The sequence below is a fragment of the Halomonas sp. AOP22-C1-8 genome, from assembly GCF_052378905.1.
GTDB classification, from domain to species: domain Bacteria; phylum Pseudomonadota; class Gammaproteobacteria; order Pseudomonadales; family Halomonadaceae; genus Vreelandella; species Vreelandella citrativorans.
Map to the genome: position 1 here is coordinate 1 of NZ_JBQSYD010000014.1, position 57,671 is coordinate 57,671.

The 57,671-nt window shown below is 53.1% G+C and carries 49 protein-coding genes (1 of these 49 running past the window's edge); 26 read left to right on the forward strand and 23 right to left on the reverse strand.

The genetic code is table 11. The features are described 5' to 3' along the window. The coding region (locus ACT3TY_RS09310) for an ABC transporter ATP-binding protein (RefSeq protein WP_444628002.1) at positions 1 to 382 on the forward strand (382 nt) is incomplete at its 5' end. A gap of 146 nt (positions 383 to 528) precedes the next feature. On the opposite strand, the gene ACT3TY_RS09315 is transcribed toward ACT3TY_RS09310, so the two are convergent. The 4 genes from ACT3TY_RS09315 to ACT3TY_RS09330 form a co-directional block, all read right to left on the reverse strand. Then, complete coding sequence (locus ACT3TY_RS09315; RefSeq protein WP_444622089.1) at positions 529 to 843, reverse strand: hypothetical protein; 315 nt, start codon at positions 841 to 843, stop codon at positions 529 to 531. A 79-nt stretch (positions 844 to 922) separates the two neighbouring features. Beyond that, entirely contained in the window at positions 923 to 1,861 is a 939-nt protein-coding gene (locus ACT3TY_RS09320) for an alpha/beta hydrolase (protein WP_444628003.1), read from the reverse strand. A gap of 173 nt (positions 1,862 to 2,034) precedes the next feature. Next, the gene (locus ACT3TY_RS09325) at positions 2,035 to 4,269 is read right to left on the reverse strand and encodes a right-handed parallel beta-helix repeat-containing protein (RefSeq protein WP_444622087.1); all 2,235 of its coding nucleotides are present in this window, start codon (positions 4,267 to 4,269) and stop codon (positions 2,035 to 2,037) included. Positions 4,270 to 4,430: 161 nt separating this feature from the next. Next, positions 4,431 to 5,468, reverse strand: coding sequence for a lactonase family protein (locus ACT3TY_RS09330; protein WP_444622086.1), 1,038 nt, complete (start codon positions 5,466 to 5,468; stop codon positions 4,431 to 4,433). Positions 5,469 to 5,664: 196 nt separating this feature from the next. Between ACT3TY_RS09330 and ACT3TY_RS09335 the strand changes: the two genes are divergently transcribed. From ACT3TY_RS09335 to ACT3TY_RS09380, 10 genes are all read left to right on the forward strand, one after another. After that, the gene (locus ACT3TY_RS09335; RefSeq protein ID WP_444622085.1) at positions 5,665 to 6,819 is read left to right on the forward strand and encodes a mandelate racemase family protein; all 1,155 of its coding nucleotides are present in this window, start codon (positions 5,665 to 5,667) and stop codon (positions 6,817 to 6,819) included. A gap of 105 nt (positions 6,820 to 6,924) precedes the next feature. Continuing rightward, positions 6,925 to 8,709: a sodium:solute symporter family transporter gene (locus tag ACT3TY_RS09340; RefSeq protein WP_441678521.1), complete on the forward strand. Its 1,785-nt coding sequence runs from the start codon at positions 6,925 to 6,927 to the stop codon at positions 8,707 to 8,709. Between the two features lie 171 nt (positions 8,710 to 8,880). After that, positions 8,881 to 9,600, forward strand: coding sequence for an oligogalacturonate-specific porin KdgM family protein (locus tag ACT3TY_RS09345; RefSeq protein WP_441678519.1), 720 nt, complete (start codon positions 8,881 to 8,883; stop codon positions 9,598 to 9,600). 148 nt (positions 9,601 to 9,748) lie between these two features. Continuing rightward, positions 9,749 to 10,666, forward strand: a complete 918-nt coding sequence (gene kdgD, locus ACT3TY_RS09350) for a 5-dehydro-4-deoxyglucarate dehydratase (protein WP_444622084.1) — start codon at positions 9,749 to 9,751, stop codon at positions 10,664 to 10,666. A gap of 42 nt (positions 10,667 to 10,708) precedes the next feature. Then, entirely contained in the window at positions 10,709 to 11,569 is an 861-nt protein-coding gene (locus ACT3TY_RS09355) for an amidohydrolase family protein (protein WP_441678515.1), read from the forward strand. A 62-nt stretch (positions 11,570 to 11,631) separates the two neighbouring features. After that, a complete protein-coding gene (locus tag ACT3TY_RS09360) occupies positions 11,632 to 12,432 on the forward strand; it encodes an NAD-dependent epimerase/dehydratase family protein (RefSeq protein WP_441678513.1) in 801 nt (266 codons plus the stop codon). Between the two features lie 106 nt (positions 12,433 to 12,538). Beyond that, entirely contained in the window at positions 12,539 to 13,258 is a 720-nt protein-coding gene (locus tag ACT3TY_RS09365; RefSeq protein ID WP_444622082.1) for a FadR/GntR family transcriptional regulator, read from the forward strand. A 49-nt stretch (positions 13,259 to 13,307) separates the two neighbouring features. Then, positions 13,308 to 14,885, forward strand: a complete 1,578-nt coding sequence (locus ACT3TY_RS09370; RefSeq protein ID WP_444628004.1) for an aldehyde dehydrogenase (NADP(+)) — start codon at positions 13,308 to 13,310, stop codon at positions 14,883 to 14,885. A gap of 114 nt (positions 14,886 to 14,999) precedes the next feature. Then, positions 15,000 to 16,013: an Ldh family oxidoreductase gene (locus ACT3TY_RS09375; RefSeq protein ID WP_444628005.1), complete on the forward strand. Its 1,014-nt coding sequence runs from the start codon at positions 15,000 to 15,002 to the stop codon at positions 16,011 to 16,013. 104 nt (positions 16,014 to 16,117) lie between these two features. Beyond that, on the forward strand, positions 16,118 to 17,065 hold the full coding sequence (locus ACT3TY_RS09380; protein WP_444628006.1) for an AEC family transporter: 948 nt from the start codon (positions 16,118 to 16,120) through the stop codon (positions 17,063 to 17,065). Here the strand turns inward: ACT3TY_RS09380 and ACT3TY_RS09385 are convergent. Next, positions 17,044 to 18,444 carry an aminotransferase-like domain-containing protein gene (locus tag ACT3TY_RS09385; protein ID WP_444628007.1) on the reverse strand — a complete coding sequence of 467 codons (1,401 nt, stop codon included), beginning with the start codon at positions 18,442 to 18,444 and terminating at the stop codon, positions 17,044 to 17,046. The genes ACT3TY_RS09380 and ACT3TY_RS09385 overlap by 22 nt on opposite strands. Before the next feature lie 136 nt (positions 18,445 to 18,580). Between ACT3TY_RS09385 and ACT3TY_RS09390 the strand changes: the two genes are divergently transcribed. Then, positions 18,581 to 19,753, forward strand: a complete 1,173-nt coding sequence (locus ACT3TY_RS09390) for an MFS transporter (protein WP_444628008.1) — start codon at positions 18,581 to 18,583, stop codon at positions 19,751 to 19,753. A gap of 14 nt (positions 19,754 to 19,767) precedes the next feature. Here the strand turns inward: ACT3TY_RS09390 and ACT3TY_RS09395 are convergent, their stop codons facing one another. Continuing rightward, positions 19,768 to 20,703: a cation diffusion facilitator family transporter gene (locus ACT3TY_RS09395; RefSeq protein WP_441678500.1), complete on the reverse strand. Its 936-nt coding sequence runs from the start codon at positions 20,701 to 20,703 to the stop codon at positions 19,768 to 19,770. A 129-nt stretch (positions 20,704 to 20,832) separates the two neighbouring features. On the opposite strand from ACT3TY_RS09395, the gene ACT3TY_RS09400 reads away from it, so the two are divergent. The 4 genes from ACT3TY_RS09400 to ACT3TY_RS09415 all read left to right on the forward strand — a co-directional run bounded on the left by ACT3TY_RS09400 (position 20,833) and on the right by ACT3TY_RS09415 (position 26,216). Further along, a complete protein-coding gene (locus ACT3TY_RS09400; RefSeq protein WP_172118062.1) occupies positions 20,833 to 21,360 on the forward strand; it encodes a GNAT family N-acetyltransferase in 528 nt (175 codons plus the stop codon). A gap of 537 nt (positions 21,361 to 21,897) precedes the next feature. After that, a complete protein-coding gene (gene acnA, locus ACT3TY_RS09405; RefSeq protein ID WP_444628009.1) occupies positions 21,898 to 24,525 on the forward strand; it encodes an aconitate hydratase AcnA in 2,628 nt (875 codons plus the stop codon). A gap of 37 nt (positions 24,526 to 24,562) precedes the next feature. Further along, positions 24,563 to 25,294 (forward strand): ABC transporter substrate-binding protein, encoded by a 732-nt coding sequence (locus ACT3TY_RS09410; protein WP_441678495.1) that lies wholly within the window; start codon positions 24,563 to 24,565, stop codon positions 25,292 to 25,294. Positions 25,295 to 25,304: 10 nt separating this feature from the next. Further along, positions 25,305 to 26,216 (forward strand): GntR family transcriptional regulator, encoded by a 912-nt coding sequence (locus tag ACT3TY_RS09415; RefSeq protein WP_441678493.1) that lies wholly within the window; start codon positions 25,305 to 25,307, stop codon positions 26,214 to 26,216. A gap of 57 nt (positions 26,217 to 26,273) precedes the next feature. Here the strand turns inward: ACT3TY_RS09415 and nirD are convergent, their stop codons facing one another. From nirD to ACT3TY_RS09430, 3 genes are read right to left on the reverse strand one after another with little or no spacing between them, the layout of a single operon-like run. Then, positions 26,274 to 26,663: a nitrite reductase small subunit NirD gene (gene nirD, locus ACT3TY_RS09420; protein ID WP_444628010.1), complete on the reverse strand. Its 390-nt coding sequence runs from the start codon at positions 26,661 to 26,663 to the stop codon at positions 26,274 to 26,276. A gap of 26 nt (positions 26,664 to 26,689) precedes the next feature. Beyond that, complete coding sequence (gene nirB / locus ACT3TY_RS09425) at positions 26,690 to 29,200, reverse strand: nitrite reductase large subunit NirB (protein ID WP_444628011.1); 2,511 nt, start codon at positions 29,198 to 29,200, stop codon at positions 26,690 to 26,692. A gap of 2 nt (positions 29,201 to 29,202) precedes the next feature. Beyond that, positions 29,203 to 30,486: an NAD(P)/FAD-dependent oxidoreductase gene (locus tag ACT3TY_RS09430; RefSeq protein WP_444628012.1), complete on the reverse strand. Its 1,284-nt coding sequence runs from the start codon at positions 30,484 to 30,486 to the stop codon at positions 29,203 to 29,205. Positions 30,487 to 31,244: 758 nt separating this feature from the next. Between ACT3TY_RS09430 and ACT3TY_RS09435 the strand changes: the two genes are divergently transcribed. Together ACT3TY_RS09435 and cobA are read left to right on the forward strand one after the other, a co-directional pair. After that, positions 31,245 to 33,980, forward strand: a complete 2,736-nt coding sequence (locus ACT3TY_RS09435; RefSeq protein ID WP_444628013.1) for a nitrate reductase — start codon at positions 31,245 to 31,247, stop codon at positions 33,978 to 33,980. Continuing rightward, positions 33,940 to 34,854 carry a uroporphyrinogen-III C-methyltransferase gene (cobA, locus tag ACT3TY_RS09440; protein WP_444628014.1) on the forward strand — a complete coding sequence of 305 codons (915 nt, stop codon included), beginning with the start codon at positions 33,940 to 33,942 and terminating at the stop codon, positions 34,852 to 34,854. Before ACT3TY_RS09435 ends, cobA begins: the two co-directional genes overlap by 41 nt. On the opposite strand, the gene ACT3TY_RS09445 is transcribed toward cobA, so the two are convergent. Beyond that, positions 34,819 to 36,078, reverse strand: coding sequence for an MFS transporter (locus tag ACT3TY_RS09445; RefSeq protein WP_444628015.1), 1,260 nt, complete (start codon positions 36,076 to 36,078; stop codon positions 34,819 to 34,821). The genes cobA and ACT3TY_RS09445 overlap by 36 nt on opposite strands. A 154-nt stretch (positions 36,079 to 36,232) precedes the next feature. On the opposite strand from ACT3TY_RS09445, the gene dkgB reads away from it, so the two are divergent. Together dkgB and arfA are read left to right on the forward strand one after the other, a co-directional pair. Then, positions 36,233 to 37,051, forward strand: coding sequence for a 2,5-didehydrogluconate reductase DkgB (gene dkgB / locus ACT3TY_RS09450; protein WP_444628016.1), 819 nt, complete (start codon positions 36,233 to 36,235; stop codon positions 37,049 to 37,051). Between the two features lie 113 nt (positions 37,052 to 37,164). Continuing rightward, positions 37,165 to 37,311, forward strand: a complete 147-nt coding sequence (gene arfA, locus ACT3TY_RS09455) for an alternative ribosome rescue factor ArfA (protein WP_087108287.1) — start codon at positions 37,165 to 37,167, stop codon at positions 37,309 to 37,311. Between the two features lie 51 nt (positions 37,312 to 37,362). Here the strand turns inward: arfA and ACT3TY_RS09460 are convergent, their stop codons facing one another. From ACT3TY_RS09460 to ACT3TY_RS09470, 3 genes are all read right to left on the reverse strand, one after another. After that, positions 37,363 to 39,213: an ABC transporter ATP-binding protein gene (locus ACT3TY_RS09460; RefSeq protein ID WP_444628017.1), complete on the reverse strand. Its 1,851-nt coding sequence runs from the start codon at positions 39,211 to 39,213 to the stop codon at positions 37,363 to 37,365. A gap of 145 nt (positions 39,214 to 39,358) precedes the next feature. Next, positions 39,359 to 39,889 (reverse strand): chromate transporter, encoded by a 531-nt coding sequence (locus ACT3TY_RS09465; RefSeq protein ID WP_192526681.1) that lies wholly within the window; start codon positions 39,887 to 39,889, stop codon positions 39,359 to 39,361. Beyond that, positions 39,886 to 40,443, reverse strand: coding sequence for a chromate transporter (locus ACT3TY_RS09470; RefSeq protein WP_192526682.1), 558 nt, complete (start codon positions 40,441 to 40,443; stop codon positions 39,886 to 39,888). Before ACT3TY_RS09470 ends, ACT3TY_RS09465 begins: the two co-directional genes overlap by 4 nt. Positions 40,444 to 40,634: 191 nt before the next feature. Between ACT3TY_RS09470 and ACT3TY_RS09475 the strand changes: the two genes are divergently transcribed. Further along, positions 40,635 to 41,303, forward strand: a complete 669-nt coding sequence (locus ACT3TY_RS09475; protein ID WP_087108311.1) for a GntR family transcriptional regulator — start codon at positions 40,635 to 40,637, stop codon at positions 41,301 to 41,303. A gap of 75 nt (positions 41,304 to 41,378) precedes the next feature. Further along, the gene (locus ACT3TY_RS09480; protein ID WP_444628018.1) at positions 41,379 to 41,954 is read left to right on the forward strand and encodes a DUF1415 domain-containing protein; all 576 of its coding nucleotides are present in this window, start codon (positions 41,379 to 41,381) and stop codon (positions 41,952 to 41,954) included. Between the two features lie 202 nt (positions 41,955 to 42,156). On the opposite strand, the gene ACT3TY_RS09485 is transcribed toward ACT3TY_RS09480, so the two are convergent. The 7 genes from ACT3TY_RS09485 to ACT3TY_RS09515 all read right to left on the reverse strand — a co-directional run bounded on the left by ACT3TY_RS09485 (position 42,157) and on the right by ACT3TY_RS09515 (position 48,992). Next, positions 42,157 to 42,651 carry a GNAT family N-acetyltransferase gene (locus tag ACT3TY_RS09485; RefSeq protein WP_441678466.1) on the reverse strand — a complete coding sequence of 165 codons (495 nt, stop codon included), beginning with the start codon at positions 42,649 to 42,651 and terminating at the stop codon, positions 42,157 to 42,159. 134 nt (positions 42,652 to 42,785) lie between these two features. Further along, a complete protein-coding gene (locus ACT3TY_RS09490; RefSeq protein WP_441678464.1) occupies positions 42,786 to 43,778 on the reverse strand; it encodes an LLM class flavin-dependent oxidoreductase in 993 nt (330 codons plus the stop codon). Between the two features lie 197 nt (positions 43,779 to 43,975). Beyond that, positions 43,976 to 44,116: a hypothetical protein gene (locus ACT3TY_RS09495; RefSeq protein ID WP_441678462.1), complete on the reverse strand. Its 141-nt coding sequence runs from the start codon at positions 44,114 to 44,116 to the stop codon at positions 43,976 to 43,978. A gap of 15 nt (positions 44,117 to 44,131) precedes the next feature. Next, entirely contained in the window at positions 44,132 to 45,397 is a 1,266-nt protein-coding gene (locus tag ACT3TY_RS09500; RefSeq protein WP_441678460.1) for a nitrate- and nitrite sensing domain-containing protein, read from the reverse strand. A 107-nt stretch (positions 45,398 to 45,504) separates the two neighbouring features. Next, positions 45,505 to 46,857, reverse strand: coding sequence for an MFS transporter (locus tag ACT3TY_RS09505; RefSeq protein WP_441678458.1), 1,353 nt, complete (start codon positions 46,855 to 46,857; stop codon positions 45,505 to 45,507). 304 nt (positions 46,858 to 47,161) lie between these two features. Beyond that, entirely contained in the window at positions 47,162 to 48,181 is a 1,020-nt protein-coding gene (locus tag ACT3TY_RS09510; RefSeq protein WP_444628019.1) for a patatin-like phospholipase family protein, read from the reverse strand. A gap of 85 nt (positions 48,182 to 48,266) precedes the next feature. Next, a complete protein-coding gene (locus tag ACT3TY_RS09515; protein WP_172118037.1) occupies positions 48,267 to 48,992 on the reverse strand; it encodes a murein L,D-transpeptidase catalytic domain family protein in 726 nt (241 codons plus the stop codon). A gap of 105 nt (positions 48,993 to 49,097) precedes the next feature. On the opposite strand from ACT3TY_RS09515, the gene ACT3TY_RS09520 reads away from it, so the two are divergent. Then, the gene (locus ACT3TY_RS09520) at positions 49,098 to 50,738 is read left to right on the forward strand and encodes a L,D-transpeptidase family protein (RefSeq protein ID WP_444628020.1); all 1,641 of its coding nucleotides are present in this window, start codon (positions 49,098 to 49,100) and stop codon (positions 50,736 to 50,738) included. Positions 50,739 to 50,882: 144 nt separating this feature from the next. On the opposite strand, the gene ACT3TY_RS09525 is transcribed toward ACT3TY_RS09520, so the two are convergent. Further along, a complete protein-coding gene (locus ACT3TY_RS09525) occupies positions 50,883 to 52,553 on the reverse strand; it encodes a peptidoglycan DD-metalloendopeptidase family protein (RefSeq protein WP_172118035.1) in 1,671 nt (556 codons plus the stop codon). A 738-nt stretch (positions 52,554 to 53,291) separates the two neighbouring features. Between ACT3TY_RS09525 and ACT3TY_RS09530 the strand changes: the two genes are divergently transcribed. Together ACT3TY_RS09530 and ACT3TY_RS09535 are read left to right on the forward strand one after the other, a co-directional pair. After that, complete coding sequence (locus ACT3TY_RS09530; RefSeq protein ID WP_172118034.1) at positions 53,292 to 54,212, forward strand: LysR family transcriptional regulator; 921 nt, start codon at positions 53,292 to 53,294, stop codon at positions 54,210 to 54,212. Between the two features lie 83 nt (positions 54,213 to 54,295). Next, positions 54,296 to 55,297, forward strand: coding sequence for a glutathione S-transferase family protein (locus ACT3TY_RS09535; RefSeq protein WP_172118033.1), 1,002 nt, complete (start codon positions 54,296 to 54,298; stop codon positions 55,295 to 55,297). A gap of 90 nt (positions 55,298 to 55,387) precedes the next feature. Here ACT3TY_RS09535 and ACT3TY_RS09540 read toward each other — a convergent pair whose 3' ends face one another. Next, positions 55,388 to 55,870, reverse strand: coding sequence for a PRC-barrel domain-containing protein (locus tag ACT3TY_RS09540; RefSeq protein WP_172118032.1), 483 nt, complete (start codon positions 55,868 to 55,870; stop codon positions 55,388 to 55,390). Positions 55,871 to 55,992: 122 nt separating this feature from the next. Then, a complete protein-coding gene (locus ACT3TY_RS09545) occupies positions 55,993 to 56,190 on the reverse strand; it encodes a CsbD family protein (protein WP_087108335.1) in 198 nt (65 codons plus the stop codon). Between the two features lie 530 nt (positions 56,191 to 56,720). Between ACT3TY_RS09545 and ACT3TY_RS09550 the strand changes: the two genes are divergently transcribed. Next, on the forward strand, positions 56,721 to 57,671 hold the 5' portion of the coding sequence (locus ACT3TY_RS09550) for a DEAD/DEAH box helicase (RefSeq protein ID WP_172118031.1). The gene runs 774 nt beyond the window's last position; 951 of the gene's 1,725 nt are visible here — the first part of the coding sequence; its start codon is at positions 56,721 to 56,723; its stop codon lies off the right edge, out of view.

Genomic DNA, 57,671 nt, shown 5'->3' on the forward strand with positions numbered 1-57,671 from the left:
ATTGGAGCAGGTGGGGCTTAATGAAACATTTTTATCTCGCTACCCCCACCAGATATCAGGTGGCCAACGGCAGCGGGTGGCGATAGCCAGAGCCATCATACTGGATCCTGACATTATTCTGCTGGATGAGCCTACTTCAGCGTTGGATGTTTCTGTCCAGGCCGAGATACTTAATCTTTTAGCAACCTTGCGCACCCGTCATCAGTTAACGTATCTCATGGTGTCACACGATCTTGGCGTTATTGCTCATCTTTGCGATCGTGTTGCCGTGATGAAGGGGGGAGAGGTGGTCGAGGTCGTTTCCAGAGAAGAGCTGATGGACGGAAATATAGCGCATCCCTATACGCAAAGCCTTTTACAGCATGCTTTTAACCGCGAATAAGGCTCTGGTTCAATAGAAAGTAAAGGTGGGAGGGCCCACCTTTATGTTTAACGTGATTTACCGTTGAGATTGAAACAACTCTGCATTGAACGTTCTGACAAAAAAGAACACAGCGCCAAGGCTTACCGCACTACTGTTGGTCTTCTTTATCTAACCTGCTCATCCAGCCAGTCGAAAGCAGCATCTTGCATATCGGCCGTGAACGTATGTGCTTTGTCTTGCCATACGCGGGTAGTGAGGCCTTCACTTTCTCCGTAGGCATCCCATACGCTGTGCATTTTCGCCATGGCCGCTTGTACGGCGCTGGTGGGAAACAGTGGACCTTCTCCTCCGACATAAACCAGCATCGGCTTGAGTGCTGATAGCGCCGCCACATCCGGAAAGTCTAGCAGGCTCAATAATCCAGGATGTAACATTGTAAAAGCCGACTGACCGCGCAACTGATTATTGCCCGGGAGCATAACTCTTTGCTTTCTGCCATCCACCCATCGACGACGGTGGCTCTAATCTCGGGTGACAACGTCGTTGCTATTAGCGTTCTCATCTTGTCTCCTCAAGCCCGGTCGGTAACGCCAGTTCTGATGGGCTTGGTATGGCACCGGTCTGTACCATCCATTCAGCTAACAAGTTAGGCCAGCCTGCTACCGGCTTACCCTGTGCTCCCCCTATGCCGAAACCATGGCCTCCGTCACGGAAGATATGTAGCTCCGCCTTAACGCCTGCTTCATGAAGTGCAGTATAAAAAGCAACGGCGTTGGCTGGTGATACGGAGGGGTCGTCGTCGGCCATTACCAAAAACGTTTCAGGTGCATCCGTACTGACGTGCTCTTCAGGAGAGTAATCACTTTTTTGCTGCGGCGTTGGGTTATCACCAAGCAGAGCAGAGCGTGAGCCTTTATGAACGCCGTTATCCTGCATTGTCACCACCGGGTAAACCAGGGCTACAAAATCGGGGCGGGCTGAGATAACGTGTGCCTCGTTGTCCTCTTCATAAGTGGTCCGGTCATAGCCAGTAGCGAGCGATGCACCCAAGTGGCCTGCGGCGGAGAAGCCCAGAAACCCAATGCGATCAGGATTCAGCCCCCACTCATCAGCATGTCCACGCACTAGACGCATCGCGCGCTGAGCATCGGCAAGCGGCGCATCCGCGCGGTCAGTGTGTCCCTCGCCAGGCAGGCGGTAGGCAAGTAGGAAGCTGGTGACGCCCAGAGGCGCCAGTGCTTTGGCAATTTCAATCCCTTCCTTGTCGAGAACCACACGCCTATAAGAGCCGCCCGGGGCGATAATGATGGAGGTGCCGTTGGGGTTTTCTGGAACCCAAGCCGTTAGGCTTGGTTCAGCAATGCCTGTAAGGGCTCGGTCAGCCCTAAACAAGTTTTTGGAGCGCTCATCAATGGTTGGTGTGAGGTCAGCGGGTGTTCCCGCGGGCCGCTCGTCCCAAAGCGGTAGAACCGCTTCATGCTGTAAAACATCGGCCATAGCTCCCTCCTGTGCTCATAAAACCGCACAAGGCTAACGCCACCAGTCATGCGGATAAATGTAGTGTTTGTTTTTACATGGTTGATAAACCATTTAATGCGTCATGCGATCATTGTTTTTATAAAAAAAGAGTGTCTGCTGCTATGGGGAGCAAGAGACACTCAGCGCTAGTTTTACTGATTGAACACTAACCGTTGTAGAGCCAAGGCACGTGCACGCTGTTCGCTCTCAGTATTGGCTTCTTGTTGAAGCAGGGCCCTGATCTCAGCGAGCGTTACTTCATCAAAAGGCTGCGCCATTGCTGACGTGTTTTCTTCCTGAATGAACCAGTTGTCATCGCTGATATCGCCGTGAACGCTATCGGGGTAATCGCTTTCGCTTTCCATATGCAGCGATACGTTGCCCGCTAACTGAGCAGATTCTAACTGATCACCATAGGGGCTTTGGCGAACAATAAAGTTGAAGCGCTTATTGTCGATAGCCACGTTATCAACGATGGACAAAGCGCCCGAGTTGAAGTTATCGGTGAAGCCATCCATACCATTATTGAATGAAAGGTTATTTTTCACGGTGTGAGCAACAGGAAGGCCTTCGCCGCCCAACTTGAAGCCATTACCCAGGTTGCCGCCTGTTTGCTGGGTGTTAAAGGTCTGGCCATTATTAAACGCAATGGAGTTGGTAATGGTTACGGCGCCGTTAGGGCCATCCTCTACTTTGTTGAACAGGTCCCAGCCATCGTCGATATTGTGGTGCGAGATGCAATAATCGAACGAGTTGCCTTCACCGATACGCATCTTGGCGGCAAAGCCGTCGGCGTTGATGCCGGATGCGTCCTCGTTGTTATAGCTTTCGCTATAGCGCACCGTGTTATGGCTGGCCCACAGGGCGCGGCCAACGTCGGAGGGCGAGGTAATCTGAAAGCCGGTGTCCGGGGCGCTGTGGGTCACGATATGTTCGAAAACGTTATGGCTGCCGTGAATAATCAAACGCTCGCCCGCGACTTCAAGATGATCCAACTGCCAGTAATTAGCGTTATGCGACACCATACCGGTGAAGCGCACCTCAGCGTTTTCGCCGGAAAGCCGCTTTAACGCGTCTGGTGTGCCGCTGGCGGTCAGCGGAATTTCAATGGCGCCATACTCGCCGTCGGCCAAATGAATGGTGCCCCCTGGCGCGACCAGCGAGATAGCCGATTCCAGGTCTAACGGATTGTCTAGGTCGCCTGGCTGCCCTGCGCGCCCGTCCGGTGATACGTGAAGGTTGTAGGGGTCTGCAACGTCTATCAATTCAAGCATTAGGGTCGTGTGCTGGGGGTGAGTATCAGGCCCTTCGGAAGGCACGAAGGTAACGTTTAGCTCGGTGGGCTCTTTAACCTCAAGCGGAAAATGAAACAGTTGACCGGCTTCTACTTCTAGTGACTCGCCAAGCGCCTCTCCATCCTTGGCTAAGCTGAAAGTACCTGCGTAGTTGGCCAGTGCCTGCAGCGTATAATCCGATGTTGTCACGAGGCTGGGTGAGGCGATTGACCACACGAGCGGCGCTTCTAGCGCCTGATATTCAGCAGCTTGCTGGGTGTCGGCATCAGACAGCTCAATGGTGATATCGGAAACGTTGAGCCGGGCATTGCGCGAGGCAAAAAAACCTATGGACTGGTGCTCTGGGTCCTGTACCTCGACCAGGTTGGCGGGCGCCTCGATCAGCTCATGGCGGTAGATCTCATCGCCATCCTCCAGGGTAACGCTGAAATGTTCATCGCTGCGTGCAAGGCTCATGCGGTAGGTGTGTTCGCTGCCGTGGGGTATACCTTCGGCATAGTCTTCCTTGCTCAGCAGATTACCCGGGTTTCCCCACGGGTCCTGAATACCCTCGCGGTATACCGCCGTTGCATTTGCCAGCCCATCGTTCTCCCGCGTATGCGAGCGCATCAAGTTCATGACCATATTGGAGGCAGCTGGAAATTCCTCATGGCCAGCAGGTTGGGGGTTAGCGCGTGGCGCTCCCACTACATCACGAACGATAATGCCTGCACCTTCCTGACGGTTGGGTGTTGCCCCTGTTTCCGGGCCTAACTGCTCTAGTGTAAGCGTTGCTGTGAGCACGAAGTTTTTATCAGTGGGCAACGTCGTGTAATAGAAGGTACCGCCTTCATGCGAGTTGGCGAGCTTCCCGCCTCGGCTCTCAATTGTCACGTTATCAAGCAGGGCACCCGAGGAGACTGGTTCGCCATTGTGGGTCACCTCATTGGTGCCGACTTTCTCAGGCAGAATAGTGGAGCCAAAATTTAAATCCGTTGACTGGCCAAAGGTGACGCTCTGCCAAACAAGTTCGGAAGCGTCATCGGCGTGCACAAGCGAGATGCCCAAGGCGGGTGTTATAACGGTCAAGGCAAGCGAGGCTATCTTTCTCATGAGTAAACCTTATGTTCTTTATGATTGTTCTAAAAAGACTGGCCACAGCCCGAGAAAGGACGATGACGCTGAAAATTCGTCAAAAGATAATACATAGTACGTTTTGAGCTACAAATTAGCTAAAAGTATGACAGCACTAAAACAAAGATATGAATGTAGCTTTAACGTATCTCGACCCAGTCCGGGCTTTGGCCAACAGGCAGGCGATTAACTAACTGCAAATAGCCGGTCTCGCTATCTATTCGATAACTCGCAATATGATGGGAAAACTGTCCGGCGGCGATGAGATAGTGACCACAAGCAGTAATGGCAAAGCCACGGGGGCGGTTCTCCGTCTCAAAATACTTTTCAAAGTGGATTGTGCCATCTGATTGCAGATTAAAGAGGTGCAGCGTTGAGGTGGCTTTTTCAGAGGCATACAGAAAGCGAGCATCCGGAGTAATATGAATATCCGCTGCTTGAAATGCCTCTTGCTGATCAGGTAAGTACGCCGTTTGCAGGTGGTTTAAACCTTCTGCACCATAACGGACGACGTTAACTGTGCCGTTACGTTCGCCAATGATGTACGCAATAGGCTGGGTAGGGTGATAGGTAATATGCCTTGGTCCAGTGCCCTCTGAGAGCATAAGCTCATCAATACATTGAGCCGGAAACGAGGCAGCGCTACCGGAAGACCGTGATTCCCATTGCCATTGATATATAACGTCTTTGCCAAGGCCCGTAGCTAGAATAGTCTTGTTGTCTGGCGCCATGCGCAGCATATGCGCATTCACAATTTCTTGAATCTGATGGGGCTTTACCGCTATACGGTTATCTTGCTGTATGTCAAAAACGCTGACGTGATGATCGATAAAAGATGCGCTTAACAAGTGCGTATCATCAGTGTCTGTCTGGATATAGGCAAGATTGGTTTCAACAGGCGTGTTACCTAAGTGCTGTAGACCGCCTTTGGCATCAATCGTGAAGCTGGCAATAAAAAACGGTTCTCCTCGGGAAACGGCATAGAGTGTATTACGCGCACGCGATATGGCAAGTGGCATGGCTCCACCCGGTTTTTTAAGCCCTGGAAGACGTGTGTGCGTAACGTATTCAAGTGTTCCGGTTGCTAATGATAGGCTGGCGGTATATAGCTCTCCGCTTAGCGCACAGCCTATATATAACGCTTGTTTTTTATCGATCATCGTGGCTTTTTGGTTCATGTTGACTGTCCTTTACGATAGCTTAAAACGATACGCTTGAATTCGTCATCTGCGCTGATCTTCGGTCTTCGTATATTCATACCATTGTCTATATTGTTGTCGGCAGTGTGTTTCTCTAATATTAAACATATTATGTATGACTTTAAGAAGCCATGCCAAATGTAAAAATACGCTATATACGAGGGGCCAAGGCACGATGAAAATCGAATCCATATCCGTAGACGTTATCCGCTATGAATCCAAATTAGCCCGAGACAGTGCGGGTCACGCCCATGCTGGAAAGCCCAGCGAAGCGCAAATTGCCATGCTCTCCGTGACAGCCGAAGATGGCGCCAAGGGGTACGCTTTTGCACCCAAAGAATTGATCCGCCCTTACATTGTTGAAAACTACTTTAAGAAGGCGGCTATCGGTAAGCCTGTGCATGCGCGGGAGCTTATCTGGCAGGATCTCTGGTTGCGCCAACGGGGTAGTGGAGCACAGCTAACAGACCGTGCCATGGCTGTTCTAGATCAAGCGCTTTGGGATCTGGCGGGTCGCCAGTTGAATGTACCTGTCTATCAGCTGTTGGGCGGTGCCCGGGACAAGGTAAAGGCTTATGCCAGCACCATGTGTGGGGATGAAACGCAAGGGGGACTCTCCACGCCTGAAGAGTACGCCCAGTTTGCGGAATCCCTGGTCGCGCGTGGTTATCAAGGCATCAAGCTACACACCTGGATGCCGCCGGTTAGCTTTGCGCCTAGCGTCGAAATGGATATTCGTGCTTGTGAAGCCGTCCGGGAAGCAGTAGGGCCCAACGTGGCACTCATGCTGGATGGTTACCATTGGTACAACCGACTGGATGCCTTGAAAATCGGCCGCGCGCTTTCGCGTCTGAACTTCGCTTGGTTTGAAGAACCGATGCCTGAAGATTCCATGGAGTCCTACCGCTGGCTGACCCAGCAGGTGGATGTGCCGGTTATCGGCCCGGAAACCATTGGTGGCAAGCATCAAAGCCGTGCCAGCTGGGTTCAGCACAATGCCTGCGACATCCTGCGTGCAGGTGTCGCCAATGGTGGGGGTATCACGCCTTGCATCAAGGCGGCCCATCTGGCCGAGGCGTTCGGCATGGACTGCGAAATTCACGGCAACGGCGCGCCGAACCTGGCGGTCGTGGGTGCTATAACCAATTGCCAGTGGTACGAGCGCGGCCTATTGCACCCGCATATGGATTACGACGAGGCGCCTGCTTACTTGAACGTCATTGTCGATGAAATGGATGCACAAGGCTTCGTTCACCTGCCCGACCGACCGGGCCTGGGTGAAAGCATCAATTTTGATTACATCAAAAATAATACGCTAGAGAGCTACTAATTTGGTTAACGGGCCGGGTTAGTTCACCGCGTATATTTCAAAGCACCAGCTTTATAACTATCCGGCAACGCCGATGTTCCAATAATAAAGTGATAAGGGGTTCTTATGAGTGTCGATGTCTGGGTAATATTAATTTACCTTGTCTTTCTAGTAGTCATTGGTTGGGTGTTTAAAAACTTCAATGCTAATACCAGTGACTACTTCCGCGGTGGCGGTAACATGCTGTGGTGGTTGGTAGGTTCAACCGCCTTCATGACACAGTTCTCAGCCTGGACATTTACAGGTGCCGCTTCTCAGGCCTATATGAGTGGCTTTGCGATCATATTTCTTTTCATGGCCAACGCTGCCGGTTATTTCCTTAACTATGTGTATTTTGCGCCGCGTTTTCGGCAGCTGCGCGTGGTCACCGCTGCAGAAGCGCTGAAGATGCGCTATGGCAAACCCAGTGAGCAAACCTTTATTTGGTTTAGTATGTTTGATGGGTTGGTATCCGCAGCAACCTGGTTAAGTGCTCTGGCAATCATTACTTCGGCGGTGTTTAACGTTCCGCTTGAAACCGTTATTTTGTTAACCGGTATTGCCGTAGTAGCAATGTCAGTAACGGGCGGTGCCTGGGCGGTGGTTGCCTCCGACTATGTTCAAATGCTGATCATTATGTCGGTTACCTTTGTTTGCTTTATCGTTGCCTGGGGGAATACAGAAAGCATAGGCCATGTTGTATCCAGCTATGACGGTGAGTTTTTGACAGGAAGTGGCTATGGCTATGCATGGCTGTTTGGATTTTGGGTATTCATGTTAATTATTAAGCAAATATTCATGATGAATAACACGCTTAATGGTTATCGCTATATTTGCGCCAAAAACAGTAAGAATGCTCGCTATGGTGCTCTGTTTACCCTTTGTCTTGCTTTGATTGGGCCCATTATATGGTTTTTCCCTGCATGGTTTATGCATGCTTACAGCCCGGACTTCACAGATAACTTCGCTATGTTGGGCGCTAAGGCCAATGAGGCTGTCTTTGTCGGCTTCGTTAGTGAATATATGCCGGCAGGTATGTTGGGACTGCTGATGGCTGCAATGTTTGCTGCTAGTATGTCTTCAATGGACTCAGGCTTGAACCGTAACGCAGGCTTCTTTGTACGGAACTTCTATCTACCTGTTATAAAGCCCCATGCTACCGAGAAAGAGATGATGCGTGTCTCACGCTTTGTCACCCTCAGTTTCGGTGTGATCATTATCGGTATCAGCCTGTTTATCAACTCGCTAAAAAGTATGAGCCTGTTTGATATCTTGTTAACGGCAAGCGCGTTGATTACCTTCCCGATTACCATTCCTGCCATGTTGGGTATGATTATTCGCAAGACACCAGACTGGTCTGGCTGGGGAACGCTCGTAGTGGGCTGTATGGTTTCTTATGTTATTGGCGCATGGCTATCGCCAGAGTTCGTTAATAATGTAATGGGAATGGATATTACTGACCGTGAGTGGTCTGATTTCCGCGTCTCATTTGCTATCGGTGCACATGTCGTAATAACTGGTGGTTTCTTCATGTTGAGTACACTTTTTTACAAACCTGAAGCGCAATCAGACGAGCGAGCAGATGAACGCGCGGAAATGTGGCAGCGTTGGGAAACGCCGGTAGAGAGTACCGAAGAAGATCCAGCTTCCGATGCAATTGATTATGCCCAGAAAATTGTGCTGGGTCGTTTAATTCTCATTGGCAGCATCATGGTGATGGGCTTGTCATTACTTCCCAACTCGATGGATGGACGCCTAATCATGCTCTTGTGCGGAGGGATACTGTTGGTTCCTGCGGTTCTGATGCTTATCTCGGCGCGTGCCAGTAAGCGAGCTATGCATAAAGCGGAATTGAAGACTCAAACCGCTTAATAACAGTGACCCACAACAAAGCACTCTCTTGATGCAGGTACAGGCGTAGGGAGAGTGCTTAATGAAACATAATACATTATAAGTGTTATGCATAGGGTGCGCGCAAGTTCACACCATGTGAAGAATTTTTAGCGTGCGATAACAATAAGTGCTTAACCGAGAAGGCTATTTATGAAAAATACAAAGTTAGTTAATGGGGTGGCAGTACTTGCAGCAATGTTTTGTAGTCTTGGTCATGCAGGCACAACGACCATAGCAACAAAATATGAACAGACCTTTAGAGATAATCAGGATTATAAGGTCAAGTTTGGTATTGGGCATGTATTCGATAATAAAATATCACTTGGCTTTGAGCACCAACGTCGCTGGCGCGATGAGATAAGTGGATCACCTGAGTTAGCTGAGAATTTATTTGGTCTTGGCTATACCTATGCACTGGATGAAGATAAACGATGGACACTTCAGCCAAAGATTGAATACAAGTTTAACCCAGGTCAGGAAATGGCTCGTCCAATGCTCAGGTTAAACTATCGTATTAATGATGCTTTGCGGATTGGTACACGCTACCGCTATGAATATCAGACGTATAAAGAAGGTAACGGGCCAAGGTCGCGAGCCAATCGATTTGACGGATATATCAATTATGCTCTGACGGACCAAATTGGTCTGGCTTGGAACACTAGCTACGCCTATATGCTTGGTGGTGATAATCGTATGTATACAGGGTCCCGTGACCGTTGGGAGCATGAGTTTAGCGTTGGTTATCGCATCAATCGAGCCAATGCGCTTGCTATAACCTATAAGCGTAAAGATGAAATACGCGAAGGGGCATCTAGTAATGCTGGAAAACATAATGATGCTGCCCAGCTAACGTATAGCTTCCGATTCTAAACACCCGTTATGGGTAATATAAGCAGGAGCGTTCAGGCTTGCATAAAACAGATGCAGGTTGAGGTGGTTTAAAAACATTGATTTCGCTTCTGCTTCCCTCTATAGTTGTGTGATGTATTACAACGAGACATGATACAGGAATAAATATATGAATTTTTCACGTGAAAATACTGTGACAGCTATCTCAAACGGCTTGCTATCTTTCCCGATTACGGATTTCGACAGTCAAGGCTGTTTTAACCGTGAGAGCTACCAGGATCGCCTGAAGTGGTTTGTGAGCCATGAAATTACAGCTGTCTTCGTTGCTGGCGGAACGGGCGAATTCTTCAGTCTGTCGCTGGAAGATTTCCGCGATGTAGTGACAACAGCGGTTGAAACTATCGGTGGTCAGCTACCTATTATTGCTAGCGCAGGCCAAAGCGTTGAGATGGCCAAGGCTCAGGCCAAAATTGCCGAAGAAGCCGGGGCTGACGGTATTCTCTTGATGCCTCCCTATCTAACGGAATGTCCTCAGGATGGCTTGGTCGCCTATGCACGTGAAGTGTGTAACAGCACGTCCATCAACGTTATCTACTATAACCGTGGTAATGGCATTATGAATGCCGAGTCGGTCAAGCAACTAGCCGATTCCTGCCCAAATTTGATTGGCCTTAAAGATGGTAAAGGCGATATTCAGGCACTGAACAAGATTGTGAAAACGGTCGGCGACCGTCTGGCATACATTGGGGGCGTACCTACCGCTGAGATTTTCGCGGAAGCCTATTTGTCGATCGGCGTTAATACCTATTCTTCAGCGGTGTTTAATTTTGTGCCCGATATGGCATCAACGTTTTATAAGGCACTGCGTGCCGGCGAACAAAAGACGGTAGAGAAAATTATCCGGGATTTCTTTATTCCGTTTGTTGATCTACGCGACCAGAAAAAAGGCTATGCCGTTAGCTTGGTTAAACTGGGGGCTGATATCGTCGGCAAGCCTGCAGGTAACGTGCGTGCACCGCTGGTGATGCCTTCTGAGTCAGAGCGCAATCAGTTGATCGACTTGGTCAACGTTGCCAAGCAGTATTAAAGGCCGCCGCAGCAGCGATTTTCAAACAATTCAGGAGGCATGATGTCAATTCCAGAAAATACCCGCCCATTAACTGGCCCGTCCCCGCGCTTTAAGGCGCCTGCGGGAGCAACTGATTGTCATGCCCATATTTTCTTACCAGAGTTTGAGGCGCAAGAGGGCGGGCCTCAAATTGCTGAGCTGGCAACGGTTGAAAATTATCGTGAGCTGCAAAAATGGTTGGGCCTGGAGCGTATCGTTATTACCCAGCCAAACGCTTACCAAACCAACAACGCTGCCTTGGTCGCAGCGTTAGAGCAGTTTGGTCCTGAGGTGGCACGCGCTATAGCTGTCATTACACCGGATACTCCTCGAAGTGAGCTTGATCGGTTACACGAGAAGGGCGTACGTGGCGCACGTATCATGCAGCTGCCAGGTGGGGCGGTAGGTATTGATCGTATGCTGGCTGTAGAAAACGTTATTCAGGATATGGGTTGGCATCTCATGGTCCAGTTTAACGGCCGTGATCTGCCTGACTACCATGAAGAGCTGCAAAAGATTAAAGGACGCTACATTATTGATCATATCGGTAAGTTCATTGCCCCAGTGCCTGCCGATGACCAGCGTGTTGATGACATCCTGCGTTTGATCGATAAGGGTAATGCATGGTTCAAGATCTGTGGTGCGTATGAAACCAGCTTGACGGGCGGGCCAGATTACTCAGACGTATCGCCTATTGCCAAGCGCGTCATCCAGCATGCGCCTGACCGGGTTATCTGGGGATCCAACTGGCCCCATGTTGGCGTCCAGCGCGCACAATACCCAAGTGATGCTGAGCAGCTGGATATTCTCTTGGATTGGGCAGATGCAGAGACGCGGCAAAAAATATTGGTAGATAACCCGGCATTTCTCTACGGTTTCTAGTTATAAGCAGGTTGTTATTAAATTTTACTACCTGGCAACTATAAGATGAGCAGGAGATGGGTATGTTAAACAAATTATTAGTCACTGGTGCTGCAGGTGGTGTGGGTAAAGCGATTCGTCCTTACTTAACCAAGCTCGCCAAGAATGTGCGCCTTTCCGATATTTCAGATATCGCAGATCCGGCTGCTCATGAAGAAGTGATGGTATGTGATCTTGCCGACTATGAAGGCGTAAAAGCGCTGGTAGATGGCTGTGACGGTATTATTCACTTGGGCGGCGTCTCTGTTGAAAAGCCTTGGGAGGGCATTTTACAGTCAAACATTATTGGTACTTACAATCTTTACGAAGCAGCACGCCATTTAAATAAGCCGCGCATCATTTTTGCAAGCTCGAACCATACCATTGGCTTTTACGAGCGCACTCAAAAAATTAACACACAAGTGCCGCGCCGCCCTGATTCTATTTATGGTCTTTCAAAGTGTTTTGGAGAAGACTTGGCGAGCCTCTACTTCGATAAATTTGGTATTGAAACGCTAAGTATCCGAATCGGATCCTGTTTCCCTAAACCGGCTGATGCTCGCATGCTGGCGACTTGGCTCCATGTTGAGGATTTACTGGCTCTGTTTGAGCGTGCGTTTCAGGCGCCCAAGCTGGGGAATTCCGTCATTTATGGCGCTTCTGATAACGCTGAACAGTGGTGGGATAACCAGCTGGTTTCGTTTTTGGGTTGGAAGCCGCGCCATAGCTCTGAGCAGTGGCGCGAGGAAATTGAATCCAAGGGGGGGCAAGCAGCAGACCCTAACTCACCAGAAGTGGTTTATCAGGGTGGAAAATTCGCTGCTTCAGGCCATCCTGATGACTGATCGTCATATGTATGATTAAAAAACGTATGGGTTGTTATATAGTGGTACATATTATGGAGGGCATTAAGCAAGCCTGAACTTTGATCTACGTGAGAGTTAGTGAAGCATGAAAAATCTTGGCATAAAACCTTTAGTGCATGGTGGTAGCTTGTCGCGACAGGTCTCCCAGCAATTGGAAAGTATTATTGCAGGCCAGGAAATCCCGGTGGGAGATAAGCTCCCACCAGAAGGCGCGCTATGTGACATGTTCGGGGTTAGTCGTACGGTCATTCGTGAAGCTATCACTCACTTAAAATCGCAGGGGCTTGTTGAAACCCGCCGTGGAATTGGAACACGCGTGTTGCGTTCGCTTCCTGAAAGCAAGGCGTCGGGTAAGAAAATTCGACTGAGCACTATCGAGGATATTTTAAATATTCTTGAGCTACGTCTGACTATTGAACCCGAGGTGGCTGCTTTGGCCGCCAATCGGCACGATGAGCAAGATAAACAACGCCTGATAAGCCTGCATCAAGATTTTATTCAGGCGTGTAAGCACGCGACGCAGGCACGAGAGGAAGATCTGGCCTTCCACGCAGCTATCGCGCAGGCAACGCATAACCCAGCGTTTGCCACCATTTATGAGCAGTGGGATGTAGGCACAATTCCTCGCGCTAAGTTGATGTCAGTGGAAGTGGATTTGCAAACGACATACCAGTACCTGCAAAGAGTAAGCCAGGAACACTCTGACATTCTTGAGGCAATTCTGGCCCGTGATCCAAAGGCGGCCAATGCTGCCATGTATCAACATTTAAGCCGAGCATATAAAACTTACTATTCTTACAAGTAGGTGCGTTTAAAGGTGATGCCCTACGCGAATCTATCAGGAGAGATCGACCATGGCACTGGAAGGCAAACTCTTAATCGGTCAGCAGGTTGTCACCGGCACACAGCGCAATATCCAGGCTACTAACCCTTCTACGGGTGAGTTGCTTGAGCCGGTCTACGTAGGCGGAGACCGAAGCCATGTTGAACAGGCCACTAAGCTTGCCTGGGATGCACTGGATACCTATCGCGAAACTTCACTGGAAGCACGCGCCACCTTTCTTGAAACCATTGCCAATGAGATTGAAGCAATTGGTGATGAGCTGATCGAACGTGCCATGGCGGAATCCGGTCTTCCGCAAGCACGTCTTGCTGGCGAGCGTGGCAGAACCTGTGGTCAGTTACGCTTATTTGCATCGGTAGTGCGCGCTGGTGAGTGGTTGGATGTACGTATCGACCCTGCCATGCCGGATCGTCAGCCGCTGCCGCGTGCTGATTTACGCCAGCGCCATATCGCTTTGGGGCCGGTGGCTGTGTTTGGTGCCAGCAACTTCCCCCTGGCATTCTCTGTAGCGGGTGGCGATACCGCCTCTGCGCTGGCGGCGGGCTGCCCGGTAATAGTGAAGGGCCATTCCGCTCACCCCGGCACGTCCGAGCTGGTGGGCCGGGCGATCCAAAAAGCAGTGAAAGCCTGCAACCTGCCGGAAGGCGTGTTCTCGCTTCTGTTTGGTTCGGGTAATGAAATTGGTCAGGCGCTGGTCACCGACCCACGTATTCAGGCAGTAGGTTTCACCGGGTCACGCAGTGGCGGTACAGCGCTGATGCAGGCGGCTCAAAATCGCCCCCAGCCCATCCCTGTTTACGCTGAGATGAGCAGCATCAACCCGGTCTTTTTACTACCCGCAGCGCTGAAGGAAAACAGCCAGGCGTTGGGCGAGGCATTCGTTGGCTCACTCAATATGGGGGCTGGCCAGTTCTGCACCAGCCCCGGCTTGGTGATCGCCGTCAAAGGTCCGGATCTGGATTCATTCATTCAGTCGGCACAAAAAGCGGTGGAAGGCAGCGGCGCGCAAACCATGCTGACACCGGGCATCCATGACGCGTATCAAAAAGGCGTTTCCGCACTGAGCGGTGAGGCCAATGTGAGTGAAGTCGCCCGTGGCCAAACCGGCAGCGGCAGCTATCAGTGCCAAACGGGCCTATTTGCCACGTCGGCAAGTAATTTCCTCGCGTCTGAAGTGCTTCAGGAAGAGGTGTTTGGCGCGAGCTCACTAATCATCGAGTGCCAGGATATGGCCGAAGTGAAGCATGTGGCCGAGCAGTTGGAAGGCCAGCTAACGGCCACGCTGCATATGAATGATGCCGATATTGACGCGGCAAAAACGTTGTTGCCCACGCTTGAGCGTAAAGCAGGGCGGGTTCTTGCCAATGGCTGGCCAACTGGCGTAGAGGTTTGCCATGCCATGGTTCACGGCGGCCCTTACCCTTCAACGTCCGATAGCCGTACTACTTCGGTAGGCACCGCCGCGATCAAGCGCTTTTTGCGTCCGGTATGCTATCAGTCACTGCCAGAAAGCTTATTGCCAAGCGCGTTGCAAGAAAGCAATCCGCTGAAAGTTAGCCGATTGGTAGATGGTAAGCGGGAAGCCTGATATCTCTTTGAGATCATCGGAAGTCATCCACTAGTCAAGACCCAAAGCAGGTAAGTAATTACCTGCTTTTTTATCAAGTGTGCATCTAACAATTAAAATTCGCAGGAGTAGATGATGAGTGAAGAAATTACCCTTTCATTGAAAGATGCTGAAGCCCTGAGTCTCAATGTGCTTCAACATAATGGCTATAGTCAGGCTCACGCGGAAGCCATAACACGTAATGTACTGGCCGCTCAGCGTGATGAGTGTCACTCACATGGCCTATATAGGCTGATTGGCTGTGTTAACACGGCCCGCAATGGCGGGGTGGACACGCACGCAACGCCGGAAATTATCGACCAGGCAGCTAGTGTTGTTAAGGTGAACGCTCATCAAGGGTGCTCGTTATTGGCATTTGAACAGGGTAAACAAAGCCTTGTTGAAAAGGCCAACCGCACGGGCATTGCGGCACTTGCGATTAATAACAGCTTTCATTTTTCAGCGCTGTGGCCTGAAGTGGAGGCGCTCTCCAGCGAAGGTTTGATCGGCATCGCTATGACCCCAAGCCATGCGTTTGTTGCACCTGCAGGTGGCACTAAGCCGCTACTGGGCACAAATCCTATCGCGTTTTCATGGCCGCGGCCGGGTGGCACGCCGTATACGTTCGATTTTGCGACTAGCGTTGTAGCGCGGGGTGAAATCGAGTTGCATAAGCGCGCTGGGAAAACGATTCCTTCTGATTGGGCGATAGATGATAAAGGTAGCCCCACCAGTGATCCGGCAGCGGCACTCGCGGGCGCCATGCTAACCTTTGGTGGCTACAAGGGCTCGGCGCTTTCTACCATGATTGAACTGCTGGCCGGGCCGCTGATTGGCGATGTACTGGGCCATGAAACTCAGGCTGCCAACGAGCAGAAAACCGGCAAACCCTTTCATGGCGAGCTGATTATCGCCATATCGCCAGAGGTATTCTTGGGGAAAGACGCCGAACACCATCTTCAGCATGCAGAGGTACTGTTTGATAATATCCTCGGGCAGGGCGCTCGCTTACCTTCCCAGCGCCGTTTTAAGGCGCGTGAAAATAGCCTGCAAAACGGCGTTACGTTGCCAAAGGCTCTTTTTGATGAGCTTGTCGAACTGACTCATTAAGCCATTAAGCATCCCTGATAATGGCATGCTGCCTTATTTAACGCTCCGCTTTCGGGTTAGAAAGGAAGGTTTGATGGCGCTATATCCTCTCCGTAGCCAACCTGATGTTTGACGTTGCTGTCATCATTGCGCCTATTTTTTTGCTGATTGGCGTCGGCTATTTTTCCATGCGAATTCGCATTCTTGACCGCGAGCAAATGCAGGGAGTTGGGCGATTTGTGCTGTATATCGCGCTCCCTGCGCTGTTGATCCGTGCCCTTACCCAAAATCCTCTTGAAGAGGTGTTTAATATCCGTTACCTGTTAGCTTACGGGCTAGGGTCGCTGGGTGTTTTTGCCGCTGCGCTGGGTTATAGCGTAATGTTGAAAAAGCATACGCTTACGACCGGAAGTATTAGCGCGCTGGGAATGTCCGCATCAAACAGCGCGTTTAGTGGATATCCGGTTGCGGTAATGATTATTGGCCCTCCCGCCGCTAATTTTTTAGCCTTGAATATGATCATCGAGAATTTATTGATCATCCCGCTGGCGCTTATTCTTGCAGAGGTAGGGCAGCAAGCCGGGCATGGCGTTATTAAAACCCTGCAAAAAACGCTTCGCCGATTGGCCAAGAACCCTATCTTGATTGGCTTGTTTATTGGGGTATTGATTGCTGTAACCGACACACCTCTACCCGCCCCTGTTATTCGAGCAGTCGATATGCTGGCAACCGCAGCAGGTCCTGCTGCATTGTTTGCCATCGGTGGCGCACTCTACGGACTGCAAATACGTGGCGTAGTGGGCGAGGTGAGCCAGATCGTCACGGGCAAGTTGATCCTTCATCCGCTTGGCGTGTTTATCTGCATGTGGTTGATTGCAGGTAATGACGCGTTACTTATCGCTGGTGCACTGCTGTTTGCCAGCGCGCCCATGGCAAGTGTCTATCCTTTACTGGGGCAGCGTTATGGTATGGGGAACGTGGCTGCCGGTGCATTGATGGCGAGCACGCTCATGTCCTTTGTTACCATCAGCGTCATCGTTGGGTTGATGACCTATTTTGATGTGTTGCCTTGATTGCCATTGGCGGCAATAAACGCTTTGGCTCTTGGATCCTGCAGATAGGCGATATTCAGGCGCAGCCATGACGTTGTTTGATTGTCAGGGAAAAACAAGTGGCTGGGCGATAGCATGATGTCAAAACGGCGTGCGCTCGCCATTAGTGCTTCCTTCTCCACCGGCGATTTGGCCCATACAAACATGCCGCCTGCCGGTTCAGTGAATACCTCCCAACCGACTTGCTTGAGCTGTGTAAGCGCCAGTGCCATCTGGTTGGAGAGTCGAGTTCTTAAGCGTTCAGTGAGTTTTCGATAGCTGCCGTTTTGAAGCAGCGTGATCAGCACCTGCTCAGCAAAACGCGAGGAGGAAATACTGGTCAACATCTTGATATCCACAAGCCGTTGCACTAGTGAAGGCGGGGCGGCTATAAAGCCGACCCGCAGCGATGAGGTGAGCGTTTTGGAAAAGCTGGACAGGTAAATAACCCGTTTAAGACCATCCAGTGCGGCGAGCCGTGTGGTCGGGGTGTGCTGAAAATCAGCGTAGATATCGTCTTCTACAATCGTGAAATCGTACTGCTCGGCGAGCTGTAAAACGCGATGTGCAGTCGCCGGTGTGAGCGTACTGCCGGTAGGGTTATGAAACACGCTGTTCACGTAAAAAAGCTTGGGACGGTGCTCTGCTAAGAGGGCTTCCAAACGGTTAATATCCGGCCCATCAGTAAGGCGCGGTATTCCTATCACGCGAACGCGCTGTAAATGCAGCAAGCCGAATAGGTTGTAATAGCCCGGCGATTCCACAAACACCACGTCGCCGGGTTCAAGCAGCATTCTCACCAATAAATCCAGTGAATGGCTGCCGCCGCTGGTCATGACAATTTGCTCAGCACTTGCCGATATTGCGAGGGGGCGCAAGCGCTCCTGGATTAAGCTGCGAAGCTCCTGCAGTCCTTGGGGCGTGCTGTATTCAAAAATTCCTGATTGGCTTTTACGCGCCACTTGGCGAATGGCGTAGGTCAGGTATTCGCTCTCGCGCCAAGCATTAGGCAACCACCCGCAGCCCAGTTTTAGCGAATACTCATTAGCGCTAAAAAGCCCCCACAGCCCATTGGTAACTTCTTGAAGAGGGGTAGAGGCTAACGATGGTTGGGGGGTAACAGCAGCGCCATCAGAGATAAAGAACCCGGAGCCGGGTCTTGAGCGAACCAGGCCAATAGCCACCAACCGTTCGTAGGCGTCAATAACCGCATTACGGCTAATATTGAGGTCTGCCGCTAGGCGGCGTATGGAAGGTAAGCGACGCCCGCCCGCTCCATTCTCTTGAATCCAATGGCGAATACTCTCTTCAAGCTGCTGCGCAATTGGGGAAGCGGCATGTCGGTCGACCTGAAGTTTCATAAACATCTCTGCTGCCGGCCACTGTTCTCAAAAACGCAGGAACAGTGCTTGGGTAATGATGGACAAGTGTACCTTACCTCTAGGCGGGATGGGTGCGAGCGTAATGGCTTAACCCATGACCCGTTTAGGAAAAAAGATGGACCGATATAACGCGCCCCGGTTGGCTTTTGCACTATTTATGATTACCACTGCGGTTAATTTACAGGCACCGCTTTACGATCTCCTGGCGGCGAAAGCAGGCGTCGGCGTGGGCGCAGCCACACTCGCGTTTGCTTGTTACGTTGTGGGCGTCATGCCGGTATTGCTGGGGCTTAATGGGCTGGCGGATCGGGTGGGGCCTAAACCGCTCATCATTGTCGCGCTTCTGCTCTGTTTAAGTGCCACTGCGCTAACCCTGTTGATGCCTGGCTTGATAACGCTGGGGGTTGCGCGCTTTTTATTAGGCATTGGCACCGGGCTGACCTCAGCCGTCGCGCCTGGATATATGCATCGGTTACTTAATAGTGACGACAGTCGCATGGCAACGACGTACGTAACGTCCAGTACCGCACTTGGGTTTGGTTTGGGTGCGGCGGTTACCAGTTTGTTTATTCTCCATACGCCCAGTGTGACGCCGCCAAGCCTATGGCTGTATCTGGGCGTAGGCACCATTGCGTTAGTTGCAGTGATGCCACTAAAAAATATCGCACCTGCTGCTACCCAAAGTGCGATGTGGCGACTGCCAGGTTATCCGCCGGGAACACTGAGCTTTGGGCTGGCCATTTTACTTGCATGGGCAACCGTAGGGTTGGTGATTGCTATATTGCCCTCCACGTTAAGCCAGAGCGGTTTAACACCCTGGAGTGGTTTTGCCACGTTTGGCATTTGCAGCTGTGGAGTACTGTTTCAGCCTTGGGCACGCGCCTTGGCGCCCGTGAAGGCCACGGTGCTGGGGTTGATGATCTTACCTCTCGCCTACGGATTAATTGCCTGGGGCGCCCTTCAAGGAAGCCTGGTAGCTGTGTTACTGGGAGCAGTTGCGGCCAGCAGCACCTGCTATGGGTTTATCTATTTGGGTGGCTTAAGCGGAGTGCTAGCCATTGCTGGTCCGTCTTCTACCCAGGCAAGCGCCGGCTATTTTTTGATGGCGTATGTGGGATTTAGCCTCCCGGTAATGACAACGGGTGCCCTTGTTGATTCAGTAGGCCATGTAGCCGCATTGACGCTATTTGGCGGGGCGTTACTGGTGGGTTCCATTGCCACGGTTAGTTTGCTGCTCATCGGCCGGAACAAGCCTTCCAAGCGGCTGACGGCCATTCGCCAGCCATAAATCGTGCGCTTTGCTTACGTGTGTCGCTCAATCAGCAACCCACAAGAGGGCGCTGCCCACAGCGTGTCTGCGGTGAACACCACATCGCATACGACCGGTACGTAGCAGCGGCGCACCTGCTCATCAATCCGTGCGCGTAGGTCATCCTGAGCGGTTAACGACGTGGTGATGCCTTCATCAGGCAGCACCACGTGCACCATAACGTAAAGCAGGCGCCCTGGACGTACCATACGCACACGGACTTCTTGGGTATGCGTTTCTGCCAGTGCCTGAGAGATAGCGTCGCGCACAGGAGCAGCAATGGCTTCTTCGGGCGTTTTATTGAGTAACTCCTGCAGCGCTTGGGAGGCCATGCGTACAGGCACGCCCAGGCACAGCACGACGACCGCAATAACCAGTACCGAATCGATATACGGCACTAGCGTGTTCAAATTTAACTGCTCAAGGAGTACGACCAGGCAAAATGCCGCGAGAACTGCTGCGGAAATCACGCTATTGACGATCCAGTTAAGTTTGTCGGCCGCGATCAGAGGGCTTGCGGTATAGCGTTGACTGCGGTGCATTACCCAAGCGGTCAGCGAGCAGGCAAGCGTGGCAAACAGGGCATAGATGACCGCAAGGCCCGCTGCAATCTCTCGCCCGCCAGAGAGGAGCGCGACAATGGCATCGACTAAAGCAAAGATGGAAACACCCAGAATTAATAACCCTTTACACAGGTTAACCAGCGACTCGAAGTAACTGTATCCAAACGGATAAGATTCACTATCAGGACGGCTGGCTAATTTACTCACCTTGATCGTCACTAAAGCTACACTAAAGTAGATTAGGTTAAATAACCCATCGAGCAAAATAGCCTGGGAATTGGAGGCGAGTGTAGCGGTAATTCCGGCACAGCCAATCAAGAGCGCCATAAAGGCGGAAAATGCCAGTGTACGCGTTTCTGTTTTCATGGATATTTGGCCCCACCGCCAGTGATATAACCCGCAAGCATAGCAACATTTTTCATCTTTGAACCAACGAAAGCTATGCATTAAGGCCACAAAGGCGAGTGACAAAGTACTCACAAAGAGAAGGACGTTATGCGTCATGCCAAGGACTTAACCTTTTCGCTATTAACCCCTGAAGACGCTGTCGACCTGTTGGCGTTTGAAACCGCCGAACGTGCCTGGTTTGAGCAGCATATTGAAGCGCGTTATAGGCATTTTTATACGCCTCAAGGCGTCTCACAGCATATTGTTGAGTGCCTTTCCCTGAATGCCCAGCGTCGAATGAGCCCGCTGTTGATACGCAAGAGAGGAATGCTTATCGGCCGCGCCAATTTGCGCGATATTGACGAACACCAAGCGAAGGTAGGTTATCGCATTGCAAAAAGTGCCTGCGGTCAAGGAGTTGCTTATAGGGCGCTTAAGCATCTAATGAAGGAAGCGCGCGGTGTCTATGGTCTCACTACGCTAACGGCGATTGTTTCTGTCGAGAACGATGCCTCTCAGCATGTGTTGCAGAAAGCCAGCTTCGATGCCATGGATATCTTGCCAGCGCACTCCCAAGTGGCCGACAAGCGCGTTGATTGCCTGGTATATCAGTGTGCCTTGAAGGCAGTCTGCTGAAAGCGGCGTTATAAAGCCTAGCAACGCTCTGTGCTGCGTACCTTGGTAACGTTAAAAAGCGTGTACTACCTTGAAGGCATGCCGTTGATCAATACGCAGCCAATCAGGAGGGGCTAACGATGCCAGTGTTAAGCGCGGGTACAGAACAGGGAACGCCGGTAAAGATTCATTACGAGGTATACGGTGCAGGCAAACCTGTGGTGCTTATCCATGGATGGCCATTAAGCGGCCGTTCCTGGGAAAAGCAGGTACCAGCGCTAGTGAAGGCGGCCCGCATGCGATTAACACAACCCACGCTGACGAGTTTAATAAAGCGCTGATCGATTTTCTTAATGCTTAACGGTTAATGGTTGTAAAGCGCTTCTAACGCCGCCTATCAGGCGGCGTTTTCGTTGGGAAAACCAACAGGAGATTTCTTCAAAACAGAAAATCGGCTAAAACACTATATTGTATTTTTGGTTAATAAAGTGCAATTATGGCGCCTGAGATCGACTCATCAGTTAATAACGACAATCGTCAGATACGGCGGCATGAACTATGCACAAGCTTGAGAAGCTAACCCACTACACGCATGGCTATTTGACGTTCAAGGGCCATGATTACGCGATTATCGAACTGCCCAAATTACTCGGCGAGACGCTTCACAAGCTGCCCTATGTGCTGCGCCTTCTGCTTGAAAATATTATGCGTAATACGACGGGGGAGGAGCGCAAGCGCAGTGCTCAAGCGCTGTTGAGGTGGCTGGAAAACGGCACGAGCAGTGATGAAATCGCCTTTCAGCCGGGGCGGATATTGATGCACGATACAACGAGTACACCTGCGTTAGTGGATATTGCCGCTATGCGTGACGCGATACGTGAGGCAGGGGGTGACCCTGAAGTGCTTAAACCGCATTTACCGGTAGATGTTTCAGTAGATCATTCGCTTGCTGTAGAGGTGTTCGCCAGCAGCAGCGCCTCAGAGGACAACCTTCAGCACGAAATGCGCCGTAACCGCGAGCGGTATCGTTTTTTACTCTGGGCCTCTAATGCACTTGAAGGCGTGACCATTCATCCGCCGGGCACCGGTATTATGCACACGCTAAACCTTGAGCAACTGGCCACCGTCGTAACCACTCAAGAGCGTGGCGGCGAATGCTGGATGGTGCCCGATACGATGATAGGTACTGATAGCCATACACCAATGGTTAACGGCATTGGTGTATTGGGCTGGGGAGTAGGTGGCCTGGAGGCGGAAACGGTAATGTTTGGTGTGCCCACCATGCTACGCATTCCTGACGTGGTGGGGGTTAAGCTGACAGGCACACTGGCGCCGCAAGCACAGGCCACCGACTTGGCGCTGATAGTTACTCAGCGCTTGAGGGCGCTGAACGTAACGGGCAAGTTCGTTGAGTTTTTTGGACCGGGCGTGAGCACATTAACGGCCGGTGACCGTGCTGTCGTGGCTAATATGGCGCCTGAGTACGGCGCCACTACCGGTTTTTTTGCGGTGGATGAGCAAACCCTGCGCTATCTTGACCAAACAGGGCGTTCAAAAGAAGCCGTTGCACGGGTAAAGCACTACTGCAAAGCGACAGGACTGTGGTTTGAAGCCGATGAGCAGCCTACCTATACACAGTGTATAGAGATTGATTTAAGCGGTATTGGTGTACAGGTAGCCGGGCCTACGCGACCCCAGGATGTGCATGACTACACCGATGTGGGAGAAGTGTTGTCACAGCTTGAATTTACGCCAAGTGCAGCACCTCACCGCGCAGTTTCAAACCTGCCCCGCCACCCCGTAGCGATTGCTGCCATTACTAGCTGCACCAACACGAGCGATCCACGCCTTATTATCACCGCAGGGCTATTGGCCAGAAAGGCTCGCCGCTATGGATTAACACCGCCTGCTTGGGTAAAAACCTCGCTTGCTCCAGGCTCACCAGCAGCCGCTACCTATCTCAAACGGGCAGGGCTAATGGAAGATCTGGCCGCTATCGGTTTTGATATCGTCGGGTATGGGTGTACTACCTGTATCGGTAACTCGGGGCCATTGCCCCCAGGGATCAGGCAGGCACAGGAAGCAGGCAACTGCCGTGCAGTAGCAATGCTGTCGGGGAATCGAAACTTCCCAGGACGCGTGCACCCAGATCTTGACCTGGGGTTTATCATGTCGCCTGCGCTGGTCGTGGGTTTTGCCTTGGCCGGTAATGCCGAGCATGATTTCAAAAAGCCACTGGCGGAGTATGAAGGTAGGAGTATCTACCTGCGTGACCTATGGCCTGCCAGGGAAGACGTCGATGCCGCGTTAGCCGAGGCGCTGAACGCTGCCGATTTTGCAAAAGATTTCAAACAGGCAAGCCGTAACACCCGTTGGGAGGCTCTGGATGCGCCTAAAACAGCGACCTTCCCATGGGAGGAAGCCTCTAACACGCTGCGCCGCCCACCGTTTGCTTCGGTATCCGAGGGCAGCCAGCTAGGCCATTACACTGCTTACCCGCTGCTGATAGTCGGTGATGATGTCACGACCGACCATATCTCACCTGCCAGCGCCATCCCGGCTGATAGCCGTGTCGCTGACTATCTGGTTGAGCGCGGTGAACGTCGTGACGATCTGAACGTATTTGCCTCACGCCGGGGCAATTGGGAGGTCATGGTAAGGGCCGCCTTCCACAATAAAACGTTAAAAAACTATCTCGCCCCTGATGCACCGGTTGCACATACGCGTCATCTACCCAGCGGCGATGTTATGCCTCTTTTTGAGGCAGCCAGGCGCTACCGTGAAGCCGATGAGTCCGTTGTGATCGTCGCGGGTGAGCGCTACGGTATGGGGTCATCGCGAGACTGGGCTGCAAAAGGTCAGCGGTTGCTGGGCGTTCGTGCGGTGCTCGCCGCAAGTTTTGAGCGTATTCACCGCTCAAACTTGATCGGCATGGGAATTTTGCCGCTGAGCTTACCCGCGGGCGTTAGCTCAACCACGCTGAATATTGAGCCGGGTGATCAAATCGACATTCAGGCGCAGGCCGAAACGCTAACCCCTCGTACTCGAATTACGGTTAATATTTTAAGAGCGGAAGGCGAGATAGAGTCGCTAATGACTATCGCCCAGGTCGATACGCAGGCAGAAATTGTACTGCTTAAAGAAGGCGGCGTTATTCCCTCTCTACTGAAAAAAACATTGGCCTGAGTAATGCTGGCCAAACCCTTCATAAGGAAAGTGATAAGTGAACGATATTAACCGCTTAAGAGATCTAATGGCGCCTACCGGCGTGTTGCGCACCACTATTAACGTGGGTAACCCAATTTTGGCGAGGCTCGATGCTGATCAGCAGCCCTACGGCGTTTCGGTTGATTTGGCAAAGATGATTGCGCACAGGCTGGACGTTGAGCTTGAGCTTCAAGTATATGCTTCCGCCGGTGAGGCCGTTGCCGTTGTCAGCGATGAAAAGGCCGATATGGGCTTTTTTGCGCTAGACCCCAAGCGTGCTGAAAGTATTCAATTTACTGCGCCCTATGTGCTGATTGAAGGCTGCTATCTGGTGCGCGAGGATTCGCCAATTACTGATCAGCAAGAGGCTGACCGCCATGGACAGAAGATCGTGGTTGGTAAGGGCAGTGCTTATGATCTTTACCTTAGCCGCGCTATTCAACACGCCGAGCTGGTTAGAGCACCTACTTCTCCGAAAGTGGTGGCGTTCTTTATTGAACACAAGTTGGATATCGCCGCAGGCGTGAAGCAACAGCTGGAAGCGGGTATTGAGGAGTTTGGTGGTTTGCGGCTGTTGCCTGGGCACTTTATGACGATCCAGCAGGCGATGGGCGTTCCGAAAAACCGGCCTCGGGAAGCCGCTGCTTTTCTATCCGCGTTCATTGAAGAGGCAAAAGCGGAAGGGGACGTTGCTCGCTTGTTAGCCAAGCATAATATTCAGGGTGCTTCGGTCGCGCCAAGCGCGTAAAGGATAGGTCGTGGTTAATAGCGCATCACCTCTTACCGCTGAGCGTTTGGCAAAGCGTATTCACACGTTGATTAATGAAGAGGCTATACCCGTAGGGAGCCACCTGACGGAGGCGAGCTATGTAACGAAATTGAAGGTCTCCCGTACACCCATTCGTGCGGCCTTCCAGTTTTTGGAAGAGCAGGGGGTGGTGAAGCGCCAGCCTAATCGCGGCTTCTTTTTAGTGGATACCAAGCGTGGGCTTTTTGCCGATGCTGACGAGCCGCTAGAGCAAGGCTCTTCTATCTCGCCACTGTGTTTTACGATTGGCATCGATTATTTAAATAATCAGATCGCCGGGAAAATTACCGAGGCGGAACTTGCCAAGAAATATACGCTTGGTCGCAGCACGATTCTTCAAGCGATGCATGCCATGGAGGCTGAAGGCTGGGTGTCCAGGCTTTTGGGCTATGGCTGGGAATTTAACGAATTCTTAACCTCTCAAGCAACGTATGATCAGTGTTTTCGTTTTCGTTTGTTAATTGAGCCCGCCGCGTTAAGAGAGCCTGGCTACCAGATTAATAAGAAAGCCTTCAGGCAGTTAAGGGAATCGTTAACGGAGGCAGTGTCTCAAAAAGGTAGCACGATATCTGAACGTCAAATGTATATAAACGGCACCTACTTCCATGAAAGCATCGTTAACGGCTCAAATAATCAGTTTCTGATTGAGAGCCTTAAGCGCGCTAACCGGTTGCGTCGCCTGATTGAATACCACGTTTATGCCCGGCGTGAATCGCCAGTGCCTGAGTATAAAGAGCACTTGGCGATTCTTGATCTGCTGGAGGCGGGGGATAATCAACAAGCGGCTGTTTATCTAACGGAACACCTGGAGCGAACGCGTCAGGAAAAAATGCGCATTGTCCAAGGTGTTTTTGCCCGTTAACGGCACGGCAGGGAAAGATGAAGCTGCTTCTTGCATGGGCATCTTCGCCTATGTGGCTTATTCCTCAATCCACACATCAACCCCTTTAAAACTCACCTTCCAGGTACGCAGCGTGACGCTGTCATCTTCTAGACACTGGCCGTCTTCCAAACGAAAGTGCTGTTTATAAATGGGTGAAGCCACCACGGCGGCGCCCTGTATATCGCCCACAATGCCGTGGGCAATCACATTGGCGTTGGAAAACGGGTCGTGGTGGTCGATGGCGTAAAGCTCACGCGGGAGGCCCGGCAAGTAGAATAGCGCGACTTGCTTTGGCCCCTGTGGCGTTTCAAGCCACGCAGCAACACCGGAAAACGCGACCAGATCGGCTTTACTGCACAGTTTCTGGCCGGTCGGTGCCTTTCTGCTTTGTGTAACTGTTGCTTGCTTCATTGCGGTAGCGGTCATGGAGTAGCCCTTTGAAATGATGGTGGTTAGGCAGGCCGTAGCTGGCCGCGCTCACTGGTCATGATGATCGATGGGTCGGGGCGGCTGTCGTTGACGTAGCTTCTAAAGCGCTTGAGCTTATCCGGGTCACTGATGGCGCCTGCCCATTCGCACTGATAGTTATCCACCACGGTTTGCATCTGGCGCTCCAGTTCATCACCCATGCCCAGGCTGTCGTCGAGAATTACCTCTTTCAGATACTCCAGCCCGCCTTCCAGGTTTTCCCGCCATACCGAGGTGCGCTGCAAGCGATCCGCTGTGCGCACGTAGAACATCAGAAAACGGTCGATGGTGCGGTAGAGGGCTTCATCGTCAAGATCGGTGGCAAACAGCTCCGCATGGCGTGGGCGCATGCCGCCGTTGCCGCACACGTAGAGATTCCAGCCGTTTTCGGTGGCGATAATGCCGATATCCTTGCTTTGCGCTTCGGCGCACTCGCGGGTACAGCCTGATACGCCAAACTTGATCTTGTGCGGTGCACGAAGACCCTTGTAGCGGTTCTCAAGCTTGATCGCCATGCCCACGCTGTCCTGCACGCCGTAGCGACACCAGGTGCTGCCCACGCAGGACTTCACCGTACGCAGTGACTTGCCGTAGGCGTGGCCGGTTTCAAAGCCGGCTTCGATCAGCTCGCCCCAGATCTCAGGCAGGTCTTCCAGGCGGGCGCCGAACAGATCAATCCGCTGGCCGCCAGTGATCTTGCTATAAAGGCCATACTTTTGCGCTACCTGACCCAGCACCACCAGTTTATCCGGCGTGATTTCCCCGCCTGCAATGCGCGGCACGACCGAATAGGTGCCGTTTTTCTGCATATTGGCCATGAAAGTGTCGTTGGTATCCTGAAGCGGAATATGCGTAGCGTCGGTAATCGGCTCGTTAAAGCAGGAGGCGAGAATAGAACCTACGGCAGGCTTGCAGATATCGCAGCCCAAGTGGTGGGTGCTAGGCGCGCCGTGCTTTTCGATCAACTCGCTGAAGGTCTTGATGCCCTCCACGCGCACGATGTCGTAAAGCTCTTGGCGGGTGTGCTGAAAGTGCTCGCAAATCGACTTGTCCACCTCAACGCCGCGTGCGGCCAGCTCATGATCCACCACGCTTTTCAAAAGTGACGCGCAGCCACCGCAGCCGGTGCTGGCGCGGGTGTCACCTTTCACGGATGCCAAGTCGCTGGCGCCTGCGTCAATGGCCGCGCAAATGCTGGCCTTGGTGACGTTATGGCACGAACAGATCATCGCGGTTTCCGGCAGGGCATCCGGGCCAAGTGCCGGGGCGGCGTCGCTTTGCGGCAAAATCAATGAGGCGGGCTCTTTGGGCAGCTCGATACCGTTGGCGTAGTACTGAAGCAGGGTGTCGTAGACGCTGTTATCGCCCACCAGCATGGCGCCCAGGAGCTTCTTGCCGTCGCTTGAGACCACCATCTTGCGGTAAATCTGGGTAAGTGGGTCAAGGTAGCGAAACATCCGCGCGCCGGGGTTTTGATTGCCGTGGGCATCGCCAATCGAGCCGACATCCACGCCTAACAGCTTGAGCTTGGTGCTCATATCAGCACCGGTAAAAGAAGCGTCGCCACCGGTGAGCGTCGAAAGCGCTGTTTTTGCCATCTGATAGCCAGGCGCCACCAGGCCAAAAATGCTCTGATTCCACAGCGCCACTTCGCCAATGGCTAAAATCGACGGGTCGCTAGTCTGGCACTGATCGTTAATCACCACGCCGCCGCGCTCGCCGACCTCCAGGCCGCACTCCCGGGCCAACTGGTCCCGGGGGCGAATACCCGCCGAGAACACGATCAGGTCAGTTTCCAGTATTTTGTCATCCTGAAAGACCATGCGATGACGGCTGGTTGCGCCATCTTCAATGCGCTGAGTGGCACACTCGGTGAGTACCTGAACACCCAAGGCTTCGATTTTTTCGCGCAGCAGCTCGCCGCCCTCGCTATCCACCTGCATGGGCATCAGACGTGGGGCGAACTCGATTACCGCGGTTTCCAGATTTAAACCGCGCAGCGCGTTAGCCGCTTCCAGACCCAGCAGGCCGCCGCCCACCACAACTCCGGTGGCCACACTTTGCGCTGCCTCGCGGATGGCGTCCAGGTCGTCCAGCGTGCGATACACCAGACAGCCTTCGCGATCATTACCGGGAATGGGCGGCACGAACGGGTAGGAGCCGGTGGCCATTACCAGCTGATCATAGGCGTAATGGCCGCGCTCGGTGGCTAGCGTTTTTGCCGCGCGGTCGATGGAGACCACCGCTTCGCTGCTGTTGAATGTCACGCCATGGCTTGCGTAGTAGTCGGCATCGCACAGGGCCAGCGCTTCAGCGTCGCGGCCCTTGAAGTATTCAGAAAGGTGCACGCGATCATAAGCACGGTGGCGCTCTTCGCCAAACACAGTGACGTTCATCTGCGACAAGGCGCCGTTTTCAACCAACTGTTCGACCAGGTGGTGGCCGACCATACCGTTACCAATAATAATTACGTTGCGTTTAGAGGTGGTGGACATGGCTAAGCTGCCTCCAGCGTCGATGAGGGAGTGGGTGGGGTATCAAGAAGCAGGGCGTTGGCATCGGCTTCACCGAACAGCAACGCTTGGCGGCAGGCGCCTAGATCGGTTTTGGCCAGCGCCTGGGCGAAATACCAGGGGCCGGAATGGGTATCGCCATACAGCACCGCGCCTTCAAGCCTTCCGTTGCGCAGTAACAGGCGGCGGTAATCGCCGCTTTCCGGGTCGCTGTAGTGCAGTACTTCATGCTCCGGCGCAGCCTCCGTGGGGCCAAACGCGTAGAGGGCCAGGCCGCTGATTTTAAGCTTGGTTGCGGTTGGCGCCTCACTATAGCGGGCGCTGCCATCGCCACACAGCGTGTTGGCTAGGACATCTACTTGGCGCCAGATTGGCTCGACCAGGCCGTAGGTGTGCTGCTCGAACTGGCAGCACTCACCCAATGCGTGAATACGCGGGTCTGAGGTGGTGAGCGTGTCATCAACCATGATGGCGCGCTGCGTTGCCAGGCCTGCCAGATGGCCAAGTTCTGCGTTAGGTGTAATACCGGTTGCCACGATGACGCTCTGAGCAGGCAGGCGCTGGCCATCCCCGAGTACAACAGCGGCTAAGTTGCCTGCGCCATCGTCTTCAAAATGGCGGATGCGCGCATTGGTTAAGATGGTCAAGCCACGCAGGGTAAGCGTCGTTTCAAGCAGCCCAGCGGCCATGCTATCCAGCTGACGATTCATTAACCGCTCACTGCGCTGTAGAACGCTGACGCAGGCACCCCGCTTGCGAAGCCCTTCGGCGGCCTCCAGGCCCAACAAACCGCCGCCGACCACCACACATTCGCCGCCCTGTAGGGCAAGCGTTGCAAGCGTGTCGGCATCTTGCAGGGTACGAAACCCATACACGCCGTTAAGGCCAATGCCGGGTACCTCGGGCATTGTCGGGCGTGAGCCGGTGGCAATCACCAAGCGGTCATAGGTCAGCGTGCGGCAGGTAGTGACAACACGCTGCTCTTCGCGGTTGATCTCCAGCACGCATTCATTCAGGTGGAGGGTGATACCTTGCTTGGCGTACCACTGCGCATCCCGCAAGGTGAGGGCGCTAGGCGGCATTTCATCGGCGAGCAGTGGCGATAGCAGTATCCGGTTATAAGCGGGAGATGCTTCTGCACCAATCACCGTTATCTGCTGGGGTCGATGAGACAATTTAACGACCGCCTCTAGCAGTCGCTGGCTCGCCATGCCGTTGCCGATAACGACTAAGTGATCATCAGACGAGCACCGAGGGATAGCGATCATGGGTTGCTCCTTACTGTTTAGCGCTTGGCTACAAATGCCTATCCACAAATACTCGGCAGCGCTGAAGAAAAGCCAATAAAAAAAGCCCCTGAGTCAGCGTCCCGGGCAAGTGGATTGCCAGGAAAACCGTATCAGGGGCTTCGTTGCCCGGTAGCTGAGGCCAAACCCGTTTGTTGGGTTAAGCGCAGAGCAGCCACCGTTGGCTGCCCGCTAAGCTTAAATTTATATAACCAGTACAAGGCAATTTATCAGCCAAGCCTCGGCTATTATTTATTTTTATATTGATTATCAATGCTTTGGTTTAAAGAGGTAGATTGAAGGCAGCGCCTTTTCAGCCGCTTACGCTCAGCCTGCGCACGCTATTGGTGCGCTAAGCGGTAAGAATGCACCTTGAGTAGTCAGCGTTAGCAAAAAACCTGCCTACAAGATAAGTCGAAAGATATTTTATTGGTTATTAACCTTCTGTTTAATCTGGTGTTTTTGTTTTAATGGGTTGGTTGGCGTAGGCCTTGCTATTACCTTGGCAACAAGCAACAAAGCACAGACGGGTTTATCGGCACAATAAAATGCAGCCATCGAGTTTGACGGGCAAATAACAACGCTAACGCCATCAGACGACAGGCCATTAATAAGTATGTCCAATCCCAGCAGTGCGACATTTGGCACCGGTGCAGGTGTCCCTGAGACAACGGCGTCCAGGCAGGCTTCTTGTGAGGCTCGCTTGGGCGCTTTTTGCTTTTAAGCGGGAGGAAATCAGTATGTCCCAGGCCACACGCTCGGCTTGTAAAGCAAACACAACGTGCCCTTATTGCGGTGTCGGCTGCGGCGTAACCGCCACTGTGGCAGGCGGCACAATCAGTGCGGTTGAAGGCGATCGCGACCATCCCGCCAATTTTGGTCGGCTATGTGTGAAAGGCTCGGCACTGCACGAAACCCTTGGCCACCATGACCGGCTCACCACGCCCTGGGTCGATGGCCAAGCGGTTGACTGGAATGTGGCGTTAACCACCTTGGCAGAGCGGTTGCAAACGACTCGGGCGACCTATGGCGCTGAGTCAGTCGGTGCCTACCTTTCAGGCCAGCTACTAACCGAAGATTACTATGTGGCCAATAAGCTGTTTAAAGGCTTTTTAGGCACGCCGCACCTGGATACCAACTCGCGACTCTGCATGGCCTCTGCCGTGGCGGCGTATAAACGCTCGTTGGGCGCGGATGCCGTTCCCTGCAACTATGAAGATATTGAAGAGGCCGAGCTGGTGGTGCTGGTGGGCTCGAATCTGGCCTGGAACCATCCAGTACTCTATCAGCGCTTGAAGGTCGCCAAAACGCGCAATCCGCTGATGCGGGTGGTGGTCATCGACCCACGCGTGACCGACAGCTGCGAAATTGCCGACCTTTACCTCGGCATCGCACCCGGCAGCGATGCGGTGCTGTTCAACGGTCTGCTGGCCTGGATGGCTGAGAATAACAAGCTGGATCAGCTCTATCTGGATCGCCATACAGAAGGTTTCGACGAAGCGCTGCTGGCCGCGAGCCACTGCGACATTAATGGCGTGGCGGCCATATGTGATATCGACCCAGAGCGGCTGGAGACCTTTTACTACTGGTTTGCCAGCCAACTCCATGTCGTGACGCTCTACTCCCAGGGCGTCAATCAATCCACAAGCGGTACTGATAAGTGCAACGCGATCATCAACTGCCATCTGGCGGGCGGCAAAATCGGCTTGCCGGGGGCGGGGCCTTTCTCGATTACCGGCCAACCCAATGCCATGGGCGGGCGTGAAGTGGGTGGGCTTGCCAACCAGCTGGCCGCGCATATGGATTACCACACTCCCGGCGCCCTCAGCCGAGTCACCCGCTTCTGGGCGACGGAAACGTTAATGCCCGAACTGCCTCAGGCGCCCGGCTATAAGGCGGTTGAGCTTTTTGACGCGGTTGAAAGAGGCGACATAAAGGCGCTGTGGATAATGGCCACCAACCCGGCGGTCAGCTTGCCGGATGCCGCCCGCGTGCGGCGTGCGCTTGAAAAGTGCCCACTGGTCATTGTGTCTGAGTGCGCCAGCCATACCGACCTGCTGGCCTACGCCGATATCATTCTGCCCGCGACGGGTTGGTCTGAAAAAGACGGCACGGTGACCAATTCCGAGCGGCGTATTTCGCGCCAGCGTGGTTTGCTACCTGCGCCAGGCCAGGCGCGTCACGACTGGTGGATTATGTGCGAAGCCGCCAAGCGGTTAGGCTTTCAGGAGGCGTTTGACTATAGCCATCCCCATGAAATTTTTGATGAGCACGCGCGCCTTTCCGGCTTTGAGAATGAGGGAGAGAGCAAACGGCTATTCGATATTTCCGGCTTGGTGGGACTTGGGCGCGAGGGCTACGACGCGCTGGCGCCTATTCAGTGGCCGGTGACGTCTTCAGCGCCTCACGGAACGGCGCGGTTATTTGAAGATGGCAAGTTTGCCACGCCTGATGGGCGCGCCAACTTCATCGCCATAACGCCGCGCTTGCCGGAGCAACGCCTGAGTGACGCCTACCCGCTGCGCCTGAACACCGGGCGTATTCGCGACCAGTGGCACACCATGACGCGCACGGCACGCGCGCCCCGGCTGATGAATCATCGCCACGAGCCGTTTATCGAACTCCACCCAGGCGATGCTGCGAACTATGGCATTGGCGACCAGCAACTGGCAGTATTGTCCGCCGCCAGCGGCGAGTACCGGGGGCGCGTGCGTATCTCGAATGCCCAGCGGCGTGGCGAGGTGTTTATTCCCATGCACTGGAGCGATGCGTTCAGTAAATCGGCGCGTAGCGGTGCCATGCTAAAAGCTTTGACCGACCCTGTGTCAGGCCAGCCAGAAGCCAAGCACGGCGCTGTGGCGCTGGCACCGCTTGAAGCAGCCTGGGAGGCAACGCTGTTGATTGCCCATCCATTAGGGGATAATAGTCAGGAAGTGCCCCCGTGGTGCAGAAGCGATTATTGGGCACGCGTACCCATGCAGGGCTGTCAGCGTTGGCAGCTGGCTGATGCAAAGCCGGTACATGATTGGCTGGCGCTACTCACTACGTGGCTACCCGAAGGGGCTTCTTTGTGGTGTGAAGACAGCGGCAATGGCCGCTTGCGCGCTGCGGCTATTGTGCGGGGCAAACTGCGCTGGTGGCTGATGGTCGGCCCGCCGCGCGAATTGCCCGGGCTTGCCTGGCTTGAAGCGCGTTTTAACGAAACAGCCATCAGTGATAAGCACCGGCGCCGACTGCTGGCGGGGTGCGAAGATGGCGCTGCGGATACCGGCCCCGTAGTATGCAGCTGCCACCAAGTGGGCCAGGCGGCGATTGTTAATGCTATTCGTGCCGGTGATACCAGCGTTGAAGCGTTGGGCGCACGGCTTGCTTGCGGAACCCAATGCGGTAGTTGTTTGCCTGAATTGAAGTCCCTGATTGAAGAGGAGCGTTCACATGCGCGTGCTAAGCAAGCGTCTACTACAGAAGTGGCCTGAGGCCACGTTGTGCTTTACGCAGCGCGTGCTGTCGCCGTTCCAGCGTTCCCCACGCAGCGCCTCAAGCACTCCTTCGCTTAAGCTACGCGGCGAATGCACGGCTGGGCATGTGTATCTGGTTGGTGCGGGCAGTGGTGATATGGAGCTGTTAACGCTGAAAGCCGCGCGGCTGTTAATGCAGGCCGATGCTATCGTGTATGACCGTTTGGTAGGCGACGATGTGTTAGGGCTGGTTCCGCTTTCCGCTGAGCGTTACTACGTTGGCAAGGCCAGCGGCCATCACAGCATGCCGCAAGCGGAAATTGGCGCCTTGATGGTCAAATTGGCAACCGCCGGCAAATCGGTGGTGCGCTTGAAAGGCGGTGACCCCGGCATATTTGCGCGTATGGGCGAAGAGCTTGCCGCCCTGGCGGATGCCAATGTGCCCGCACACATTGTGCCCGGGATTACTGCGGCGTCTGCCGCCGCCGCAAGTTTGGGGATTCCGCTGACCGACCGGGGCCACTCTCAGCAACTGCGCTTTATTACTGCACAGCTATGCCGTGAGGGCGGCGCGCCCGACTGGCAAACCCTGGCCCGTCGCGATGAAACCCTGGTATTTTATATGGGGCTTTCCAAGGTAGAGGCCATTTGCACAGGGCTACGCCAGGCGGGACTGCCCGATGAGTGGCCGATCATGCTGGTCGCCAATGCCAGCCTGCCCGAACAGCAGGCATTGGTGGGTACGCTTAATGATATGCCCCAGCGCCTGGCGGATCATCCGCTGCCGTCACCCTGTGTGATTCTGGTGGGCAGCGTGGTCAGTATGGTCGCGAGCAGCCCCGCGAATATGCTTGCTTCAGCGGGCATCATCGAAGCGGTCGACCCGACATAGCGTCGAGAACAGGCGCATCCACAGGCCGACCACCGCCAACGTGCCCACGCCGCCAATCACCGCGGCGGGCACTACGCCAAACCCGGCAGCCATGCTGCCTGCGCGGAACTCGCCCAACTCATTGCTTGAGCCAATAAACAGCATATTGACGGCATTCACCCGGCCGCGCATTTCATCCGGCGTGGCCAGCTGAATCACAGTGGTGCGTACATAAACGCTGATCATATCGGCCGCACCCGCCACCAGCATGGCGATCATTGACACCCAGAACAGGGTTGAGAAGGCAAACACCAGATTCGCCAAGCCAAACACGGCCACGGCGGCAAACATCACATGCCCGGCGCGGCGCTTGATGCCGCGAACGCCAAGATAAAGCCCCATCAATAATGCACCCACCGCAATTGCGCTGCGCAATGCACCTAGCCCTTCAGGGCCAACATGCAGAACTTCCTGAGCGTAAATGGGCAGCAGCGCCACGACGCCACCCAGCAGCACGGCAAATAGATCCAACGAAATGGCGCCCAGAATAATCGGCTGATAGCGGATATAGCGAATGCCTGCGGAAAAGCGCTTCCAGGCGGTGCTTTCCAATACCTTGGCTTTCTCAACATAGAGCACTGGTACCAGCATCAGTAAGGCCAGCGCGACGATAAAGCAGCCCAAGCACACGGCATAAGCCAGGCTGCCGCCGCCCACACTGTAAAGTACGCCGCCCAGCAATGGCCCGCTAATCACTGCGACTTTCATGATCGAGCTATTCAGCGCAATGGCCTGGGCAAGCTGAGCGCGGGGCACAATATTGGGCAACATACTTTGCAGCGTGGGGCCGGTAAACGCCCGAGCACAGCCAAACAGAGCCAGCACAACATAAAATTCAATAACGCTACCGTGATTGGCCTGCGCCAATAAAAGCAGCAGTGCGCTACAAATGCCCTGTACTGCCCAGCTGAGTTGCAGAATGCGCTTGCGCGGAAAACGGTCGACCACATCGCCGGCGGGCAGCAGTAAAATCACCATAGGCAGAAACTGCGCAAGCCCCACATAGGCAAGCGACATGGCATCGCGAGTAATGTCATATACCTGCCATGCCACCACAATGGCTTGAATTTGCATGGCAAAAACGGCGGCAAGGCGAGAGAGAAGAAAGCTTAAAAAGCCCGGCTGGCGGTGAATGGGAAGCAGCGGGGCATCGGTCGCTGCAAGTGTGTCGTTATCGGGGGGCATGGGCGGCATCTTGGTTAGCAAGAGAATGTTAGCAAGCGAATTTTCATAATTCTATCGCTTATGGCGCCAAACGTGGTATGGGCTTTTTTGAATAGGTGGTTGAAGTCACGCGGTGGCCGCCCCATGTTAATTAACACGCTATCAATAGAAAAGGATGTTAATGATGCAAAAGGTTATGCCTAACCCCGGCTTTGGTACTTTTCGCCTGGAAGGCGATACGCTTAAAGAGAGCATCCATGCGGCGCTTGAAGCAGGCTATCGCCATATCGACACCGCTCAGTTTTACGGTAATGAGAAGGGCGTTGGTGAAGCGATTCGTGACAGCAGCGTACCGCGTGGCGACATTTTTCTGACCACCAAAGTGTGGTTCGACAACCTGGCGCCGCAGCGCTTGAAAGAGAGTGTTGATGAAAGCCTGGAAAAGCTCGGTACCGATTACGTTGACCTACTGCTGATCCACTGGCCATCGCCGGATAACGAAGTGCCGATGGAAGAGTACCTGGCCGCTCTCAAAGAGGTGAAGGCACTGGGTAAGGCGCGCCACATCGGCGTATCCAACTTCACTATTGAACAGCTTGATAAAGCGGTGGAGATTTTGGGTAAAGGCGAAATCCTCACCAATCAGATTGAAGTGCATCCTTTCCTGCAAAACCGCAAGCTGGTTGAGCGCTGCGAGCATCACGGTATTCAGGTAACGGCCTTTATGCCGCTGGCGGTGGGTAAGGTAATGGACGATGCCACGCTCCAGCAGATCGCGGATGCGCACAGCGTAACGCCTGCGCAAATCGCCTTGGCTTGGGTCAATCAGCGCAATATGGTCACCATTCCCTCTTCCACCAAGGCGCGTAACATCCAAAGCAATATTGCCGCGTTTGATCTTGTGCTAAGCGACAGCGAAATGACCGACATTGCCAAGCTGGACCGCAAGGAGCGCATCGCCAACCCTGACTTTGCGCCCGCCTGGGACGAGTGATCTTAAATGAGTGCTGAGGAACCTTAAGCTTCTTATAATGTCTTAGCGGTGCCTGTTTTAGCAGGCACCGCTTTTATATAGCTTTTAAATAATCGGCTGTACAGGAAGATTCCATGAAGCAAAAGATTCGCGACAACGCGCTCAAAGCGCAGCTACGAACCCCCATGTTCAAGATGCAACAACAAACGCCCAAAAAGGGCAAAGGCAGCTACTCCCGTAAAGGGCGCAAGGCCCTGCGGGGGTATCGCCAAGCCGCTTAATCAGGCGTTTTGGCAATGCTTCTGCTCTACCCAGGTATAGATCAATCCCTCTTAGCGATAGCCTTTCGCTTGCAGGTGAAATAAATGGGCGTAACGGCCGTTTATCGCGAGTAGTTCTTCATGCGTGCCGCGTTCAATAATTTCTCCCTGGTCGATAACGAGGATGAGATCCGCATTGCGAACGGTTGAGAAGCGGTGCGAAATAAGAATCGTCATTTTATTGTGGCTATGTTGCCGAAACCGGGTAAATACGTCGGCTTCAGCGGCAGCGTCCATCGCGGCGGTGGGTTCATCCAGTACTACAATATCGGCCTCTTCGCGCATGTAAGCACGTGAGAGCGCTATTTTTTGCCACTGCCCGCCGGAGAGTTCCTGTCCGTCCTTAAACCAGCGGCCCAACTGAGTGTTATAGCCTTGAGGCATGCGTTTGATAAAACTGTCAGCCATGCCATTGCGAGCGGCCTGCTGCCAGCGCTCTTGATTATTAAACGCCTGGATGTCGCCCACGCCCAGATTTTCGCCAACCGGCAATTGATAGCGGACAAAGTCCTGAAAAATAACCCCGACGCGTTTGCGTAGCGCACTGCTTTCCCAATCACGAAGATCACTGCCATCCAGCAGAATTCGCCCCTTTGTAGGGTGATAAAGCCGCGTTAAAAGCTTAATGAGGGTGGTTTTTCCTGAGCCGTTTTCGCCGACCAAGGCAAGGCTTTGACCGGGAGACAGGTGCAGTGAGATATGCTGCAATACCTGCTTGCCGCCTGGGTAAGCAAAGCTTACATCTTCAAAGCGCAGCCCATCGCCGGGAAGCGCGCCTTGCAAGCGCGTGCCGCCTTCCTGCTGGGTAGGTTGTTCCAGGTACTCGTAGAGGTTGGAAAGATAGAGGTTGTCTTCGTACATGCCGCTGATAGCTGTCAGGCTTGCAGAAAGCGCAGACTGGCCCTGTTTAAACACCATCAAGTACATGGTCATCTGCCCCAGCGTGATAGCACCTGCAATCGTCTCAACCACTACCCATCCATACGCCGCGTAGAATGTTAGCGTGCCCAGCAAACCAAGCAAGAAGCCCCAGCCCTCACGGCGGAGTGTTAATCGCCGGTCTTCGCTAAATAGCCGGTTGAAAATGTCGCGATAACGTTGCAAAAAAAGCGTCTCAAGGCCAAACAGTTTGACTTCTTTAATGCTGTCTTCGCGGGCCAGCACGGTTTCCAAATAGCCCTGCATACGCGTTTCGGGTGAGCGCCTGCGAAACAAGCGAAACGCATCACCTGAAAACTTGGCTTCTGAAACGAACACCGGCAGGGCGCCTGCCGCTAGAATCAGCAGCGCCCAAGGGGAAAACTGCACAAGCAGTACACTAAAACTGACCAGTGAGATGGCATTTTGCAGCAGCCCGAAGGTTTTATTAACCAGCGCTAAAGGTCGCGTGGAGGCTTCACGGCGAGCACGTGTTAATTGGTCATAAAGCTCTGAATCCTCGAACTGGCTTAATGATAGCGTGCCCGCTTTTTCTAAAATCATGACATTGACTTTCTGGCCCAGCAGGGCGCGAAGCAGCGACTGCTGAGCAGAAAGACCGCGTTGGGCCAGTGCGATCAAGGCGATGATGAGAGCCTCTAAAGCCACAAGCTCAAGCACCGGCATAATAATAACCGTCAGGTTAGCGGAAGGATTGTCGTGATAGGTGTCCATCGCGTTGACGACGCCATCAACGATCAGTTGGCCCACCCAGGCACCCGCCGCAGGCAACACGCCAGCCACCAGAGTACAAAGCGCCAGCCCGAACATCATCCAGCGGGAGGTTTCCCAAACAAGGCCCAAGGCTCGCTTGCTGTAGCGAAAAACGTTGAAAAAACCGTTAACCGATGGGGTATTATCAGAGGTGGAAAACAGTGGAGGCATAGGGAGTTAACATGAACCGAGAACGAAAGAAGCTATTATGATGCGTGGGTTGCGTCGCAATAGCCACTTCAACCGCCAGAGCCTTATAGCGCGCGACGGTTGCAGCAGGAGAAGAAGATGAGCACAGGCTCTTTTCGTACAAATCTTAGGGAAGGATAAAGGCACCGTATACAAGCGCACCCATTACCACAAACGCGGGATGAACGCTGAACCGTACCAGCGCAATCGCGGCAATGGCGCCGATAATCAGCGTATGTACCCACCCCGCGCCATTAACGCCTTCAAGGAAAAAGCCAAACGTTAACCACACCATCATAATGGCGATCACTGGGCGTACCCATTGGCTCATACGCTTGACTTGGGGCGACTCGCGATGACGGTACAAAAGTCCTAGTGCGGCAATCATCAGCAGTAACGAAGGTACAACCGTTGCCGCTATCGCGACGGCGGCACCGCCGATGCCGGCCACTTCATAACCCACGTAGCCGGCCATTTTAGTAGCAATCGGGCTAGGCAGCGCGTTTCCAAGTGCAAGCGTTTCCGCGAAACCCTGAGACGTCATCCAGCCATAGCGGCCGACTACTTCGGCTTCAAGCAGAGGGATAATGGCTGGACCACCGCCGTAGCCAACAATGTTCGGTACAAAAAACGCCAGGAAGAGCTCCCAATAAATCATGCTGAGCGCTCCGCTTTTTTAGCCGTGGAAGGGCGTAACAGCGCCACCAGCAAAATCGCACCAATAATAAAACCGGGGTGAATGCCCAGCCAATAAATCAATATGCCAGCGGTAATCGCCATTAGGCTACTGACAAGCCAACCTAGCGCCTTTTGCGATTTATCAAAGAAGTCCCAGGCCAGTTGCCCCATCATCACCATCACGACGGGAACCACGGCTTGCCCCATCCCACGAATCCAGGCCACATCCCGATACCGGCTAAAAACGCCCAGCATGACCACCATGGCAACTATCATGGGAAAACAAACTGCAAGTACCGACGCTATACAGCCACTAATGCCGCCTACACGGTAGCCGATATAACCAGGCATTTTAGTTGCGATAGGACCAGGTAAGGTGTTGCCAATGGCTAATACATCGGCAAACTCTTCGTCCGTCAGCCATTGGTGGCGTGTAACGACTTCTGCATGTACCAGCGGTATCATTGAAGGGCCGCCACCGAAACCAAAAATACCGACTCGAAAAAAGGCCCAGAACAGGGCTGTCTGTTTCATCAGCGTGTCACGCTATGGTAAGCAGGCCGAAAACGGTAGTAGATGCGTTGAAAAACCATATTCTCTCTTTATATCGTTTATAAGTGATAAAATCGATTATTTTTCAGGGTAGAATAATATAATCAAGAGCGTTAGCAGGCGTCAAACGGAATAAATGATATGCGCTCACCGGTGGATGAAAGGACCCTACCATGAACCAGTACATTCAGCCCTCCACAACGACAGCATCTAGCCGTATTTACGATATTTTACGCAAAGACCTGGTTAATGGGCGTTTTGCTGCTGGCGAAAAGTTGGCAATCAATGCGCTTAAAGAGCTGTATCAAGTGGGCTTAAGCCCCTTGCGTGAAGCGTTAAACAAGTTGGCCGCCTATGGTCTGCTGATACAGGAAAATCAGCGCGGTTTTCGGGTGCCAACACTTTCACGCAGTGAACTGGATGATATTGTAAAAACGCGCTTAGCCTTGGAAGGCATGGCATTTGAACAGGCAATTTCGCTGGGGGATGCGGCGTGGGAGGCAAACCTTCTCGCGGCAGAGCATCGCCTGAAGTGTGCCGACATGACGCTGGATAATGACGATGAGTGGGAGCGATTGCATACCCAGTTTCATCGCACGCTGGTCGCATCTTGCGGCTCTATATGGTCGCTGCGGTTTATTGAGCAACTGCATGATCAATTTGATCGGTACCGGCGCTTGGGGCCCAAAATGCCGGTAATTCGCCAGGAGTTGGATCAGCAGCACCATGAGCTAGTGGCGCTCGCTTTAAAGCGCGATGTGAAAGCAGCGCGAAAGCTTCTTGATGAGCATATCCTTAAATCCTATGAGGCTGCGCTAACGTGCTTTGCGCAGCACGGATAAAAGCATCAGCTAAGCCGTTAGTGATAGGTGTACACTGGCGCGCACTAAACACGATAAAGCGGATGTAAAAGAGCGATGCAATATTCAGATAATGATGTCATTGAGCAAACGTTGAGCTGGGTGCGCAATTTTATTGTGGCTGAAAACGTATGTCCCTTTGCTCAGCGAGAAGTAGAGCGTGACACTATTCGTGTGGGCGTCGTACGCTCAAAAAAGCTTGAGGTGGCATTGGAAGAGCTGATGGTCGAAGTGCAGTGGTTGGATGAGCATCCGGAAACAGAAACCACGCTGCTGGTCTTTCCCACGCTTTTTAAGCACTTTGACCACTATCTGGACTATGTAGAACTGGCAGAAAGCATGCTGGCCGAACAGGGCTATGAAGGTGTTTATCAGCTGGCGACTTTTCATCCGGACTACTGCTTTGAGGACGCCACGCCAGAGGACGCCTCGAACTACACCAACCGCTCACCCTACGCAATGGTGCACCTATTGCGCGAAGCGAGCGTTGAAAAAGCCATTGAGTTTTATGGTGATACCTCGGTCATCCCGGAACGCAATGTGGCCCATTTGACCACGATGGGAAGCAGTAGGGCAGAGCGCTATCTTCAGGATGCGTTAGCGCAACGGGCATCTTCGGGTAAAACGCCATAACGCCTTGTTCGTGCTGTTTATGCAAAGCTCAAACGCCCTTGCTTTGGATCGATTGTTGCGCTTTTCTCTGCGGGTATTCCAAGCGCCGCCACTACCATCAACATGACAACGAGCAAACCTAATGCACCTGCCAGAGCATGGTTCATTGGAGTGGTTGTGATGTCGATAAAAACTATGAAAATTAATACGCTAGTCGAATAAGTTATAAGAATTTATGCATCACGTAGCTGTCTACGAGTCCTTGTGTTGCGTGACAATAAGCTTTCGGCACCGTACCCACAATATTAAATCCTAAACGCTGCCAAAGCGCTACCGCTGCCTCGTTCGTGGCAACGACAGCGTTAAACTGCATGGCTTTAAAATCATGGGTGCGGGCTAGTTGCTGAGAGTGTTCACACATCGCGCGCGCAACGCCTTTACCGCGGGCGGCAGCGGTGACCATATAGCCACAGTTACACACATGGCCACCCGGGCCTGCGGCATTGGCTTTTAGGTAGTAGCTTCCCACCAGTTCGCCTGCTGAATCTCTGACGGCATACGTGGCTTTGGGGACTTGGCACCATAGTGAGTAGGCCGCCTCGTAGCTAATGTCGGGGTCAATGGCATAGGTGTGTTGTTCCGCCACAATCGCCTTAAAAGTGGGCCAGAAAATAGCGAAGTCGTCTTGCGTCATTAAGGTGAAGGTAAGTGTAGACATGGTTAATACCTGGTAGAGATAAGCCGAGTAGCATGTGAGGGGCGTTAATGGTACCAGGCCGCAGCGATGCCTGCGGCTGTCAACATGGAAGGGGCATCTGCGCTTGAAGCCCCTTAAGTGGCTGTACGTTGCGCTTATTTTGCTACGTGAGCAACGATTTCGTAGCTGCGCACGCGGTCGGCATGATCAAAAAAGTCACTATTAATCATTAACTCATCGGCGCCTGTACGTTCCTGAAAGTCTTCAAGTCCTGCTTTAACTGTTTCTGGACCACCAATAATCGCGGCACCCAGGAACTGGTTGACTTGCGACTGCTCCATGGGTGACCAGTCCAGCTGCTCTACCGGGGGCTGCGACTGAGTCGGCTTGCCACGGATCAGGTTCAGAAACTTCTGCTGGGCGGAGGTAGCAAGGTAGTGCGCCATGGCATCATTCTCTGCGGCCATCACCGGCAGCCCGACCATGGCATAAGGCTTATCCAGATGCTCAGACGGGCGGAAGTTATCGCGGTAGAGGCGTAACGCTTCAAATAGGTAGCCGGGTGCAAACTGCGCCGCAAATGCAAAGGGCAGGCCCAGCCTGGCGGCCAGTTGGGCGCTGTAGCCGCTTGAACCCAACAGCCAGATAGGCACGTTAGTTCCTTGGCCAGGTACCGCTTTCACCTGCTGGCCGGGCTCTGCATCTCCCAGGTAGCGACGCAGCTCGCTTAGTTGCTCGGGGAAGTCGTCTACGCCCGCATGCATGCTGCGCCGCATGGCACGCATAGTGGCACCGTCAGAACCGGGCGCCCGCCCAAGTCCCAGGTCAATGCGCCCAGGGTAGAGCGTTTCCAGCGTGCCAAACTGCTCGGCAATCACAAGCGGAGGATGATTAGGCAGCATTATCCCGCCCGAGCCTAGCCGTATAGTGGAAGTGTGGCCTGCCAAATGGCCAATCAAAACGGACGTGGCGGCACTGGCGATTCCAGGGATGTTGTGATGTTCGGCAAGCCAGTAACGGGTATAGCCCAACTGCTCGGCTCGCTGTGCCAGTGAAACGCTATCCCGGAACGTTTCAGCAGCGCTGCCGCCTTGGCGTATAGGGGCAAGGTCGAGTACAGAGAGCGCGGTCGAAGAGAGTTGGCTCATATTTCACCTACTAATAAAGACGTGGAGCATGCTTAAAGATTTGGACGCGTAGGCAATGAGACGGCACGCGGTTAAATCATTAGCACGCTTGTTAGTAGAGTGTATGCGGGCTATGAAGGCCAAATGCAAGGAGCAGCCCTTTTGGGCTGCGTAACCTGTTTGATCGGTTAGTCACTCGGCGGGGTGGCGAACCAGGATCACGTTAACGTCGACATGGGCCGGTTGAGAGAGCGCATAAATAACCGCGTTGGCAATATCGCGAGCTTCCAGCGCCGTTTCAGGCGGTTCATCAAAAAAGGGCGTATCGACATGCCTGGCTCAATCAAACGAGGTGACATCAGTGGATGGCTCGTTTAGCGTGAGTATGCTGGAGCCTCTTTGAGCATGGAGGAGAGATCGAGAATGGCTTGCGCCATGTCTGCCATGCTTTTGCTTTGATCCATTGATGTCTTGCGAAGGAAGCGGTAAGCCTCCTCTTCACTCATTGATTGGTGCGCCATAATAAGCCCTTTAGCGCGTTCAATAAGCTTGCGCTCGCGCAGTGCCTTACGGGTATTTTCCAGCTCATCGCTTAACCCTTGTAGGCGGCTGGACTGGGTCTGGGTTAACGCTATCAGGGAACGGCCAAGCGGTGAGGTCAGCGCGCTGGCCGTTAAATCACCCGACGGCTGAGGATGGTTAAGGGCCAGTAACGGTTCGCAAGGCGCGGGTTTATGCGCGTAAGGCTTGGCTTTGGTCTGCTCAAGCGTTGCTTCTGCCTGGTGTATTTTGCGATAGCAAAGCGCGGCTAGCTGTGCGTTTAACGTATCTTCGACGCTTTTGATTGCATCAATGCGCAGCGTGGTTAGCTCGTACCAGGTTTCACCCAGCGGGTTAGACGCTATGTGCGGCGACGCTGGCTGGCAGGCGGCCTCGCGCAGTTGTTGAATGCCGGTTAGCGCGCTGGTTGAAACGGCTTGCTGCCAGGCAAGCGCGGCGTCTGGAGTAGCAAATTCGATAAAAGTGTCAAAACAGCGCTGCTGGTCGTTAACCAGTTGGCCGAGAAGTTGGCGGTGACTGTCATCAAAATGGCCAAGGGTATAGCCAAAGGCGCCACAGGCACGCTCTTGTCCGGCCAGCTCCTTGCCTTGCATGAGATGGAAAATAGCCACCAGCGCGCGGGTAATATCTGGATCGTCTGAAGTGTCGGCAGCTTCGAAGACAATCGCTAACAAACCGCCAATAAGGTGATTAAAGGCTTGGGTGGCGGCATCGGGAGAAATAGCAACGTTATCAATGGCGCTGCGCAGTGCGCTTAAGTCGTCCAGGGCGTTCCACATGGCGGCTATTCGGCGCAGCAGGCGCGCCGCTGCCTGTGGGCGTGCTTCCTGGCTTAGCGCCTCTAAGCGCCTGCGCATCAGCGCTTCGGCCTCTTTGCTCTTGTTAATATATGTCTGGTGGCGTGTTTTAAAGCGCTGACCTTGAGAGGCGAGGTAAATCGTTGAGGCACCGCGTTCGCGCTGAAGCACATGGATAAAACGGCTAATATCCGCAACGATTTCCGAGGCCGTCGCTAAATAACGAAAATTGTCGATATCGCAACGAATGGCGGTTAAGAGTAGCTGCTGGGCAGATGACATAACGATTTCCTTTTACTCGCCGCGTTGCCCTTCTCTCATGGCTGGCTTGCGCCGGAGAGTAGGGGGCTGCTTGAGCATAATGCCTGGCGTTAACTTAATGCCTAGCGTTAACGTAATGAAAGGGCCCCCGCACCGGTATCATCGCCCACGGCGTCACGGTAAGCGTTTGCTTCTTGTGCTTCCGTTACGTCGTTAAACCGAACGACTAATACGCACGAGGCCAGTACCAGAACGGTCACGCCTAGGTAAAATAGCCCTTGTTGATAGCTTAAGCTTTCACTGCGAAACAGAAAGGCGGCCGAGACGGCGCCGACATTGCCGCCCGCACCCACAATCCCGGCAACTGCGCCCAAGGCTTTTTTATTGATAAACGGCACGACACCGAACGTGGCGCCTTCGGCCATTTGTACGAAGAGGCTAAACACCAGCATGATGCCAATGGCCAGGCTTAGAACGTGCATTTGCGAAAAGGCGACCAGCGCAATGCCTTCACAAACCAGCGCAATAAATAGCCAGCGCACACGTCCTTTTAACCCGCCCTGTTTGGCGAACAGATCCGAGAAAACACCACCCAGCGTGCGGGCAAAAATATTCATCAACCCAAACAGCCCTGCAATCATGCCAGCCATTGCCAGCGTTAAGTCGAATTTGTCGAAGAAGTAGATAGCCGCAATATTGTTGATCGTAAGTTCAACACCAAAACAGAGCCCATAAACTACAAACAGTGCCCAAACGCGGATGTCTTTCGCCGCTGCTAAAAAGCATTGAGTGGCGCTGTTCTCGCCCGTTGCCTCGGGCAATTCACCCCGTGCGCGCAGGTCACTAAAGTTGCCGTCAGGCGCATCCTGCGTGAGGAACCAGTAACCTATCCCGGTGATAAACATCACAATGCCGGGCACGACCATGGCAAGACGCCAGCCTAGCGCTTCGTTAACGCCCAGCATTAGCATGCCTGCAAAGATAAGCGGCATGAGAATTTGCGTGGTACCGCCTCCCAGATTACCCCAGCCCGCACTCGTTGCATTGGCGGTACCCACGACATTGGGCGCAAACATCATGGTGGTGTGGTACTGCGTAATCACGAATGAGGCACCGATAGCGCCAATGGCTAAGCGGGCTAGCAGGAACGTCTCAAAACTATTGGCAAAGCCGATGCCCATGACCGGTAGGGAGCCTAAAATGAGCAGGCCCGTGTAGGTTTTGCGCGGTCCTAATCGGTCACACAGCAATCCGATCAGGAGCCGTACGATAACGGTAATCGCGACAGACGCGATGATCGTGTTGCCAATTTGTGTCTGTGTCAGGGAAAGGTCATCGCGCACCACCGCCATGAGTGGCGCGATGCCGAACCAGCCAAAGAAACAGATATGAAAAGCAAACCACGACAGGTGGAAGGCACGCATCTGAGGCGTGGAGAACGTCAGCAGTCGAATACGATTGGCTTTATTGCGTATGTCCATGGGATGGCCTCACAGGATCTTAACCAGTTGAGCATCACGCAACGCCAAATCGCTCTGTTGCGTTACGTGTTCACGAGAACATGCCTTCGTCATTGAAGGTCAGGCTCGACGCACTCGTACCCGGTTGGGCCTGGTCTACGCCTACCATCACAAGAGATAGTTAAGCAATTAATTCGCCATCGGGGATTTTTATAAGCCTTATCAGTTGGTTACTTTTTATAGGCCGAAGATTTACAGAAAGAGGAATAGCCCCATGCGCTGTTGATGGGCATGCCGTAGGCGGCATGCATCACAATAGTGCTGTTTAGTCGTGCAGGTAAACGGCGTCGATATCCAGCGTTGAGTGATTGCCGATTGCCTCGAAGTGCTCATCCAGCCAGCGCTGCGCGGCGTCTCGGCCTTGTTCAAAAAGGTGTGAAAGAAACGACCATTCCGAATTCATCTTGCTGGAAACGGAAAGGTTTTCCAGCGCTTGCTCGCCGCTAATACGGTGAAAGAGGGCCTGCTGGTAACAGTTGTTGATCCCTTGCTCTTCCAGGGCGTGTTGCAGTAGCGCAATCATGCGTATCTCTTTAATCAGCGCGGCGTTAAAGGTAATTTCATTAAGTCTGTTCAGGATGGATGACGCACAGGTCGGTACTGAGTCGCGGCTGATAGGGTTAATTTGTATCAGCAGGATATCCCGTGAACTGCACTCCTCCATTAAGGGAAACAGCGCGGGATTGCCCATGTAGCCACCATCCCAGTAGGCCTCGCCATCAATTTCAACGGCCTGGAACATCAAGGGTAAACAGGCAGAGGCCATTACAGCATCAAGACTCATCTCTTCACGACGAAAGACACGCTGTTTGCCCGTGCGCACATTGGTGGCCGCCACAAACAGCTTAAGCTGCTCGCATTGGCGCACCCGCTCGAAATCAATGTGTGCATCAACGATGTCACGCAGTGGGTTAACGTTTAACGGGTTGAATTGATAGGGCGAGATCAGGCGCGTCATAAGGTCCATCGCGATATAGCCTGGCGAATGATCAAGGCTCCAGTTGCCGGTCCAGACATCCATCGGCGAACGACGTACCGGGCTTGCCATACCCGCGCGACTGACCGCCTGCCAAAAATCCGTCAGTGCTTGCCTGGCTAACGGCTTGCCGCCTCTGGTAAGGGCATCGGCCATCACCACGCCATTCATGGCACCGGCACTGGTGCCGCTAATACCTTCTATTTCGATGCGCTCATCTTCAAGCAGGCGGTCAATGACGCCCCATGAATAAGCGCCGTGTGCCCCGCCGCCTTGCAATGCGAGATCCAACTTCTTGACTTGAGTCATAAGGCCTCATGCGTTAGTTAGCTTATTCATGCTGCACTGCTTCTCAGCATGGCATAAGAACCGACACATGCCACCAGGCGCGAATTTAACGTTGCGCTAAATGGGGGGCACCTGGCGTTTGGCAGCGTAAGAAATTTGAGCTGGCGAGCCACTCCTCATCGGGGTAATAGGCAAACACATACTGATCATCTCTTAAGCTATCAATCAGCGGGTAAGTGATATCCTGGCGTACAGCGGGGCAGCCATGGCTGCGGCCGAGGCGGCCTGTTTGCGCGATAAAGTCATCGCTAACGTAGTCGGCTCCGTGAATCACAATGGCACGCTCGTAGGCGAGGTCATTGACCTCGGGTTCCAGCCCGTTAAGCCTAAGGGAGTAGCCGTTGCGTCCGTAATAGCTATTCATGGTACGAAACAAGCCAAGACTTGATTGATAGCTTTCGGGAATATTCGAGAAGGCGTCGGCTTGCGCATCACCAGAACCCTGGCCATGGGAAACCAATTCCTCAAACAACAGCGTGTGCTGGCGCAGATCAAAGACCCACATGCGCCGCTCGGTGGAAGGCAGTGAATAGTCGATAACTGCCAGCCGCTCGACATCGGGGTCCGCACAGCTAAGCGCTTGGGCGGCAAGGCGCAGCGCTTCTGGGGTAGCCGAAGGCGCTAATTGAAGCAACTGATGATTAAGCGATAACACACCGGGAGGGGGCGTTGAGGCGACATCAGAAAAGAAACTGCTCGCGTATAAAGGGAGGCTAATGAACGCGAAAGGTAAACAGCATGACAACGATAGTGGGCGCAAACGGGTTACCATACAGAGCAATCCTGCTGACAAGAGCGACGACGAAAAACAGTAAACGGCTATGATGAAAGTAAGCATGCCGCGAATGGGAATTCATAGTAACGCAAGGAGAGGGTGATGAACGAGATGCAGTCACTAAGACAATGGGCGATAGGGGCCGCTCTAGGTCTAGCACTGTCCCATATCCCTTTCGGTTTAACACCGGCGTATGCGGCCTCTGAGCCGCTTAAACAGGCACTTATACAGCGCTTGGCGGCTGAAGATCAGGCGTCGCTGCCGATCCGTGAATTTTATCAATTGCGTAATGAGCAGCTAGCCTGGCGCGAAGCTTCATCGGTTGAGGCGTTAGCCAATGCGCTTAACCTGCTTGAAAGTGATGGTTTGACCCCTAGTGACTACCGTGCCGATAGATTGTTGAGCGCTTTCCAGAGTAGCCAGAACGCTGGAGAGTCCGCTCAGGCCGCGTTTGATATTCAGGCAACGTCGTCGCTGTTGTTGGCGCTTGATCACCTGGAGCGTGGCAAGGTCAACCCGCGTGACGTTGAGCCGAATTGGGATGTCCCACGTCCTGAACGTCGCTATTCGCTGGCTCGCGTTGCTCAGGCCGTTGATGACCAGGCATTGGAGCGCGCTTTTGAGCTGGCTCGTCCAGCCTCAAGTGAGTATCAGCAGTTGCGAGAGGCGCTCAGCCGCTATCGTCAGATGGCCACGCTAGGCAGCACCCCGTATTTGCCGTCGCGCGAAGACTCGCTGCGCCCGGGTGATAGGGATGATGACGTAATCCTGCTGCGCCAACGCCTGGCGATGTGGGGAGAAGATGGCCTGGTCTCGGCAGACAGCAGCGCCTATCTCATGATTGGCGTTCAGGCGCCAGGCGGCGATAGACGCACCTTTGATACTGAACTCGAAATGGCCGTAAAACGCTTTCAGCGGCGCCATCAACTAACCGCCGATGGCGTCGTCGGCGATCGTACTCGCTTGGCGCTTAATGCACCTGCCGCCTCACGTGTTGATCAGTTGCGGGTTAATCTGGAGCGTGCTCGCTGGATAGGCCCCCAGCAGTCTAGTGAGCCGCGGGTCTGGGTAGATATCGCAGGCTACCAGTTGCACTATATTCGGCCAAACGGCCAGCAGTGGAATGCCCGGGTGGTCGTTGGGTCGCCGCGCCGTGAAACGCCTATTATTCACTCATCCATCAGCCACCTAACGATCAATCCCAGCTGGACGATTCCGCCTACCATCCTGCGTGAAGATGTTCTGCCCCGGATACGTCAGAACACCGACTATTTAGCCCAGCATAATATGCAGGTGATCAATATGTCCGGTGCGCAGCTAGACCCCGCCGAGGTCGATTGGCAACGCCCTGGGGGCGTTATGTTGCGCCAGGTAGCGGGGAGCAGTAACCCTTTGGGTCGGGTAGTGGTGCGCTTTCCCAATAATGACATGATCTATTTACACGACACGCCAGCACAGGGGCTTTTCCAGCGTGATCAACGGGCATTGAGCTCGGGCTGCGTACGCGTCGAAGGGGTGCGCGAATTTGCCCAAATGCTTTTGCAAGATAGTGGCAGTCGTTACCAGCTCAGCACGCTAATAAATAGTGGTGGCAGCGACCGTAATGTGAACTTGCCTCAGCGCATTCCTGTTGCACTACATTACTTGACCGCATGGCCCAACGCCCAAGGGGAAGTGGAGTTTCGCACGGATATCTACCGGCGCGATGCGTCACTATTGGCAGCGCTCCAGCGTTCTGTATGAACGTAGAGGGCAGGCCAGCGTGTAGATAGCGCAAGGTGCGTGGCTACCGTTCAGAGGGTAAAAACGACAATGCCGCCCTTGGGGGCGGCATTGTTATAGGGTGTTAAAGCTTGGATTACAAAACTTGGATTACAAAAACCTGGATTACTCAGTATCGCTTTCTGACTGGTAGCCCGCCACGCTAATCGTGCCGGTTTCGCCACTTTCAAGCGCAGCAAGCATCGGCTCGGCTTGGCGTTGGAAGGCAATTAGTGTGTCGCCGTTTAAGCCCATGTTTTCAGGAAGGTCTATCGTCATTGCATTAACGGGCGAGTTATTAACGATGACCTCGTAATGCAGGTGAGGGCCTGTACTGCGGCCAGTGTTACCCGAAAGCGCGATGCGCTCGCCCATGGTGACGCGTTGGCCCTGGCTTACCAACTGCCGGGACAAGTGCAGGTAGCGCGTACGATAGCCATTGTCATGGCGGATAATAATATAGCGGCCTGCGGCTGGATGGTTGGCAATTTTCTCAACACGGCCATTGGCGGGGGCAGTCACCGGCGTACCAATAGGCATTGCAAAGTCAGTACCGTTGTGTGGGCTGATCCGACCCGTTACCGGATGTTTACGGCGTGGATTGAAACCGGAGCTAAGGCGGTAACTACCGTCAAAGGGGTAGCGTGCAAAAGAGGGATCCAGGCTATTGCCTTCGGGCGTATAGAAGTTATTGTCGGTGGCATTACGTACGACAGTGAGGTCCATGCGCTCTCCGGCATACTTTACTGCTAGTACGCGGGAGCCCAGCGTTTCGCCATCAATCATGTCGGACTCAACCAGCACCTGGAATTGGTCGCCACGGCGACTGTCCCGGCGAAAATCAAGTTTCTTCTCTAGCAAGTGAGTAAGCTCGGTAACCGAACTGCTGCTCAAACCAGTTGCCTGAGCTGAACGGGCGAAACTACCGCTAACACTACCCGCAAAAAGGCGTTGAACCGGCTCTCCCTGTCGCTCAATAGACGTAATGGCGAAACTGTCAGTATCGCTTTCTATTAATACCCCGTCGCGCATGTTTTTCATCATGCGAAGCGCAAGCAGGCGGCCGTCCTCATCTAGCTGGTAGTCGAAGCTGTGGCCTGCACGCCAGTTTGTCAGCATTTGAGATTCTGGCATGTCATCCAACAGTGCCAGTACTTCGCTATAGCCTAGCCCCAGCTCATCTTGTGCCAGAACGGCAAAGGTTTCACCTGGCTCAACAAGGTGGGTCTTCCATTCAGGGACATAGGGCTCTTCAGCAGCCAGTTCCAGCTCAAGAAAAGAGACGTCATCGAACAGATCAATGCCGTAATCTTCATAAGAAGTAGCATCTGCGATTTCGACAGAGGACGACGGATCGATATCGAGCATGCCGCTTGAAAGTGTGCCTACGACAATCGACATATGCAGTGCGCCGTTATCGATTGCGCTGTCGTTGAGTACTGCACTGGGCGGCTGGTGTTCTGCTACCGCCGCATCCGCGCTAGAGATAAGATCAAGATCAACGATTTCTGTTGCCGCTAAATCGCTAAGGGGAATATGTTCGCGGGTGGCATCAATGGCCCTTGAGGCGCGATTGATGGCATCAGCAACCGGCGCTCGTTCCTGACCAAGGGAAGGAAGACCTGGCGCTGAATCGCTGGGAAGCGGTACTAACACGCTTTCAAGCGGTGTATGGGGTTGGTTTAAATCGTGATACGTTGTAATTAATTTTTGTGCGCCCAGCACAGTGACCATTGTAGCCACAGGTAACAGTAACAACTTATGCGTGCGGGGCAGCGAATGAAGGATTCGCAACATGGGTAAATAGACCGCCGAGTTCGTGATCGAAAACGAATATGAAAGTAAACAAACCCCGGAACCATACCCCATGGAGCAAAAGGTGCATAGACTGTATATCTGTACATAAAAGATACTTTTGCTATATGAGCATAAGTAAATGGCAGATATTACTGTTTGTGAACACTGTTTGCTAACAAAGGTAAATAAAAGCTTGGATAAAGCGAGTCGGCTACCTCTGTGTATTGCATACTTCTGATCATGAAAAACATGAGAATTACTAACCTAACCATAGACAGGCAGAGAGTAGTGTAGAGGTTTTGTGGCGGTTAGGAGTGTCGGGTAAGTAAGGTCTAATAGGAATTATTATTATTGTTGTTTGAAAACAAGCGCTTAAGCTATTGTTAATATTAGTTAAGAATTTTTAGGTTGGGCGAAGATAATACCGTGAGCCGTGGATACTGTCTGTCAGACTTAAGGCGGGGTTAATCTTGACGTTTTTTTTGTAACAAAAGGTTAATTGCGGGTTTTTTTAGCGTTTTAACGTGGTTAGGGCGTTGGCCAGACGAGCAATAGAGCGCGCTGCGTATTTGAGCGACGCAGATAAAACCAACATGCACTGGCAGGCCGGCTGTATTGTGCCGGATGGCGTAAATAAGCACTGAATAAGCGGTACTTTTTATTGATTACTGGCATTCTAGTGAGATTTTTTCGAAGATTAAGCGGATTGTATCGCTGTATAGCATCGAGGAAATCGAAATGTCCCGGGTAACACTTGCGCAATGGCAAATGCTGGCAGCCGTGGTAGACCATGGAGGATTTGCGCGTGCAGCGGAAGCGATCCATAAAAGCCCCTCTACGTTGAACCATGCCGTTCATAAGCTGGAAGAGCAGTTAGGTGTTCAGGTGCTTGAGCCGGTTGGGCGTCAGGTACGCTTGACGGAGGCTGGTGAGTTACTGCTGCGCCGCGCACGTCAATTGGTAGAAAGCGCAGCCTCTTTAGAAGATGTGGCGTCAAGGCTGGCGGCAGGCCTGGAAGCTGAAATTATCGTGGCAATCGAGCAGATATTCCCAGCGGCGGTCCAGGCGAAGGCACTAGAGCGTTTCTCGGAAGAGTATCCTCAAGTACGCGTGCAGCTATATGAGAGCGTGCTCCACGGTGGAATTGAAATGCTCTATGACGGCCGCGCAGACCTCGTGGTTTCGGGTATATCGGCGCAGGGGTTTTTAGGTGAGCCTCTGGTGCTCGTTCGCTTTATTGCGGTTGCCCATCCGGACCATGCTCTACACCAGTTGGGGCGGTCATTAGACCTTCGCGATCTGGCACAGCATCGCCAGTTGGTGGTTCGTGACTCAGCCTTGCGTCAGCCTTTGGATGCAGGGTGGTTAAAGGCCGAGCAGCGTTGGACGGTAGGTCATTTGAACACCTCTCTGGATATGTTAAAGCGTGGCCTAGGGTTCGCTTGGATGCCTGAATCCCATATTACAGAAGAGCTAGCGCGTGGCGAGTTAAAGCCATTGCCGCTTCCGGCGGGTGGCACACGCGAAGTGCCTGTTCAGATGATTTTTCGGGATCGTGATCGTGCAGGGCCTGCCGCTCATGCTATGGCGGCTGCGTTAAAGCAAGCGGTCGAAGAGCTCTATTCCCATGGTTCGATTATCTCGAATGAAGCACCGTAAAACATCCGCTTGAGCATCTGCGCACCGGGGGTATGCTGAAGGTAGCGTCGTCAGATATTTATTACCCTTTTAGGAGATGCCTTATGGGCTTGCTTGTTAATGGTGAATGGCACGACCAGTGGTACGACACGAAAAAGAGCGGCGGTGAATTTGTCCGTGAGTCTGCTCAGCTGCGTGATTGGGTCGGCGATCAACCGGAAACTGACGGGGCCTGCTATCCCGCTGAAAAGGACCGCTACCATCTATACGTTTCGTTAGCCTGCCCTTGGGCGCACCGCATCCTCATAATGCGTAAGCTAAAAGGGCTGGAGTCGTTGATAGGTGAGTCGCATGTGAGCCCTTTGATGCTAAATAAAGGGTGGACCTATGAGCAGAATGAAGGCTCAAGCGGTGATGCCGTTAACGGCGTTGATTACCACTATCAGCTATACACCATGACTAACCCCACCTATACCGGTCGGGTAACGGTCCCGGTGCTCTGGGATAAAAAGCGAAGTGCCATCGTTAATAATGAGTCGGCCGACTTGTTACGTATATTGAATGTCGCGTTTGATGATCTTACTGGCAACCATTTGGATTTTTATCCGGAGGATTTGCGCGAACAGATCGACCAAGTGAATGCCGATGTCTATGACCATATTAACAACGGCGTTTACAAGACCGGTTTTGCCACCGAGCAGAATGTGTATGAAAAGCATGTTCATGCGCTGTTTGAAGCACTAGAGCGTGTGGAAAAACGTTTGGGTAACCAGCGTTATCTGGCGGGTGAGTGGCTAACAGAAGCGGATATCCGCCTGTTTACGACGCTGATTCGTTTTGATGCCGTGTATTACGGCCATTTCAAGTGTAATTTCAAGCGTATTGAAGACTTTCCCAATTTGTCCAATTATGTGCGCGAAATCTACCAATGGCCGGGGGTGGCTGAAACGATTGATATGGGCCATATAAAACGTCACTACTACTACAGCCACGATACGATTAACCCAACACGTATTGTACCTGCTGGGCCGCTGCTTGACTTTGAACGCCCCCATGATCGAGAGCGCCTGCCAGGGCGTGGGGTACGTTCTAAGCAGAGCGCTTAGGCAGCTTGTTCAGCGCAGCCGGCCGCTGCAAACCAGAAGACCGCCGAAAAGGCGGTCTTCTGTTATTACGTTAGCTGATGATGGACGGTGTTAATCGTGATTTGATATGGCTTCACGTGTTGATTGCCAAGCGCTTTGTGCGCCATCGCGGGTAGTCTCCCACGCATCACGAGCATTTACTTTCGTTTGTTCCCACCAGTCATGGTTGTAGGTCGGAAATTCTTCAACTTCTTCGTGGGTTGCATCAAGAATAATGCGGTGCTCGGTATCCCCGTCGCTCTCAGTGTGGGTTTCAAGCGAGAAGTAGTCAGTGCCTACAACGATCTCACGACCACCAAGGCCTAATACGGCGCCACTCTCAATGACCAGCGCATTGATACGCATCTCTTCATCGAACAGGATATTATCGACTTCACCGATCTCATCGCCGGACCCGTTGTTGAAGTAGACGTCAGCGTCAAGGATATCTTTGGCGGAGTACATGCCTTGGGGCTCTTCTGACGCTTGCACTCCGAAGGCCAGGCTGCCTAACAGGGCGGTACCGATAGCGGTGGTTAACATTGTCTTACGCATAGCTTCTCTCCATGTGGCTAAAATACAGAATGGTCAACATTGGCTGCCCATTCATCGCTAGTCGCCAATAACTTGCAACGTTTGACTAAAACAGAAGTGAGTAGGCTTATGACGCTGACGGGTTATAGCGTGTTGGCCCAATCATCAGCACGTCTTTCAGCTTCTTCACGCGTCAGACCATATTTTTGCTGAAGCTTGCCCACTAGCTGATCTTTCCTGCCACCAATCTGATCAAGCTCATCATCGGTGAAGTCGCCCCAGCTAGTGCGTGCTTTACCTTTCATTTCCGTCCACTTGCCTTCAATTTGATCCCAGTTCATACATCACTCCTTGAATTGCTGAACGTGTTGAGGCATCTAATTAAGTTAGACGATATTTACACAAGTGCAAATGATGATGTTTGTTTTGGGTGAAGTAAAAAAGGTGTAGTAAAAAGGCTGGTCATTCATTATTTGAGGTGTTAGGATGCGCGCTCCTCGCATGTGTTGACCCCTCCATCACGACGATAAGCGATGTCTACGTAGTTTTATATTTGATGCGTAGCAAGGCTTGCGGGAACATCTCGCTGATTGCAGATGTTCATTGCTGTGAAGATGGCGCGCCTCCAGCATTTCACCAAACGGGTGAAATCGGCGCAGAAGGTCGCCACAGCGGTTGGCCCTTTGAGAATATATAGGTTTGCCAACCGTATGCCAGGTGCGACCGGCGTCTCCGACTCCACTGATGACATTATCCGCTTATTGACGGAACCTGTTTTTCGATGCTGCTTTTTAGCGCAACATCGTTGTCAGAGTCAGAGACGCTTACGATGCTCTTTTGCCGGTACTGCCGGCCTACCAAGGTGTGATTAATGACCTCGACTTCTGTCGCCTCGCCGAGCTTCGGCGATCTGGCTCTATTGCCTGCCGTTCTGTCTGCTGTTGAAGCACAGGGCTATGTAACCCCTTCACCTATCCAGGCGCAAACTATTCCTGCGTTGCTGGAAGGTCGCGATATGCTGGGCCAAGCACAAACCGGTACCGGTAAAACCGCAGCATTTGCTTTACCGTTATTGTCACGACTGGATCTTCAGCGTCGTGCTCCTCAAGTATTAGTCATGGCCCCAACCCGCGAGCTTGCTCAGCAGGTTGCAGCCTCATTTAGTAAGTATGGTCAAAACCTGCAGGGCCTTGAAGTGGCCATCCTGTGTGGTGGCCAAGAGTACCGTGAACAGTTAGGCGCGCTGAAGCGCGGTGCCCAGGTTGTTGTTGGCACCCCCGGCCGTATTATTGATCACCTGGACCGTGGCAGCTTGAAGCTGGACGGCCTGTCAGCACTCGTATTAGACGAAGCTGATGAAATGCTGCGCATGGGCTTTATCGACGACGTAAAACGCGTGGTCGCCGATACCCCGAAAGATGCACAGCGTGTGTTCTTCTCGGCCACACTGCCGACTGAAATTGAGCGCATTGTTAACCGCTATCTGGTTGACCCGGTAAAAGTGGCGATTGAGTCGCGCACGACCACTGGCGAAAACATTGAGCAGCGCATTGTACGCGTTGACGGCGGTGCCAAGCTTGAAGCGCTGGCGCGTATTCTTGAAGTCGAGCCGGTCGATGCCGCTATTGTCTTCGTACGTACTCGTGCCGCTTGTACTACCCTGGTTGAGCAACTGACGGCTCGTGGCGTCAACGCCGCTGGTCTGTCCGGTGACCTGGACCAAAGCCTGCGCGAGCGTACGATTACTCGCCTGAAGCGTAGCAAGGTCGACGTATTGATTGCGACTGACGTTGCTGCCCGTGGTCTTGACGTGCCGCGCATT

What these genes read in the sequence shown, in the direction of transcription:
- ACT3TY_RS09315 (WP_444622089.1), bottom strand. Translation starts at nt 843, where the DNA reads ATGCTCCCGGGCAATAATCAGTTGCGCGGTCAGTCGGCTTTTACAATG.
- ACT3TY_RS09320 (WP_444628003.1), bottom strand. Translation starts at nt 1,861, where the DNA reads ATGGCCGATGTTTTACAGCATGAAGCGGTTCTACCGCTTTGGGACGAG.
- ACT3TY_RS09325 (WP_444622087.1), bottom strand. Translation starts at nt 4,269, where the DNA reads ATGAGAAAGATAGCCTCGCTTGCCTTGACCGTTATAACACCCGCCTTG.
- ACT3TY_RS09330 (WP_444622086.1), bottom strand. Translation starts at nt 5,468, where the DNA reads ATGAACCAAAAAGCCACGATGATCGATAAAAAACAAGCGTTATATATA.
- ACT3TY_RS09335 (WP_444622085.1), top strand. Translation starts at nt 5,665, where the DNA reads ATGAAAATCGAATCCATATCCGTAGACGTTATCCGCTATGAATCCAAA.
- ACT3TY_RS09340 (WP_441678521.1), top strand. Translation starts at nt 6,925, where the DNA reads ATGAGTGTCGATGTCTGGGTAATATTAATTTACCTTGTCTTTCTAGTA.
- ACT3TY_RS09345 (WP_441678519.1), top strand. Translation starts at nt 8,881, where the DNA reads ATGAAAAATACAAAGTTAGTTAATGGGGTGGCAGTACTTGCAGCAATG.
- kdgD (WP_444622084.1), top strand. Translation starts at nt 9,749, where the DNA reads ATGAATTTTTCACGTGAAAATACTGTGACAGCTATCTCAAACGGCTTG.
- ACT3TY_RS09355 (WP_441678515.1), top strand. Translation starts at nt 10,709, where the DNA reads ATGTCAATTCCAGAAAATACCCGCCCATTAACTGGCCCGTCCCCGCGC.
- ACT3TY_RS09360 (WP_441678513.1), top strand. Translation starts at nt 11,632, where the DNA reads ATGTTAAACAAATTATTAGTCACTGGTGCTGCAGGTGGTGTGGGTAAA.
- ACT3TY_RS09365 (WP_444622082.1), top strand. Translation starts at nt 12,539, where the DNA reads ATGAAAAATCTTGGCATAAAACCTTTAGTGCATGGTGGTAGCTTGTCG.
- ACT3TY_RS09370 (WP_444628004.1), top strand. Translation starts at nt 13,308, where the DNA reads ATGGCACTGGAAGGCAAACTCTTAATCGGTCAGCAGGTTGTCACCGGC.
- ACT3TY_RS09375 (WP_444628005.1), top strand. Translation starts at nt 15,000, where the DNA reads ATGAGTGAAGAAATTACCCTTTCATTGAAAGATGCTGAAGCCCTGAGT.
- ACT3TY_RS09380 (WP_444628006.1), top strand. Translation starts at nt 16,118, where the DNA reads ATGTTTGACGTTGCTGTCATCATTGCGCCTATTTTTTTGCTGATTGGC.
- ACT3TY_RS09385 (WP_444628007.1), bottom strand. Translation starts at nt 18,444, where the DNA reads ATGAAACTTCAGGTCGACCGACATGCCGCTTCCCCAATTGCGCAGCAG.
- ACT3TY_RS09390 (WP_444628008.1), top strand. Translation starts at nt 18,581, where the DNA reads ATGGACCGATATAACGCGCCCCGGTTGGCTTTTGCACTATTTATGATT.
- ACT3TY_RS09395 (WP_441678500.1), bottom strand. Translation starts at nt 20,703, where the DNA reads ATGAAAACAGAAACGCGTACACTGGCATTTTCCGCCTTTATGGCGCTC.
- ACT3TY_RS09400 (WP_172118062.1), top strand. Translation starts at nt 20,833, where the DNA reads ATGCGTCATGCCAAGGACTTAACCTTTTCGCTATTAACCCCTGAAGAC.
- acnA (WP_444628009.1), top strand. Translation starts at nt 21,898, where the DNA reads ATGCACAAGCTTGAGAAGCTAACCCACTACACGCATGGCTATTTGACG.
- nirD (WP_444628010.1), bottom strand. Translation starts at nt 26,663, where the DNA reads ATGACCGCTACCGCAATGAAGCAAGCAACAGTTACACAAAGCAGAAAG.
- nirB (WP_444628011.1), bottom strand. Translation starts at nt 29,200, where the DNA reads ATGTCCACCACCTCTAAACGCAACGTAATTATTATTGGTAACGGTATG.
- ACT3TY_RS09430 (WP_444628012.1), bottom strand. Translation starts at nt 30,486, where the DNA reads ATGATCGCTATCCCTCGGTGCTCGTCTGATGATCACTTAGTCGTTATC.
- ACT3TY_RS09435 (WP_444628013.1), top strand. Translation starts at nt 31,245, where the DNA reads ATGTCCCAGGCCACACGCTCGGCTTGTAAAGCAAACACAACGTGCCCT.
- cobA (WP_444628014.1), top strand. Translation starts at nt 33,940, where the DNA reads ATGCGCGTGCTAAGCAAGCGTCTACTACAGAAGTGGCCTGAGGCCACG.
- ACT3TY_RS09445 (WP_444628015.1), bottom strand. Translation starts at nt 36,078, where the DNA reads ATGCCCCCCGATAACGACACACTTGCAGCGACCGATGCCCCGCTGCTT.
- dkgB (WP_444628016.1), top strand. Translation starts at nt 36,233, where the DNA reads ATGTTAATGATGCAAAAGGTTATGCCTAACCCCGGCTTTGGTACTTTT.
- arfA (WP_087108287.1), top strand. Translation starts at nt 37,165, where the DNA reads ATGAAGCAAAAGATTCGCGACAACGCGCTCAAAGCGCAGCTACGAACC.
- ACT3TY_RS09460 (WP_444628017.1), bottom strand. Translation starts at nt 39,213, where the DNA reads ATGCCTCCACTGTTTTCCACCTCTGATAATACCCCATCGGTTAACGGT.
- ACT3TY_RS09465 (WP_192526681.1), bottom strand. Translation starts at nt 39,889, where the DNA reads ATGATTTATTGGGAGCTCTTCCTGGCGTTTTTTGTACCGAACATTGTT.
- ACT3TY_RS09470 (WP_192526682.1), bottom strand. Translation starts at nt 40,443, where the DNA reads ATGAAACAGACAGCCCTGTTCTGGGCCTTTTTTCGAGTCGGTATTTTT.
- ACT3TY_RS09475 (WP_087108311.1), top strand. Translation starts at nt 40,635, where the DNA reads ATGAACCAGTACATTCAGCCCTCCACAACGACAGCATCTAGCCGTATT.
- ACT3TY_RS09480 (WP_444628018.1), top strand. Translation starts at nt 41,379, where the DNA reads ATGCAATATTCAGATAATGATGTCATTGAGCAAACGTTGAGCTGGGTG.
- ACT3TY_RS09485 (WP_441678466.1), bottom strand. Translation starts at nt 42,651, where the DNA reads ATGTCTACACTTACCTTCACCTTAATGACGCAAGACGACTTCGCTATT.
- ACT3TY_RS09490 (WP_441678464.1), bottom strand. Translation starts at nt 43,778, where the DNA reads ATGAGCCAACTCTCTTCGACCGCGCTCTCTGTACTCGACCTTGCCCCT.
- ACT3TY_RS09495 (WP_441678462.1), bottom strand. Translation starts at nt 44,116, where the DNA reads ATGTCACCTCGTTTGATTGAGCCAGGCATGTCGATACGCCCTTTTTTG.
- ACT3TY_RS09500 (WP_441678460.1), bottom strand. Translation starts at nt 45,397, where the DNA reads ATGTCATCTGCCCAGCAGCTACTCTTAACCGCCATTCGTTGCGATATC.
- ACT3TY_RS09505 (WP_441678458.1), bottom strand. Translation starts at nt 46,857, where the DNA reads ATGGACATACGCAATAAAGCCAATCGTATTCGACTGCTGACGTTCTCC.
- ACT3TY_RS09510 (WP_444628019.1), bottom strand. Translation starts at nt 48,181, where the DNA reads ATGACTCAAGTCAAGAAGTTGGATCTCGCATTGCAAGGCGGCGGGGCA.
- ACT3TY_RS09515 (WP_172118037.1), bottom strand. Translation starts at nt 48,992, where the DNA reads ATGGTAACCCGTTTGCGCCCACTATCGTTGTCATGCTGTTTACCTTTC.
- ACT3TY_RS09520 (WP_444628020.1), top strand. Translation starts at nt 49,098, where the DNA reads ATGAACGAGATGCAGTCACTAAGACAATGGGCGATAGGGGCCGCTCTA.
- ACT3TY_RS09525 (WP_172118035.1), bottom strand. Translation starts at nt 52,553, where the DNA reads ATGTTGCGAATCCTTCATTCGCTGCCCCGCACGCATAAGTTGTTACTG.
- ACT3TY_RS09530 (WP_172118034.1), top strand. Translation starts at nt 53,292, where the DNA reads ATGTCCCGGGTAACACTTGCGCAATGGCAAATGCTGGCAGCCGTGGTA.
- ACT3TY_RS09535 (WP_172118033.1), top strand. Translation starts at nt 54,296, where the DNA reads ATGGGCTTGCTTGTTAATGGTGAATGGCACGACCAGTGGTACGACACG.
- ACT3TY_RS09540 (WP_172118032.1), bottom strand. Translation starts at nt 55,870, where the DNA reads ATGCGTAAGACAATGTTAACCACCGCTATCGGTACCGCCCTGTTAGGC.
- ACT3TY_RS09545 (WP_087108335.1), bottom strand. Translation starts at nt 56,190, where the DNA reads ATGAACTGGGATCAAATTGAAGGCAAGTGGACGGAAATGAAAGGTAAA.